The organism is Helicobacter cappadocius (genome assembly GCF_030688855.1).
GTDB lineage: Bacteria > Campylobacterota > Campylobacteria > Campylobacterales > Helicobacteraceae > Helicobacter_J > Helicobacter_J cappadocius.
In genome coordinates, this window is sequence record NZ_JAUYZK010000007.1 from 1 (window position 1) to 57,671 (window position 57,671).

General features: G+C 33.6%; 53 protein-coding genes (1 of these 53 running past the window's edge). 23 read left to right on the top strand and 30 right to left on the bottom strand.

Annotation, left to right across the window (positions count from 1 at the left end; translation table 11 throughout):
* Positions 1 to 338: 338 nt before the first annotated feature.
* Positions 339 to 3,464, top strand: coding sequence for a type I restriction endonuclease subunit R (locus Q5I06_RS05385; RefSeq protein WP_305517210.1), 3,126 nt, complete (start codon positions 339 to 341; stop codon positions 3,462 to 3,464).
* Between the two features lie 49 nt (positions 3,465 to 3,513).
* Here Q5I06_RS05385 and argS read toward each other — a convergent pair whose 3' ends face one another.
* The 4 genes from argS to Q5I06_RS05405 all read right to left on the bottom strand — a co-directional run bounded on the left by argS (position 3,514) and on the right by Q5I06_RS05405 (position 7,567).
* Positions 3,514 to 5,103, bottom strand: coding sequence for an arginine--tRNA ligase (gene argS, locus Q5I06_RS05390; protein WP_305517209.1), 1,590 nt, complete (start codon positions 5,101 to 5,103; stop codon positions 3,514 to 3,516).
* A 12-nt stretch (positions 5,104 to 5,115) separates the two neighbouring features.
* Positions 5,116 to 5,448 carry a Sec-independent protein translocase subunit TatA/TatB gene (locus tag Q5I06_RS08730; RefSeq protein WP_370690930.1) on the bottom strand — a complete coding sequence of 111 codons (333 nt, stop codon included), beginning with the start codon at positions 5,446 to 5,448 and terminating at the stop codon, positions 5,116 to 5,118.
* Between the two features lie 71 nt (positions 5,449 to 5,519).
* The gene (gene gmk / locus Q5I06_RS05400; protein ID WP_305517208.1) at positions 5,520 to 6,137 is read right to left on the bottom strand and encodes a guanylate kinase; all 618 of its coding nucleotides are present in this window, start codon (positions 6,135 to 6,137) and stop codon (positions 5,520 to 5,522) included.
* Complete coding sequence (locus Q5I06_RS05405; protein WP_305517207.1) at positions 6,137 to 7,567, bottom strand: midas domain-containing protein; 1,431 nt, start codon at positions 7,565 to 7,567, stop codon at positions 6,137 to 6,139. The genes gmk and Q5I06_RS05405 overlap by 1 nt, the downstream gene beginning before the upstream one ends.
* 77 nt (positions 7,568 to 7,644) lie before the next feature.
* On the opposite strand from Q5I06_RS05405, the gene Q5I06_RS05410 reads away from it, so the two are divergent.
* The gene (locus tag Q5I06_RS05410) at positions 7,645 to 8,178 is read left to right on the top strand and encodes a phospholipase D-like domain-containing protein (protein WP_305517206.1); all 534 of its coding nucleotides are present in this window, start codon (positions 7,645 to 7,647) and stop codon (positions 8,176 to 8,178) included.
* On the opposite strand, the gene Q5I06_RS05415 is transcribed toward Q5I06_RS05410, so the two are convergent.
* A complete protein-coding gene (locus tag Q5I06_RS05415) occupies positions 8,172 to 8,618 on the bottom strand; it encodes a GatB/YqeY domain-containing protein (RefSeq protein WP_305517205.1) in 447 nt (148 codons plus the stop codon). The two genes, Q5I06_RS05410 and Q5I06_RS05415, sit on opposite strands and share 7 nt — an antisense overlap.
* A 68-nt stretch (positions 8,619 to 8,686) precedes the next feature.
* Between Q5I06_RS05415 and flgH the strand changes: the two genes are divergently transcribed.
* Genes flgH through pseI form a run of 5 tightly spaced genes read left to right on the top strand, consistent with a single transcriptional unit; the run spans position 8,687 to position 12,526 of the window.
* Positions 8,687 to 9,403, top strand: coding sequence for a flagellar basal body L-ring protein FlgH (gene flgH, locus Q5I06_RS05420; RefSeq protein WP_305517204.1), 717 nt, complete (start codon positions 8,687 to 8,689; stop codon positions 9,401 to 9,403).
* A gap of 1 nt (position 9,404) precedes the next feature.
* A complete protein-coding gene (gene pseF, locus Q5I06_RS05425; RefSeq protein ID WP_305517213.1) occupies positions 9,405 to 10,097 on the top strand; it encodes a pseudaminic acid cytidylyltransferase in 693 nt (230 codons plus the stop codon).
* Complete coding sequence (locus Q5I06_RS05430; RefSeq protein WP_305517203.1) at positions 10,094 to 11,011, top strand: hypothetical protein; 918 nt, start codon at positions 10,094 to 10,096, stop codon at positions 11,009 to 11,011. Before pseF ends, Q5I06_RS05430 begins: the two co-directional genes overlap by 4 nt.
* Positions 11,008 to 11,520, top strand: coding sequence for a UDP-4-amino-4,6-dideoxy-N-acetyl-beta-L-altrosamine N-acetyltransferase (gene pseH / locus Q5I06_RS05435; RefSeq protein WP_305517202.1), 513 nt, complete (start codon positions 11,008 to 11,010; stop codon positions 11,518 to 11,520). The genes Q5I06_RS05430 and pseH overlap by 4 nt, the downstream gene beginning before the upstream one ends.
* Complete coding sequence (gene pseI / locus Q5I06_RS05440) at positions 11,510 to 12,526, top strand: pseudaminic acid synthase (protein ID WP_305517212.1); 1,017 nt, start codon at positions 11,510 to 11,512, stop codon at positions 12,524 to 12,526. Before pseH ends, pseI begins: the two co-directional genes overlap by 11 nt.
* On the opposite strand, the gene fur is transcribed toward pseI, so the two are convergent.
* The gene (gene fur / locus Q5I06_RS05445) at positions 12,523 to 12,978 is read right to left on the bottom strand and encodes a ferric iron uptake transcriptional regulator (RefSeq protein WP_305517211.1); all 456 of its coding nucleotides are present in this window, start codon (positions 12,976 to 12,978) and stop codon (positions 12,523 to 12,525) included. The two genes, pseI and fur, sit on opposite strands and share 4 nt — an antisense overlap.
* A gap of 184 nt (positions 12,979 to 13,162) precedes the next feature.
* On the opposite strand from fur, the gene Q5I06_RS05450 reads away from it, so the two are divergent.
* From Q5I06_RS05450 to Q5I06_RS05460, 3 genes are read left to right on the top strand one after another with little or no spacing between them, the layout of a single operon-like run.
* Positions 13,163 to 14,482 (top strand): methyl-accepting chemotaxis protein, encoded by a 1,320-nt coding sequence (locus Q5I06_RS05450; protein ID WP_305517201.1) that lies wholly within the window; start codon positions 13,163 to 13,165, stop codon positions 14,480 to 14,482.
* A 10-nt stretch (positions 14,483 to 14,492) separates the two neighbouring features.
* On the top strand, positions 14,493 to 15,596 hold the full coding sequence (locus tag Q5I06_RS05455) for an aminotransferase class I/II-fold pyridoxal phosphate-dependent enzyme (protein ID WP_305517200.1): 1,104 nt from the start codon (positions 14,493 to 14,495) through the stop codon (positions 15,594 to 15,596).
* Complete coding sequence (locus Q5I06_RS05460; protein WP_370690929.1) at positions 15,590 to 17,572, top strand: penicillin-binding protein 1A; 1,983 nt, start codon at positions 15,590 to 15,592, stop codon at positions 17,570 to 17,572. The genes Q5I06_RS05455 and Q5I06_RS05460 overlap by 7 nt, the downstream gene beginning before the upstream one ends.
* Here the strand turns inward: Q5I06_RS05460 and ctlX are convergent.
* From ctlX to Q5I06_RS05475, 3 genes are read right to left on the bottom strand one after another with little or no spacing between them, the layout of a single operon-like run.
* Positions 17,569 to 18,504 carry a citrulline utilization hydrolase CtlX gene (gene ctlX, locus Q5I06_RS05465; protein ID WP_305517199.1) on the bottom strand — a complete coding sequence of 312 codons (936 nt, stop codon included), beginning with the start codon at positions 18,502 to 18,504 and terminating at the stop codon, positions 17,569 to 17,571. The genes Q5I06_RS05460 and ctlX overlap by 4 nt on opposite strands.
* On the bottom strand, positions 18,501 to 19,949 hold the full coding sequence (locus Q5I06_RS05470; RefSeq protein WP_305517198.1) for an amino acid permease: 1,449 nt from the start codon (positions 19,947 to 19,949) through the stop codon (positions 18,501 to 18,503). The genes ctlX and Q5I06_RS05470 overlap by 4 nt, the downstream gene beginning before the upstream one ends.
* Positions 19,950 to 20,004: 55 nt before the next feature.
* Positions 20,005 to 20,772, bottom strand: coding sequence for a dimethylarginine dimethylaminohydrolase family protein (locus tag Q5I06_RS05475; RefSeq protein ID WP_305520917.1), 768 nt, complete (start codon positions 20,770 to 20,772; stop codon positions 20,005 to 20,007).
* A 271-nt stretch (positions 20,773 to 21,043) separates the two neighbouring features.
* On the opposite strand from Q5I06_RS05475, the gene Q5I06_RS05480 reads away from it, so the two are divergent.
* Together Q5I06_RS05480 and carA are read left to right on the top strand one after the other, a co-directional pair.
* Positions 21,044 to 21,595 carry a DUF507 family protein gene (locus tag Q5I06_RS05480; RefSeq protein ID WP_305517196.1) on the top strand — a complete coding sequence of 184 codons (552 nt, stop codon included), beginning with the start codon at positions 21,044 to 21,046 and terminating at the stop codon, positions 21,593 to 21,595.
* Complete coding sequence (gene carA / locus Q5I06_RS05485; protein ID WP_305517195.1) at positions 21,595 to 22,713, top strand: glutamine-hydrolyzing carbamoyl-phosphate synthase small subunit; 1,119 nt, start codon at positions 21,595 to 21,597, stop codon at positions 22,711 to 22,713. The genes Q5I06_RS05480 and carA overlap by 1 nt, the downstream gene beginning before the upstream one ends.
* A gap of 3 nt (positions 22,714 to 22,716) precedes the next feature.
* On the opposite strand, the gene Q5I06_RS05490 is transcribed toward carA, so the two are convergent.
* From Q5I06_RS05490 to Q5I06_RS05510, 5 genes are all read right to left on the bottom strand, one after another.
* On the bottom strand, positions 22,717 to 23,019 hold the full coding sequence (locus Q5I06_RS05490; RefSeq protein ID WP_305517194.1) for a hypothetical protein: 303 nt from the start codon (positions 23,017 to 23,019) through the stop codon (positions 22,717 to 22,719).
* A 14-nt stretch (positions 23,020 to 23,033) separates the two neighbouring features.
* Positions 23,034 to 24,359, bottom strand: coding sequence for an NFACT family protein (locus tag Q5I06_RS05495; RefSeq protein ID WP_305517193.1), 1,326 nt, complete (start codon positions 24,357 to 24,359; stop codon positions 23,034 to 23,036).
* Positions 24,360 to 24,367: 8 nt separating this feature from the next.
* The gene (locus Q5I06_RS05500) at positions 24,368 to 25,915 is read right to left on the bottom strand and encodes an AAA family ATPase (RefSeq protein WP_305517192.1); all 1,548 of its coding nucleotides are present in this window, start codon (positions 25,913 to 25,915) and stop codon (positions 24,368 to 24,370) included.
* Complete coding sequence (locus tag Q5I06_RS05505) at positions 25,912 to 26,763, bottom strand: NAD(+)/NADH kinase (RefSeq protein WP_305517191.1); 852 nt, start codon at positions 26,761 to 26,763, stop codon at positions 25,912 to 25,914. The genes Q5I06_RS05500 and Q5I06_RS05505 overlap by 4 nt, the downstream gene beginning before the upstream one ends.
* Before the next feature lie 150 nt (positions 26,764 to 26,913).
* Entirely contained in the window at positions 26,914 to 27,696 is a 783-nt protein-coding gene (locus Q5I06_RS05510) for a J domain-containing protein (RefSeq protein ID WP_305517190.1), read from the bottom strand.
* Between the two features lie 139 nt (positions 27,697 to 27,835).
* Between Q5I06_RS05510 and Q5I06_RS05515 the strand changes: the two genes are divergently transcribed.
* The gene (locus Q5I06_RS05515; RefSeq protein WP_305517189.1) at positions 27,836 to 28,639 is read left to right on the top strand and encodes a sulfite exporter TauE/SafE family protein; all 804 of its coding nucleotides are present in this window, start codon (positions 27,836 to 27,838) and stop codon (positions 28,637 to 28,639) included.
* Positions 28,640 to 28,666: 27 nt separating this feature from the next.
* Entirely contained in the window at positions 28,667 to 29,263 is a 597-nt protein-coding gene (locus Q5I06_RS05520; protein ID WP_305517188.1) for an FAD-dependent oxidoreductase, read from the top strand.
* 91 nt (positions 29,264 to 29,354) lie between these two features.
* Here Q5I06_RS05520 and Q5I06_RS05525 read toward each other — a convergent pair whose 3' ends face one another.
* Complete coding sequence (locus Q5I06_RS05525; RefSeq protein ID WP_305517187.1) at positions 29,355 to 30,038, bottom strand: C39 family peptidase; 684 nt, start codon at positions 30,036 to 30,038, stop codon at positions 29,355 to 29,357.
* Positions 30,035 to 30,928, bottom strand: a complete 894-nt coding sequence (locus Q5I06_RS05530; RefSeq protein WP_305517186.1) for a hypothetical protein — start codon at positions 30,926 to 30,928, stop codon at positions 30,035 to 30,037. Before Q5I06_RS05530 ends, Q5I06_RS05525 begins: the two co-directional genes overlap by 4 nt.
* A gap of 179 nt (positions 30,929 to 31,107) precedes the next feature.
* Between Q5I06_RS05530 and Q5I06_RS05535 the strand changes: the two genes are divergently transcribed.
* The 4 genes from Q5I06_RS05535 to Q5I06_RS05550 all read left to right on the top strand — a co-directional run bounded on the left by Q5I06_RS05535 (position 31,108) and on the right by Q5I06_RS05550 (position 33,512).
* Positions 31,108 to 31,404 carry a hypothetical protein gene (locus Q5I06_RS05535; protein ID WP_305517185.1) on the top strand — a complete coding sequence of 99 codons (297 nt, stop codon included), beginning with the start codon at positions 31,108 to 31,110 and terminating at the stop codon, positions 31,402 to 31,404.
* Between the two features lie 76 nt (positions 31,405 to 31,480).
* A complete protein-coding gene (locus Q5I06_RS05540) occupies positions 31,481 to 31,843 on the top strand; it encodes a hypothetical protein (RefSeq protein ID WP_305517184.1) in 363 nt (120 codons plus the stop codon).
* Positions 31,844 to 32,221: 378 nt separating this feature from the next.
* Positions 32,222 to 32,527, top strand: a complete 306-nt coding sequence (locus Q5I06_RS05545; protein ID WP_305517183.1) for a hypothetical protein — start codon at positions 32,222 to 32,224, stop codon at positions 32,525 to 32,527.
* Between the two features lie 25 nt (positions 32,528 to 32,552).
* The gene (locus Q5I06_RS05550; protein WP_305517182.1) at positions 32,553 to 33,512 is read left to right on the top strand and encodes a hypothetical protein; all 960 of its coding nucleotides are present in this window, start codon (positions 32,553 to 32,555) and stop codon (positions 33,510 to 33,512) included.
* A gap of 5 nt (positions 33,513 to 33,517) precedes the next feature.
* Here Q5I06_RS05550 and Q5I06_RS05555 read toward each other — a convergent pair whose 3' ends face one another.
* Positions 33,518 to 34,534, bottom strand: a complete 1,017-nt coding sequence (locus Q5I06_RS05555; protein WP_305517181.1) for an A/G-specific adenine glycosylase — start codon at positions 34,532 to 34,534, stop codon at positions 33,518 to 33,520.
* Positions 34,535 to 34,804: 270 nt separating this feature from the next.
* Between Q5I06_RS05555 and metE the strand changes: the two genes are divergently transcribed.
* Together metE and Q5I06_RS05565 are read left to right on the top strand one after the other, a co-directional pair.
* Positions 34,805 to 37,051, top strand: coding sequence for a 5-methyltetrahydropteroyltriglutamate--homocysteine S-methyltransferase (gene metE / locus Q5I06_RS05560; RefSeq protein ID WP_305517180.1), 2,247 nt, complete (start codon positions 34,805 to 34,807; stop codon positions 37,049 to 37,051).
* Positions 37,052 to 37,060: 9 nt separating this feature from the next.
* A complete protein-coding gene (locus tag Q5I06_RS05565) occupies positions 37,061 to 37,957 on the top strand; it encodes a methylenetetrahydrofolate reductase (RefSeq protein WP_305517179.1) in 897 nt (298 codons plus the stop codon).
* Between the two features lie 125 nt (positions 37,958 to 38,082).
* On the opposite strand, the gene Q5I06_RS05570 is transcribed toward Q5I06_RS05565, so the two are convergent.
* The 3 genes from Q5I06_RS05570 to Q5I06_RS05580 are packed head-to-tail and all read right to left on the bottom strand — an operon-like array spanning position 38,083 to position 39,341.
* Positions 38,083 to 38,292: a hypothetical protein gene (locus Q5I06_RS05570; protein ID WP_305517178.1), complete on the bottom strand. Its 210-nt coding sequence runs from the start codon at positions 38,290 to 38,292 to the stop codon at positions 38,083 to 38,085.
* Positions 38,267 to 38,671, bottom strand: a complete 405-nt coding sequence (locus tag Q5I06_RS05575) for an outer membrane beta-barrel protein (protein ID WP_305517177.1) — start codon at positions 38,669 to 38,671, stop codon at positions 38,267 to 38,269. Before Q5I06_RS05575 ends, Q5I06_RS05570 begins: the two co-directional genes overlap by 26 nt.
* 25 nt (positions 38,672 to 38,696) lie before the next feature.
* Complete coding sequence (locus Q5I06_RS05580; protein ID WP_305517176.1) at positions 38,697 to 39,341, bottom strand: outer membrane beta-barrel protein; 645 nt, start codon at positions 39,339 to 39,341, stop codon at positions 38,697 to 38,699.
* A 160-nt stretch (positions 39,342 to 39,501) separates the two neighbouring features.
* Between Q5I06_RS05580 and Q5I06_RS05585 the strand changes: the two genes are divergently transcribed.
* From Q5I06_RS05585 to Q5I06_RS05595, 3 genes are all read left to right on the top strand, one after another.
* A complete protein-coding gene (locus Q5I06_RS05585) occupies positions 39,502 to 45,222 on the top strand; it encodes a hemagglutinin repeat-containing protein (protein ID WP_305517175.1) in 5,721 nt (1,906 codons plus the stop codon).
* An 89-nt stretch (positions 45,223 to 45,311) separates the two neighbouring features.
* Entirely contained in the window at positions 45,312 to 45,959 is a 648-nt protein-coding gene (locus Q5I06_RS05590) for an outer membrane beta-barrel protein (RefSeq protein ID WP_305517174.1), read from the top strand.
* A gap of 50 nt (positions 45,960 to 46,009) precedes the next feature.
* On the top strand, positions 46,010 to 47,701 hold the full coding sequence (locus tag Q5I06_RS05595; RefSeq protein ID WP_305517173.1) for a ShlB/FhaC/HecB family hemolysin secretion/activation protein: 1,692 nt from the start codon (positions 46,010 to 46,012) through the stop codon (positions 47,699 to 47,701).
* A gap of 20 nt (positions 47,702 to 47,721) precedes the next feature.
* Here Q5I06_RS05595 and Q5I06_RS05600 read toward each other — a convergent pair whose 3' ends face one another.
* From Q5I06_RS05600 to accA, 10 genes are all read right to left on the bottom strand, one after another.
* On the bottom strand, positions 47,722 to 47,865 hold the full coding sequence (locus Q5I06_RS05600) for a hypothetical protein (RefSeq protein ID WP_305517172.1): 144 nt from the start codon (positions 47,863 to 47,865) through the stop codon (positions 47,722 to 47,724).
* Between the two features lie 74 nt (positions 47,866 to 47,939).
* Positions 47,940 to 48,962: a uroporphyrinogen decarboxylase gene (gene hemE / locus Q5I06_RS05605; protein WP_305517171.1), complete on the bottom strand. Its 1,023-nt coding sequence runs from the start codon at positions 48,960 to 48,962 to the stop codon at positions 47,940 to 47,942.
* Between the two features lie 124 nt (positions 48,963 to 49,086).
* Positions 49,087 to 50,415 carry a cation:dicarboxylate symporter family transporter gene (locus Q5I06_RS05610; RefSeq protein ID WP_305517170.1) on the bottom strand — a complete coding sequence of 443 codons (1,329 nt, stop codon included), beginning with the start codon at positions 50,413 to 50,415 and terminating at the stop codon, positions 49,087 to 49,089.
* A gap of 102 nt (positions 50,416 to 50,517) precedes the next feature.
* Positions 50,518 to 50,880: a hypothetical protein gene (locus Q5I06_RS05615; RefSeq protein WP_305517169.1), complete on the bottom strand. Its 363-nt coding sequence runs from the start codon at positions 50,878 to 50,880 to the stop codon at positions 50,518 to 50,520.
* A gap of 3 nt (positions 50,881 to 50,883) precedes the next feature.
* Positions 50,884 to 51,504, bottom strand: a complete 621-nt coding sequence (locus Q5I06_RS05620) for a hypothetical protein (RefSeq protein WP_305517168.1) — start codon at positions 51,502 to 51,504, stop codon at positions 50,884 to 50,886.
* 21 nt (positions 51,505 to 51,525) lie between these two features.
* Entirely contained in the window at positions 51,526 to 52,824 is a 1,299-nt protein-coding gene (locus Q5I06_RS05625; RefSeq protein WP_305517167.1) for a M20/M25/M40 family metallo-hydrolase, read from the bottom strand.
* The gene (locus Q5I06_RS05630; protein WP_305517166.1) at positions 52,825 to 53,478 is read right to left on the bottom strand and encodes a 3-methyladenine DNA glycosylase; all 654 of its coding nucleotides are present in this window, start codon (positions 53,476 to 53,478) and stop codon (positions 52,825 to 52,827) included. It abuts the gene before it with no gap.
* A complete protein-coding gene (locus Q5I06_RS05635; RefSeq protein WP_305517165.1) occupies positions 53,471 to 55,090 on the bottom strand; it encodes a tetratricopeptide repeat protein in 1,620 nt (539 codons plus the stop codon). The genes Q5I06_RS05630 and Q5I06_RS05635 overlap by 8 nt, the downstream gene beginning before the upstream one ends.
* A 38-nt stretch (positions 55,091 to 55,128) precedes the next feature.
* A complete protein-coding gene (locus Q5I06_RS05640) occupies positions 55,129 to 56,685 on the bottom strand; it encodes a flagellin A (RefSeq protein WP_305517164.1) in 1,557 nt (518 codons plus the stop codon).
* A gap of 233 nt (positions 56,686 to 56,918) precedes the next feature.
* Positions 56,919 to 57,671, bottom strand: partial view of an acetyl-CoA carboxylase carboxyl transferase subunit alpha gene (gene accA / locus Q5I06_RS05645; protein WP_305517163.1) — the 3' portion only. It continues 177 nt past the right edge of the window; the window shows 753 of its 930 coding nt (coding positions 178-930); the start codon falls outside the window, past its right edge — the gene reads right to left on this strand; its stop codon occupies positions 56,919 to 56,921.

The window sequence follows — 57,671 nt, forward strand, 5'->3', positions numbered from 1 at the left end:
CTTGTGAGTGATATTTCTTTGGGGATTCCTGCGGAGATACAGATGCGGAAGAAGCAGTATGAGTATTACAGAGACAGGCTGCTTAGGTTTGAGGAGGCTTAGGAGGTGAGAGAGGGTGTTAAGATTTGATTTCAATGGCTTTTTTTCCTGCCTTTTTGGGAAATAAAAATATGTATACCATAAATTCCACAAGGCAAATCCCCTTCCCTTGTTTGCCAAAAAAGAAAAGGCGAAGACTTTATCTTTTTTTGGGGCTAAGGGAGGGATAAACCCTTTTTTTGGCAGAAAAAGATTTGATTTTTCAAATCCCATAAACATAATAATAAGGAATTATAAAAATGCAAGAAACACAATACAAACCCATCTCGCAAAATACAAATTCAACGCTTGTATTAGAGTTTGTCCCCTCAGTAAAAAATTCAAACAAATACCAAAGCGAACAAGAATTAGAAGATGAGTTTATAAAGATTCTCCAAAATAATGGCTATGAATACCTACCTATCAAAAACAACGAAGATTTGATAAAAAACCTCCGCAAACAGCTAGAAAAACTCAATAAAATAAATTTTTCAGATGATGAATTTGATCGCTTGATGTCTCAATACATCGCAAAACAAGGTGAGGGATTGGTCGAGAAAACTGAAAAAATACAACAAGATTATCAATACCCCCTACTCTTAGATAATGGTGAAAAACCAAATATCATAATCATCGACAAAAAAAATATTCACAACAACTCTGTGCAGGTCATCAACCAGTATGAAACAGAAGGAAATTATAAAAATCGTTATGATGTGAGCATTTTGGTTAATGGTCTGCCTCTTGTGCATATAGAACTCAAACGTCGTGGAAACAAGATCAAAGAAGCATTCAATCAGATCAATCGCTACAAAAGAGACTCTTTTTGGGCTGATAATGGGCTTTTTGAATATATACAACTTTTCATCATCTCAAATGGCATACATACCAAATACTACTCCAATACCACACGAAAAAACGCCATCAATGAACAAAGCAATCTACAGAAGAAAAATAGCAAAAAAACGAGTAATTCTTTTGAATTCACTTCGTGGTGGACAGATTTTCAAAATAGAAAAATTCAAGATTTAGTCGATTTTGCAAAGACATTTTGTTCTAAACACACATTGCTTAATGTCCTCACTAAATATTGCGTGTTTGACTCTGATAAAAAACTCCTTGTGATGCGTCCCTATCAGATCGCAGCCACAGAGGCCATCATCAATAAAATCATCATATCAAGCAACCTCAAAAAAACAAGTTGCACAGATGCTGGGGGTTATATTTGGCACACCACAGGATCAGGAAAAACGCTCACATCATTTAAAAGTGCAATACTCGCTACAGAGTTAGATTTTATAGACAAAGTGCTTTTTGTAGTGGATAGAAAAGATCTAGATTATCAAACAATGAAAGAATATGACAAGTTCCAAGAAGGTGCAGCAAATGCAAACTCTAGCACAAAAGAGCTTGAAAAAAACCTTCATAATCCAAGTAGCAAAATCCTCATCACCACGATCCAAAAACTCGATAGATTTATCAGCAAAAATAAAACCAGTGAGATTTACAAAAAACATATCGTAATGATTTTTGACGAATGCCATCGCAGTCAATTTGGAGATATGCATAAAAAAATCATCAAAGCCTTCAAAAACTACCATATTTTCGGCTTCACAGGAACTCCTGTATTTCCAGAAAATGCTAGTAACAAGCTTGATACGACAGAAAGAACTTTTGGGAACAAACTCCACACCTACACCATAATAAATGCCATCGATGATGGAAATGTCCTTCCTTTTAGAACAGATACCATCTCCACGATGAAAATTAAAGAAAATATAGAAGATACACAAGTTCGTGCCATCGATACAAAAGAAGCTTATAACGCGCCTTATCGGATCAAAAAAGTAACTGAATATATTCTCACGCATTTTGATCAAAAAACTAGACGCAAAGATTCTTATAGTCATAATAAACTCACCAATATCGAACAAATCATAAAAAACGATAGCAGGTCTAAAGAAAAAAGAACCGATGAAATAAAAATAAATACCAATCTCAATGGCTTTAATTCAATATTTGCCGTCTCTTCAATCGATGCTGCCAAAATGTACTATGAAGAGTTTAAAACACAAATGGCAATCTTACCACCTGATAAAAAGCTCAAAATCGCAACCATATACTCCTATGGGGTGAATGAAGATGAAAGCGATGAATTTATCGAAGATGAAAATAGTGAAGATACCTCACAATTAAGTGCCTCTGGTAGGGAATTCTTAGAAGTAGCAATAAAAGATTATAATCTTATGTTTAAAACAAACTGGGACACTAGCCCTGAAAAGTTTCAGAACTACTACAAAGACATCTCTTGGAGAATGAAAAATCGCGAAATTGATTTGCTTATCGTGTGCAATATGTTCCTCACGGGATTTGATGCGACTACACTCAATACGCTTTGGGTAGATAAAAATCTCAAATATCACGGATTGCTTCAGGCATTCTCACGTACAAATAGAATTCTAAATTCCATAAAAACCTATGGAAATATCGTTTGTTTTAGGGATCTTGAAAAAGCTACTAATGATGCTCTAGCTCTTTTTGGAAACAAAGATGCCAAAAGCATCGTACTTTTGAAAACATTTGACGAATATTATAATGGCTATGAAAACGAAAATGGCGAACATGTAGATGGCTATAGCGATCTTATCAGGAGGCTAGAGAGTGAGTTCGTGCTAGGTGAGGAAATAATAGGCGAGGAAGCAAAAAAAGAGTTTATAAAACTCTGGGGGGCGATACTTAGAGTCAAAAATATATTGGTGAGTTTTGATGAATTTGAAGGCAATGAAATTTTAAATGGACAAAAGCTTCAAGACTACGAAGGCAAATATAACGATCTGTATGATGAATTCAAAAAACTAAGAAATACCGATAAGGAATCTATTCAAAATGATATTGAATTTGAACTTGAGCTTATCAAGCAATTTGACATCAATGTAGATTATATCTTGATACTTATCTCAGAATATGCTGCAAAAAAAGAAGGGCAAGAAAAACATATGATGCTTCAAAATCTCCTCAGCACAATCAGATCTAGCTATGAACTCAGAAGCAAAGAGGAACTTTTAGAAAAATTTATCACTTCTTTGAATTTCGCTTCTGATATTCCAAGAGATTGGTCTAGTTTCACAAAAAAAGAATACGAACAAGAACTTGAAGAGCTTATCAATAAAGAAGGATTGCGGCCAGAGGCAACTAAAAAATTCCTGATTGAATCATTATCTAATGGGGAAGTCAAAGAGACAGGCACAGAAATAACCGAGATACTTCCAAAAGTTTCTATTTTTAAAGGTAGAAATAAAATAAAAAAAGAGATTGCAGAAAAACTACGGAGACTGCTAGAAAAATATTCAGGGGCTATCAACGAAGCATTGATAACACAAGAATAAATTATTCAATTAGTGATTGGCGGGGATGATTGGCTCTTGATCCCTTTTCTCACATCTTTGTTTTTGCCTCTATTCCCAGTAATCTAAAACCAATAGTAATAGATAGGCTCACCACCTTGCAGACCTTCAATAACGATGCTTCTATAGGGTTTTGGATGATTTTTTGCGAATTATAAAAACTATGAAAATCCGCACTCAAAACTTTCAGGTATTCACATACCTTCTGCAATCCTCTATCATCAAAAGCCATCTCAATGGCTCTAGGAAAGCTCAATGCATTAAATAATAGATTCTGAGCCTCTTTTGGAATACAATCTAAGGAAGCTTGTAAAATCTCTGCTTCTTGCAAAGATGATTTTTCAAACAATGTATGGATACGAGCATTGGCATAATTGATATAAAAAATTGGATTAGAAGCATCTTGTTTTTTTAACTCATCTACATCAAATTCCAAATGTGTATCAGATTTTTTAGACAAAAATATAAACCGCAGTGCATCACTGCCAATATCATTCACAACATCTTTCATCAAGATAAAATTCCCCGCACGTTTGCTCATCTTGTAAGGTTGGCCGCCTTTGAGAAGACTCACCATTTGAGAGAGTAGCACTTCAAGCTTATTTTCATCATACCCTAAATAATGAATAGCTGCTTTTACTCTAGGAATATATCCATGATGATCAGCTCCCCAAATATTGATATATCTGTCATAACCTCTCATAAATTTATCATCATGATAGATAATATCTCCAGCTAGGTAGGTTGGCTCTGTATTTTCTCTGACAATCACGCGATCTTTTTCATCTCCTAAGGCTTCAGATCTAATCCAGATTTTATGATCTTTTTCATAAATTCCATCATTTTTTTCTAGTTTTGCCATCGTGGCATCCCAACGATCATAAAGAGACTTTTCGCTCACAAATTTATCAAAAACAATCCCCACATCTGAAAGATTTTCTTTTATCTCTTCTAGCATTACAGCCTTGCCAAATTCACTCAAAAGCAAAATAGAAGTCTCGTTTTTAAAAACATCTATGCCGTATTCCTCTTTTGCTAGAATTGCTACATCTAATATATATTCACCCTTGTAATATTCATCAGGATAATGAACACTCTCACCTAACAAATATTCTTTTCCAGCAAGGTAGATAGAAAATCCAAGCATTTGGATTTGAGATCCCGCATCATTAATATAATACTCGGTATCTATTTCATAACCCAAAAATCGCCCTATCTTAGACAAGCTATCCCCAAAAACAGCTCCTCTAGCATGTCCTATGTGAAGAGGTCCTGTAGGGTTTGCACTCACATATTCTAAAAGTATTTTTTCTTTATTTGGTTTTTGCGATCCAAAGCTATCGCCTTTTTTAAGAGCTTCTGTACAAAGATGTTCAAAAAAATCGGCCGAAAGAGTGATATTTAGATAACCATTAAGGGCATCTACTTTTTCAAACTCCCACACATCAGAAAGATTTTTTGCAATCTCTTGAGCAATAATGACAGGAGATTTTTTTTGTTGTTTGGCCAAAGAAAATGCAATAGGAGTTGCATAGTGACCATGATCTTTGTTTTTTGGTCGTTCAAGAACAATAGAATCTTTAAGTCTATCTTCTAAAAGTTTTTTGACATAATGATACATCAATCACTCACATCAAACCGCTGTTTGAGACTTGGGCTTTCTGCCTCTTTTTTTGGGTTCAGAAGAAGTCTCTTTAGCTTTTGTGGAGGGTTTGGAAACTTTTGTTGTTGTTTTTGTGGTGCTAGATTTTGCTCTTGGTTGCCTAACTGGTTTTTCTATCTTACTCACTTCAGGTTCTAATACATCTGCATCTTCAGTTTCATCGTCTTCTTTTACGGCTTTTTTGAAGTTTTTTATACCGCTACCCAAGCCTTTTGCAAGTTCTGGAATTTTTTTAGCTCCAAAAAGCAAAACAACCACTAATAAAACAATAACCCAATGCCATATACTGCCAAAACCACCCATTTAAATCCTTTATTATCAATATATTGAATTTTTATCATTATACCCTAAAGTCAATATTTTTTCTAAAATCTTTAGGATATTTTTCCCATCCATTCCGCACACAAATCTTCAGAATTCTTGGGGTTTGTGATAAAAGCAAGAGATTTTGCGATACACAAAATAGCCTCTTTTGCATGTTCTATGTCGTCATTTATAATCAAATAATCAAATTCATTGATATGCTTCATCTCATTGTAAGCGTGCATAAGACGAGATTTTATCGTTTCTTCTGAATCGCTCCCTCTAGTTTCAAGTCTTTGTTTGAGGGTTTTTTTATCTATTGTGGTGATAAAAATTGAACGCACGAGATTGCCATAATATTTTTTGATTTCCCTATGACCTTGGACATCTACATCAAAAATCACTAATTTTCCAGCCTCTAATGCTAGTTGTATCGGCAAAATAGATGTACCGTAGTAATTTCCATGCACTTCTGCCCATTCTAAAAATTTATTTTCTTGAATGTCTGTTAAAAATTCCTCTTTGGAGACGAAATAATAATGTTGTGCATTCTTTTCACCTTCTCTAGGAGCTCTTGTGGTTGTGCTGATGGAAAAATAAATTTCAGGAATGTTTTCTTGCAAAAATTTACACAGAGTGCTTTTTCCTGAACCACTAGGTCCTGAAAGCACCAAAAGAGTATTTTGCATTATTTTTTCTTATCAGGGAAGCTGATATTAATCGTGAGCTGCATTCCATCTAGCAAAGATTTCAATCCTTCTATAGAAGTATTGTTTAAAAGGTTTAAAATACTGTTATTTTGCGAGGTTTGTAGTTGATCTTGCACATCTAAATCTTCAGCTAAGATGTTTTTATCAAATTCATTATCTGATAATGTAAAATCATCCATATTTTCAAAAGGCATATCAAAATCTTCTTTTATTTTGTTTTCTGTATCTGTATGTGTTTCTTTCATATCTTCTCCCTTATTAGTATCGCCCAAAACATCGATAATGTCTTGCTCTTCAATTTCCTCAATTTCTTTTGCTTCCTGTGGTGTTGCCATTAAAGTTTCCTTATTTTGATTTTCTTCATCCTGAGTTTCTTCTAGGATTTTTTTAACCTCATCGATTTGTTTTTTATCAAGTATGCTAGAAGATTCTCCAAAAGCCTCCTCACTATAATTTTCTTCATTTTTTTGAAAGGATTCATCTACTGTAATCTCATCATCTTTTTTATTGATTTGATCTTCGTGGATATCTTCTTCAATGTTTTTGTGCTTTTGCAAATCAGAAATAGAGGATTCTTCTGAAGATAAAACATTGTCAAAATTAAGCTCATCTGCAAGTTCAGATAAAGCATCTTTGACCGTTGTATCAGCTTCTTTTTGTTCCTCTTTATCTTGATTTTGTTGTTCAGTCATACTAGATTTGACATTTTTTAGAATTTCATCAATATCTGGTTGTTCTTCTATTTCGTCGGTTTGTTCTTTTGGGCTATCAGGTTTGTCTTCTTTAACTTCAATAAAATCAAAACCTGAATCTTCTTCATCTGGACTATCTTTGGAAGAATCAGATTGCTTTCCACTATCTTTTTCTTTTTCCAAATCATCTAAAACACCTTGTATCTCTTCTAAATCAGATAAATCAAAATCATCAGAAATATGAGGAATGGGCTTTGATGGACCTTTTTGATTTTCAAAATCAGCGTCTTTAAAATCCAAATCATCAAGTTCATCTAAATCAAAATCATCAATAGCCAAAGAGTGTTCAGGGATTTCTGCTAGATCATCCTTTGTCAGATTACTTGTGGTGCTCTCATCAATACCAAAATCCGCTAATCTGCTCTTTAAAATATCCAAAACTTCTGTAGGTAAAAAAGGTTTTTTAATATAAAATTCAAATCCATCAGCAGGGCTAGAAGTACGCTTATGCAAATAAACTTTGATAAGTATTTTAGGAGATTGAAGAAGTTCAGAATACTCTCCAGCAACTCCATCATCTAAAAATAAGAAAAATTCATCTTCTGCATTGGGCAATTTTAGACTGTCTTGGGCGATCAAATCCAATCCTAACTTTTTGGCAACGGCTTCAAAAAGTTTTTTTACCATTGAATCGTTGTTTATCAAAAGTATTTTCAAAATAGCTACTCCGATTATTTTTTAAAAATTGCTAGGATTATATCAATTAATTACCTGATTTTTTATTAAGGAAACAAATGAAAAATTTATTTTTAAAACTCACCTTGATTGCGATTTTTTTAACCACTCTAAATGCAAATGATAAGCTGTATTTTATGCCATATGAACAAAAAACAGCTCTGGATGTTTTGATAAAATCCATATATTCCTCTGAAGAAAACATTGATATTTCAATCTTTAGTTTTACTAATAGACAAATAGCTAAGGCACTCAAGGATATGGCGAAAAAGGGGGTTAAAATCAGAATTATTTATGACTATGAATCCAATGTCAAAAATCCCTACTCCACGATCGGTTATTTGAGCAAATATAACAACATCAGCACTTGTCTTCTAAAAGGAAAGCGAGAGAGAAATAACAAATACGATGGTATCATGCATCAAAAAATGGCGATTATCGATACAGACATTATCATTATAGGATCAGCAAACTGGAGCAAAAATGCCTTTGAAAATAACTATGAACTGATGCTAGAAAGCAATGATAAGGAAATGATCAAAAAAGCCAAAAGTTATTTTTCAAAAATGTTTGCTCATTGTAAGCCTTATTGATTCAAAATACTTTTAACCATCTCAGAAATTCTACGACCATCGGCAACTTGACTTAAGTGTTTAAGTGCTGCCATAACCTTGCCCATATCCTTTGGAGTAACTTCACCCATAGTTTTAATGGTTTTAGATATTTCTACGTGAAGTTCTTCATCACTGAGCTGCTTAGGAAGATATTGTAAAATGATCTGCATTTCTTTATTTTCTTTATCTAATAAATCCTCTCTACCTGCCTCTTTGTAGGCTATAGACGCATCAACACGTTGCTTGTATGCACTTTTTAATATACTGATAACATCTCCATCACTTAAAGTGATTCTTTTATCGACTTCAACTTGCTTAATTGAGCTATTTAGGAGTCTGATTGTATCTCGTGTAAAGTTATCGCCATTTTTCATAGCAGTTTTGAGATCTTGTGCCATTTTTTCTTTGATTTGACTCATTTAATATCCTTTGGAATAAACTTTGCTTTTATTATAGCAGTTTAGTTTTACAAACAAAGGATTGCCAAATGAATATTTTTTCTTTTAAAGCTCTGTGTTTATTATGTATTTTTGGGCTTAGCTTGGGTTATGCTTATGAACCTGAAATCGATATGAACCCGCCTAGCTATGTTGAAGAAATGCCTTCAAAAGATTTTATCCCTGAATTCAGTAAAACTGGAAGTTTATTTGGACAAGGAGATAGACCATTATTTGCCGATAGAAGAGCAATGAAGCCTGATGATCTTATTACAGTGCTTATCAATGAAACTTCAAATGCGAATTATACAGCTTCAAAAACTTACAACACAGCTTCAGGAGGTAATTCAAATCCACCTAGATTAACATACAATGGCAGTGATGAGTCCAAGAAAAAATCTACAGAATTTTTAGACAATCAAACCAATTACAGCATGGTAGCCCCGACCAATAATTCGAATTTCAAAGGCGGGGGAAATCAAAGCAAAAGCGAAAATCTTACCCTTACTCTAACAGCTAGAGTTGTAAAAGTTTTGGAAAATGGAAATTATTTCATCTATGGCAACAAAGAAGTTTTGGTTGATGGAGAAAAACAAATCATTCAAATCAGTGGCGTTATAAGACCTTATGATATTAGCAGGAACAATACCATTGAATCAAAATACATCTCTGATGCAAAAATACGATATGCAAATATTGGATCTTTGAGCAATACAAACAAGAAAAAAATGGCGACAGATGTGCTTGAAAGTGAGTGGCCTTATTGATATGAAAAAAATCGCCGTTATACCTGCTAGAGGAGGAAGCAAAAGAATCCCGAAAAAAAACATTAGATTATTTTGCGATCAACCCATTATCAGTTATTCTATAAAAAATGCTTTTGAAAGTGGTGTGTTTGATGAAGTAATTGTAAGCACAGATGATGAAGAGATTGCAGAAATTTCCAAAACCTATGGTGCAAAAATCCCTTTTTTACGTCCAAAAGAACTCAGCCTTGATACCACTCCTACTTTACCAGTGATTGCACACGCAATCAAGGAACTTCATCTAAATTTTGATGATTTGGTTTGTTGCATCTATCCAACAGCACCACTTTTAAAATCTCAATATCTCACTTCGAGCTTGGATAAACTACTACAAAGCCCTGAAAAACTTTATATTTTTTCCTGTGTGGAATTTGATTTCACTCCTTGGAGAGCTTTTTTGATAAATAATGAAAATGAAGAAATTTCAATGCTTTTTGAAAAACATTCCTTGAGTAGATCTCAAGATCTCAAAAAAGTCTATCATGATGCAGGGGCTTTTTATTGGGGGAAAACAGGTGCATTTTGTGATGAAAAACCGATTTTTCACCCTCATTCTATCCCCTTTATCCTCCCTCGTATGTTTGTTCAAGATATTGACACTCTGGATGATTGGGAGATTGCACAGATCAAATACAAGCTCAAAAATTCCAAATGAAGATAAAAATATTCACCGAAGCTGGATATCCTTATGGATTGGGGCATTTAACGCGTTGCATTCGTCTAAAAAAAATTTTAGATCAATATGTGAAAAACACCACAATTTACCATTATGGAGTTAACTCCATAGAAGGTAGCAAATATTTAAACTGGCTAGATAGTGCTGCTTTTGATTCATTGATTTTAGATACAGATTTAGTTGTCATAGACAGCTATGAGGCAAATGAAGTGTTTTATCAAAAAGCTTCTAAGTTTTGTAAAAAACTTATCGTATTAGATGATACAAACCGCCTTTTATATCCTCTTAATTGTGTTATTATTAATGGAGCATTGGGGGCACAGAGCCTCTATCCAAAGAAAAAAAATTATCTTGCAGGAATTGAATACGCCATCATAGACAAAATTTTTTTTGACTCAAAAATATCTAAAAAAGACATTCAAAATATTTTGATAACTTTTGGGGGTTCTGATCCTGAAAATATGACCGAAAAAACTCTCAAAATATTAGATGATATGCCCTATCAAAAACATATTATTTTGCCTCAAAGGTTTTGTGGCAAACCTTCTTTTAAAGGAAACTACTATCAAAACATTTCCGCATCACAAATGGCCAATATTATGAAAAAATGTGATGTAGCCATATCAGCTGGAGGGGGAACACTCAATGAATTGGCAATGTCAAAAACACCTACACTAATCATCCCGATTGCACAAAATCAAATTTTCCAAAGTAAGCAATGGGAATCAACTGGGGGAATGAAAATCACCTCTCTTGAAAGTTTGGATAAAGATTTTGCTACAATCATTCCTATGAAAATCAGAGAAGAAATGTCTCAAGCATTTCAAACCATCAGATTTGGAAACCTCTTGTTAAAAAAAATTGAAGAAATAATCACAGAGGTAATGGAATGAATTTTTATATCCACGACATTTATGCTCTGCATTTTACCCAAATGGATGAAAAAGATTCTCAGAGTGTTTTAGAGTTTAGAAATCATCCTGAAATCTCAAAATGGATGTATTCAAGAAATATTTCCAAGAAAGCTCATTTAGATTTTATCTCTTCTTTGAAAAATAACCCTTTGAGCCATTATTGGCTAATAAAAAGAGGTTCTCTTCTCTTAGGAGTAGGATCTATCACTCGTGTCAATTTTACACACAAACACGCTTATTTGGGGATTTATAAAAATCCATGCCTTCAAAATGTGGGGACAGAGATTTTAAAATGCCTTGAGAGTATTGCTTTTGTAGAGTTTGAGTTACATACCCTTCATTTGGAGGTTTTAGAAAGCAACCGAAAAGCTATCGGATTTTATAAAAGACATGATTATATTTATGAAGGAAAACTGTTAGATTTTATTTTTAGAGATAATAAATACGAAAATGTACTTATCTACGGAAAAAGGAAAAATAATGACTAGGCCATTAATCGTCGCAGAACTCAGTGCCAATCACAATCAAAACCTAGAAATCGCAAAAAAATCCCTTATCGCCATCAAAGAATGTGGTGCTAATGCCATCAAGCTCCAAACCTACACTCCTGAATGCCTTACTCTAAATTGTACAGATGAGTGCTTTCAAATTAACTCTGGGACATTATGGGATGGTAAGACCCTTTATGAACTGTATCAAGAAGCTTATATGCCTTGGGAGTGGCACAATGAGCTTTTTGCATTGGCAAGAAGCTTGGATCTTATTATCTTTAGCTCTCCTTTTAGCCTAAAGGCTTTGGAACTCTTAGAACAGCTAGATTGCCCTATGTATAAAATCGCAAGTTTTGAAATCACTGATACAAATCTTATATATGAAGTCGCAAAAACACACAAACCCATCATTATTTCTACAGGTATCGCCACAGAAGAAGAGATAAAAGACGCCTTAGATATGTGCAAAAAAGCAGGAAATTCTGATATCACTCTTTTAAAATGCACAAGTTCTTATCCTGCTCCATTACAAGAAGCCAATCTACTCTCAATGCCACAACTTGGGGAAAAATACAATGTAAAATATGGACTATCAGATCACACACAAGGCTATTTATCAGCTATTATTGCAACCACACTAGGAGCAAATATGATAGAAAAACATTTCATCTTAGATAAAAAACTAGGTGGTGTTGATGCTGATTTTAGTTTGGATAAATTAGAATTTGAAGAAATGGTACAAGCTATCAACTCTACAATATTAGCACTAGGCAATAAAGAGCCTAAAATCGATCTGAAAAAACTAACCAATCAAAGGAAATTTGCACGAAGCCTTTTTGTATCCAAGAATATCAAAAAGGGCGAGGTGCTAAGTATGCAAAACATCCAATCAGTCAGACCCAATAATGGATTAGCACCTAAATATCTCAAAGATATTATTGGCAAAAAAGCCAACACCGATCTCAAATTTGGAAAACCCTTGCAGATAGATGATTTTTCTTAGGGTTTAATTTTCTGGCATTTTTGGCAAATCACAAAAAGTTTCATATTATGGCTAATGAGGTTTGCATTATGCTCGTGGGCGACTTTTATTTGAAGTCTTTCAATCTCTGGATCAACAAATTCTGTAATCTCTCCGCAATGCAAACAAATAATATGATCGTGATGATCCTTTGCTGCTATTTCATATCTTCGGCCACTTTTGTCTGCCTCTAAAGCAGTGATGAAGTTTTCTTTTTCCAAAAAACTAAGAATTCTATATACAGAAGAAATACTTGTTGTTTTATCTTTAGTTTTTATCTCAGAGGCAATCTCTTCAGGGCTTAGATGAGTGCCACTTTTATAAAGCACAGAAATAATTTCTTCTCGTTGCTTGGAATTCTTTAAGCCATTTTTGCGAATGGATGTCCTAAGCCTATCAAGTATTGAATCCAATGTTTCTAATCTATTTTGCATCATAAGTGTCCCTCTATCTTTAAACTTGGTTTATATTCACATATAATAACCTAAGTAATTATCAAAATTCTATACAAAACTAATTTTATACAAACTTAATAAATTATTGGGCAAAAATGATTTATAATCTTTGCGTATGATAACTAAGGGCAAAGAAACAACAAAACTAACGAGGTGAAATGAAATGTTTGGGAATAGCAAAAACGTGCAATTGCAGTTAGCTCAAAAGAGTGCGGAAATAGAACGGCTTCAAAAACAGGTAGAAAATTATAAGGCACTTGCGGAATTTTCATTTACAGAAATTATTTTTGGAATCAAAAATGAAAAAATTGTATTTGCAAATGAAAATGCCAGTAAGTTACAAGGTATAGAGGAAATCACACATCATTTAAGAGAAAACTCCACTAGCTTAAAGCTAAAAAATCAGAGCTATAGGGTTAAAAGTAAAATCATCGATGGTGTGATCTATTATTCTCTAGTTTCTTCAGATGGGATTTTTGAAAAAAATGATGGGTTAGATCTTTTTAAAACCTATCATCAGAGTCTTAAAAATGGATTACTTGAAGCTCAAAATTCATTTCAAAATATCTTAAGTGAAAGCAAAATAATTTTAGAAAAAGCTGCGGAATCAGAAAAAGACGGGGTAAATGGCCTTGATTTAAGCACAACTGCTTCTGAAAATATCAACAATCTATATGAAAAGATGCAAAATGCGATTATGCTAGTGGGATCTCTCACTCAAAGAAGCAATGAAATCACCAATGTTATTTCTCTTATTGATGATATTGCAGAACAAACTAACCTACTCGCGCTCAATGCAGCCATTGAAGCTGCTAGAGCAGGAGAACACGGTAGAGGGTTTGCAGTGGTTGCTGATGAAGTTCGAAAACTAGCTGAAAAAACCCAAAAAGCTACCAAGGAGATTGCTATCGTTGTAAAATCAATGCAGCAAGAAGCTAGTGATATTCAAAACAGCACAGATGAAACCAATAAAATCACTGAAGAAGTTAAAAATAGCGTAGATGAGATTTATCAAATGGTCGCTCATCTAAAAGACGGTGCGAGAATTGCAAAATATGCTATTTACAATTCTAATAATCAAATCTTTTGTGCATTGGCAAAACTTGATCACACAGTTTATAAAAATAATCTTTATGCACTTTTATTTAAACTATCTGATTCATTTAATCAAGTCCAACATCAAAATTGTCGATTGGGTAAATGGTATTTTGAAGGTGAAGGCAAAAAATACTTTTCATCTACACAAGGATATAAAAATCTTGATGCTTTCCATTCTTCTGTGCATACCGAAGCTAATAATCTTGCTCAAGCCATCAAAGAAAATGAACAAGAACCTTCAAAAAGCTTTATTGATCAAAGAGTATCCAATATGGAAAATGGAAGCAATGGCGTTATGAAAAGCATCGATGAAATGCTAGAAGAGAAAAGAAATGATATCAACAAAATTATAGAAGGTATCTTGAGCGAAAAATCAGAACATTAAATCAAAATCTATGTTTGAAAAAGAACTCAATGCGATCAAGCACAGTGGTCTATACCGAGAAAGAAAAATATTCCTAGATACATTGAAGGATTTTGCCTCCAATGATTATCTAGGATTGTCTAAAAACAAAAAACTCCTAAAAGCTGCTTATAAGTTGCTTTTGGAGCAAAAATCTCATTCCCCAAAAGCTTCAATGATTGTAAATGGTTATTCCTTATTACACAGAGAGCTAGAATTAGAGCTTTGTGCTTTGAATGGATTCAAAGATGGTATTATCTTAGGCAGTGGATTTCTAGCAAATATTGCACTCTTTGATGGACTTGTACGAAAAAATGACAAAATCTATATCGATGAAAAATATCATGCTAGTGGAGTATATGCTGCTAAAATACTCGGCGATAGAGCTGTATTTTTCAAGCACAATGACCCTAAGGATTTAAATAATCTACTTGAAACTTCGCCCACTAAGGGCAGGATTATTATCGCTATTGAAGGTGTATATTCAATGGATGGAGATCTTGCACACAAAGATTTTGCAAAAATTGCGATAGATAAGAATGCTCTCTTGATTGTAGATGAAGCTCATAGTAGCGGAAGTATTGGGACAAATTTGTTGGGCTATTTTGACTATCATCATATTCCCATCTGTCCAAATTTTATTAAAATGGGAACGTTATCAAAGGCTTATGGCAGCTATGGTGCTTATATACTTGCAGATACAGAAATAGTGAATTTTTTATGCAATCGAGGAAAATCTATCATATATACGACTGCATTGAGTATCTTTGACACTGCCTTAGCATTGGTAAATCTAAGATATATTCAAGAACATAAGAAGATTTTCAAGGACAAAATATCTCGCCTCCAAGATCTAGTTAAAAAGATACTTGAAATACCACTGCAATCGCAGATTTTGATTATAAAATACAAAAATACTGAAGATATGCAAAAAGCACATAAAGAACTTCAAGAAAATGGCTTTTTAGTGGGTGCTATCAGGAAACCCACAGTAAAAGAGCCTATATTAAGAATCACATTGGGTACAAAAAACTCTCTGAAAGAAACAAAAAAATTGTGTAAAATAATCAAAAAATCTCAAGGTCAAATATGCTAAAAAAAATTACTATTTCTATTTTGAGCTGTTTTGTTGTATTTATCGTTTTTTATGTGGCTTTTTTATGGATAGATTTACAAAAAGATGTGCAAAAAATCAAAAATTATCACCCACAACTGACAACTCAAATATTTGACAGAAAAAATCGCTTAATCGCAAATGTATTTGATACAGAATATCGGTTCTATGTAAAATTTGACGAAATACCACCAAAAATGATAGAAGCACTTCTGGCTGTTGAAGATACATTATTTTTTGAACATGGGGGGATTAACTACGATGCTATTATTCGTGCGATGGTCAAAAATATCAAAAGTGGAAAATACCTAGAAGGTGGAAGTACGCTCACACAACAACTTATCAAAAATATGGTTCTCACTCGAGATAAAACCATATCTAGAAAAATCAAAGAAGCCTTGCTATCTATCGAGGTCGAACATATGTTATCAAAAGAAGAAATTTTGGAGAGATATTTTAATCAGACTTTTTTTGGACATGGGTATTATGGAGTAAAAGCTGCCTCATTGGGATATTTTAAAAAACCTTTAAATGCTCTGAGTCTCAAAGAGATCGCTATGATTGTATCTCTGCCTAGAGCTCCTAGCTTTTATGATCCTACAAGAAATTTAGATTTTTCATTAAGCCGTGCGAACAATATTATCAAACGTATGTATGAAATCGGATGGATTAGCAAAGAAGAATATGAAAAAGGAATCAGTGAAATCCCTGAAGTCTATAACCAAACACTCACTCAAAATGCCGCTCCATATGTTGTAGATGAAGTTCTCAAACAGCTAAGCTATATCAAAGACATCAAAACAGGGGGCTATCAAATCAAACTCACTGTTGATTTAGACTATCAAAAAATAGCTCAAGAATCCTTACTCTATGGCTATAATAATATCAAAAAACGTATCGCAAAATACGATCCAAAACCTCCAACAACAGAGGAATCTAACGATTATGATACGCTAAATGGTGCGATGATTGTTACAGATACAAAGACAGGGAATATTCTAGCTTTAGTAGGAGGAATCGATCATAGCAAAAGTGCGTTTAATCGTGCCACTCAAATCAAACGTCAATTTGGTAGTGCGATAAAACCATTCATTTATCAAATAGCGTTTGATAGAGGATATTCAACCGCCACAACCGTGCCTGATGTGGCTAGAAGCTTCAATAAAACCTATAACACCGATGAAGAAAATGAAGATAAGGATGAATATTGGAGACCTAATAATTTTTCTAAAAGTTTCAAGGGTCTTGTAACTTTAAAGGAAGCCTTGAGTCATTCTCTTAATCTAGCTACGATAAATTTGGTAGAGATGGTAGGCTTTGATAAAATCTACTCAGGACTTATTGATTATGGGTTTAAAAACCCTCCTAAAGATATGTCTATCATATTAGGAAGCGTTGGAATTTCTCCTCTTGAAGCTGCAAAAGAATATTCTATTTTCTCAAACTATGGAACGATGGTGGAACCTTCATTATTTGAAAGCATTACAGATAGAGATGGAAACACAGAAACTTTTGAAGACAAACCATTCACAGAAATCACCACTCCTGAACAATCCTTCTTAACAACCTCTATCCTTAGAGAAACAGTGGCAGGAGGAACTGGAAGGAGAGCAAGGGTCAATGGGATTGAAATAGCTGGAAAAACAGGGACATCTAATAATAATATTGATGGATGGTTTTGCGGTTTTACTCCTTCTATACAGGCTATCATATGGTTTGGCAGAGATGATAACACCTCTATTGGCAAAAATGACTCAGGAGGAGTAATTTCAGCTCCTGTATTTTCACATTTTATCAGCAATGTTTTAAAAATTGATCCGGGATTGAAAAGAAAATTTGATACCCCAGAAGGCGTAAATAAGAAGACAATCAATGGAAGTGATTACTACTATACGCAAACTTCAAAACTTCCAGAAAATAAGCCTCAAGATACTATTGATGAGAAACTCTTATTTTAAAAAGACTGATTAAAAAGTTCAGCAATCATGCAGCGGATCGAACCTCCGCCATATTGCTCAATATTTGAGATATCCATAGAAATAATTTGTGCGTATTCTGAGATTTTTTCAATTTGAGAGTCCTCAAGGCAATGGTAAGCATTATTAGACATCACTACAAACTTCTCTCCAAATTTGTTTTCAAGCTCTATAATATTCCCTGCAAAATTATAAATCTGATTTTCACTCAAAGCAATCACTTCTTTATTGCAATTTTCCAAAGCTCGAATGACAAATTCTCGCTCTTTTACATTATCAATACTTTCAAAACAAACAACTGCAAAATCACTACATATTGCCATCATTACATTGGTGTGGTAAATAGGCAGTCTTTTTAAATTAAAATTTTGATAGGAAGTAAAAGCAACGGGTTTATAACCATAATGTTCGCAAAATATATACAAAAGTTCCTTATCGCAACGAGGGGAGAGAGAAGCAAAAGCGACTTTATGTATTCTGTCCAAAACCATTGCCCCTGTTCCTTCTAAAAATTTATTATCTTTTTCATATAAGGATAAATCCAATATATCTAGCTTTACCTGATGATTGTATTCAAATAATTTACTCAAAAATTTTTTTCTCTCATTGCGTCTATTTTCTGCAAACATTGAACACAAACAAAGATTATTTTTATCAATAGAAACAAACCAATTGTTAGGGAAAATGCTATCTGGAGTATGAGGAATTTGCGTATCTTCAAAATAACAAATCTCTATTCCTGCTTTTTCTAAAACAGATGTAGCACTATCAAACTCCATCAACGCCTTTGCTTGAATTTCATCATTTTGTTCATGAGTATTTTGTTTTTGAAAATAATTATTTACAGCGGTTTGGGGATTGAAGTGGAAGGCATTGGGTCTTGTCATTATAATTTTATTTGTAACTTGTTTCATTTGATTTCCTTCATTGTATTTTTTAAAAACTCTTCATCACTGATACCATTATTAATATTTTTATTAAACCTTTTAGTAAAATAATATCCTATGTAACAAACCACCACTAATGCAAGTGTATACCAAACCGATACTCGATAGCTACCTTCAATACTGCTCACAACAATAGGAATTGCACATCCAAAAACACCTATAATTTGCGTATATGGAGTATAAGGGGTTCTATATGGAAGATCTTCAAGTTTTTTGCCTAAAATATTCTTATACCATTTTCTAAAATTATATTGAGAAACGCCTACACTCATCCATACCAGCATCATTGACAATCCTGCTATGATAATAAGAGCATTGATAACCTCTTGAGGATTAATCCATATACACAAAAGAGAGACAAGAGAGACAGCAGTAGAAACAATCAGTGAATATATAGGTATTTGATTTTTATTCACTCTTGAAAAAACTTTAGGTAAAAAACCTTTCTGAGACAAACTATAAAACATCCTTGCAGATCCATAAATGCCAGTATTTGAAGAAGATAAAATAGCAACTATAATCACAACATTCATAATGCTTCCTGCATAAGGCACATTCCAAATATCAAGCACAGCAACAAAAGGACTTTCTGTAATTCTAGCATCACTATGGGGCAAAAAAGTCGAAACAATAAAAACAGAGCCGATAAAAAATACGAGCAATCTCCACATCGTTGCTTTTACTGCATAAGGCATTGCTTTATGAGGATCTGCAGTTTCTCCAATAGCTACACCTATAACCTCTGTTCCTGCAAAAGCATAGCTAATAAATACTATTGCTGAAAAAACTGCCAAAATACCATTAGGAAAAAATGTATGTGCAGAGCTATCATAAAAATTTTGAAAAACTCTGCTGAAGGCATCTAAACCAAATCCTAATGTATAAAGATTGTAAATTATGACACTAAGTCCGCATAGGAGAAATATCAAAATAGCCCCAACTTTAATCGCTGAGAGATAAAATTCTACCTCTGCAAAAAATCTAACCTTGTAAGCATTGGCAACAAAAACTAAAGCACAAGATAAAAGAATCCAAATCCATAATGGCGAATCAGGTAACCATTTTTGCATCAAAAACCCGATACCAATAAATTGAATTGCATTTCCTAAGACACAATTAAGCCAATAAGCCCAATAGACATAGTATCCCGTAAACGGGTTGATAAACTTTTGAGCATAGTCGCCAAAACTGCCCGTATTTGGCAAATAAGCACCCATCTCCCCCAAAGATAAAAGCACAGAATAAACAATAACAGAGCCTACAAAATAAGCGATCAATGCACCCAATGCACCAGCTTGAGAAATCGTTTCACCCGTACCTACAAAAAATCCTACGCCAATAGCCCCTCCAAACCCTATCATCACAAGATGTCTTGTCTTCATATCTTTTGCTAAAGAATTCTTCTGCACCATTAAAAACCCTTTTTGGCTATTGAAAAGTTTAATTTTTATAGTCCCTATGATTTATTTAAAATCTAAGCGACAAACAGCTCAAGCCCCCATCAATTTTTCTAAACTCAGAGGTATCCACTTCTAAAATCTTGTAACCCAATGCAGAAACTTTCTCATACACAGCTTTATAGCCCTTTGGGACGATAACAAAGTCATTTACCCAGATACAATTAGCACTATAGCTTTCGTTATCTGGAATTTCTATGCGATGGAATTTTGCAAATTCAGACTTAGTCTTAAATTCCCCAGCAACCAAGAGATTATTATTTTCAATATAAGAAAGCCCTGTTTTAAGATGAAGTACTTCACTCAAATGCACGATTGAACCGCTTAAACCATACTTTTGTAATATTTTGATAGTTTGTTGTGCGCCTTCTTGATTAGTACGTGCTGAAAGTCCGATATAAAAGTGATCTCCTACCATCATAATATCCCCTGCTTCAACCGTTCCAGGATCTTGAATATATTCGATGTTTTTATAAAATTTTTTCAAAGCTTCTTGCATATCACCCAAACTAGCTTCGCCTCTTCGTGTATTCGCACCAGGTCTAGTGATAATAACGCACTCTCTAGTGCATAATGCAACATCCTCCACAAAGCAAGAATCAGGATAATCATCTTGTGGTTCTAATACTGTTACATTTACTCCTGTTTTTGCTAGAGCTGCAACATACTCAGAATGTTGCTTAAGGGCGTTCTTATAGATAGGTTTTCCAAGATTTGCACTTGTGATACCTTCAGATATACGAGCAGATGGAATCCTTACGATTACATTTCTAAACATCTTAAATCCTTTTTATTTGAATTTGAAATTTATATAAATCTATTCTATACATAGAATCATAAAATATGTCTAATAAATACTCATATAAATTTATAATATGTTACTTATATACACAAATATTTTTAATATTTTTATTTGATATTGTATTTTTGAATCTTAATAATTTGAAGTTTTTACTTATTTTAGGTGTTTTCCCAAAGATATAACATCTTTAAATAGAAATTTACCTAAAACTCGCTAAAATCAGAGAATTCATTTTAGAGGTGAGCCAATGAAATTAAAACTAACACATATATCCCACGTAGCAAATAAAATAGCATTGGACATTGCAAATTCCAATCTCTTGGAGCTTAAAGCACCTATTGAAAATATCGCCAATACTGCTAGAGTAATTTTGGAAGAAGATATCAAAAAAGAAGCTGAAATTGACGAAAAAGCCAAAAGTCTATTAGAGGAAAATCTTGATGAGATTGAATTCATGCGTGCAGATGAAAGACAGCTTTTTTGGATGATAAAACGTCAAATAGCTGAACAAGAAAATTTTCTACTTTCTTGGGAGGATAGATACAGTGATATTTCCCATAGGATACTTGATGAGATAAGTCTTGAAGGTTTTATTAAATTCAGCATATCTGAAAATCTTATCAAAAATATTATTTTTAAATCCATTGATTCTTATTCTAAAATATATGAAGAAATTGAAGATGAAGTGATTGAAAAAATCAAACACTACAAAAGAAAAATTCTTGTGGGCACAGATGAGTATGAATTGGTTTTTGAAAAATTGTACGAAGAAGAACTTAAAAGAAAAGGGTTTTTATAATGCAAGATGCTTATCTTTATTTTGAAAATGGACTTTTTTTACAAGCAAAAGCCTTTGGATCAGGTCAAACAGCTGTGGGAGAGGTTGTTTTCAACACTTCGATGACAGGTTATGAAGAAATTATCACAGATCCTAGCTATGCAGGTCAATTTATCCTTTTTACTATGCCAGAAATTGGTATTGTTGGAGCAAATCCCGAAGATATGGAATCAAGAGGAATTTTTTGCAAAGGAATTATTGTAAGAAACTACAATGAATTTTACTCAAATTTTAGAGCAAAAGAAAACTTGGATAACTTTTTAAAATCCCAAGACATAATGGGAATTACTGGCGTAGATACAAGGCTATTAACCAAAACCATTCGCAACAATGGGTCAATGATGATGATAGCATCAACTCAAATATCTTCTCCTGAGGAACTCAAAAATATTCTTAAAAAATCCAAAAAAATCCAAGATATTAACCTCATTCCCGAAGTCTCAACCCCAAAAACCTACACACATACAACTTCTACCTTTGATTTTAACACCTTTCAATACGGTTTACCTAACACTTCAAAAAAAATCATCGCTATTGATTTTGGAATCAAAAGAAATATACTTAATGAACTTACAGCCGTAGGACTTGAGGTCGAAGTAATGCCTCATCATTTTGAAGCAAATTCCATCATTGCTAGATTTGAAAATGGAGAAATCAAAGGGGTATTTTTATCTAATGGTCCTGGAGATCCACTAATGCTAAAAAATGAAATATCTCAAATCAAACTCCTCATTGAAGCAAAAATCCCAATTTTTGGAATCTGTTTAGGGCATCAGCTTCTATCCATAGCAAATGGCTATGAAACCTATAAGTTAAAATTCGGTCATCACGGGGGAAATCACCCAGTAAAAAACCTCATTACTCAAAGCGTAGAAATCACTTCTCAAAATCATAACTATTCAGTGCCTCAAGAGATTGAAGAAATTGCTGAAATCACCCACAAAAACCTATTTGATGGGACAATAGAAGGACTCAAATATAAAAATGCTCCTATTTTTTCAGTGCAACACCATCCTGAAGCTAGTCCTGGTCCAAAAGAATCAAGCAATCTTTTCAAACAATTTGCAGATATGATCTAGGTCTTAAACTTTAATATCCAAAATATGCTCACTATGGACAACTATTTGCTCATCTTGAGTAGCTTGGGTTTGTTTTTGTTCTTTTTTGTTTTCTTCCTCAAATGCTCCATTTCCTTTTGAATCTGGATTTACAGATTGAGAATCCTCTGTAGGACGAACTTCTTGAACATCTTTAAGTTTATCTTCAAACTCTCTTGCGATGACATCTGTCATATCTCCTCTTGCAATGGCGTTGGCTTGTTGTGTAGAGTTGAGCTGTGAATTCTGATTAATATAAGTTATATTACCAATAGGTGAGATCGCCATTTTTCATCCTTGAATTATTTTTTATAATGAAAGGTTTGATGTTTGGCATAAACCACATTTGATCCTTCAATGATTTTCACAAACCTTCTTCTAGTATAATCGACACTAAAATTTCCTGTTTGAATTGAATTTATCCCTACTAATATTTCCCCTGCTTTGTGGATAACTTCATCATAAATTTTTCCCTTACCACAATGGATAATCATATGAGATGAGGGAATATCTCGAATATGCAACCAAATATCATCAGCTTTTGCTTCTTCAAGCAAGGATTGATTTTCTGATTTATTTCTGCCTATAGAAACTTTTATTCCTTCAATAAAAATCACTTCATATTTAGGTGGTGATTTCTTATTTTGCTTCTTAGGTTCTAAAATGACTAAATCCTGAATATTTTGAATGTTTTGAATATAAATATTTTCTTGCTTTAAAAAATCAATTTTATCACTTAAATTTTGAACTTGTATATGGGTATTTTTGGCTTTTTGAGTGAGTTTTTTTGCTTCTTTGAACATCATATTAACACCTTCTTGAGGTGTTCTAATCCCTTCAGGAAGAGTAATGCACACATAAGAACCAGAAAAATCCTTTAGCCTTACTTCAGAAGCAAAATTTTGTATTTGATGCAAATTGGCAAGTAAAATAGTTCCACTCTGTGATAATTTCTGTGCCTTTTGATGCAAATCATCTTCTTTGGGAAGATCATCTAAAAGCATCTGCAATTTCTTTATTTTTTTGGAAATTCTACTGGTAATGATTTCTTTTTTTATTTTTAATTTTTTATCCAAATTTTCAAAATAAGCATTTTCAAGCTGAACAAATAACTCTTCATTGCTCAAAATCTTCATCTCCTCAGAAAAATCCATATTTCTTTGTTCTAATGGCTTTAGTACTTCTGCTATGCGAACCTCCCTAGAACTCCTATCAATATTAATATGCCTAAGTGCTTCTAAGACAATGTTTTTATCATCTAGCAAAATAACATTAGTGTGTTTGCCTGTAAATTCAAATTGAATATAAAATCTGGTATTTTTATAAGTGCCAAACTGATCGCACTCTATCTTCAAAATTCGATTATTTCCATCTACGTTTGCATTTATAATTTTAGCTCTAGAGCAAAGTTTAGACAAAAAAACATCAAAGGGTGCATTGTATATTTTTGCCCCTAAAAGAGGTTTTGGCATGAGGAAAACACCGCTATTTCCTTTGGTCATATCAAAATAAAATATCTTTTCCTTAAGCTCAAATTTCAGCAAATTATCATCAATACGTTTGATGTTATGAATCATTTCTTGGTCACTCAAAAATCTCGCAATATTCTTAAGTAGCCATAATTTCATTATTTTCCTTATTGACTTTCTTCTAATCTTTTTTTTGCAAACTCAAGTGCCTCTTTAGTTATATTTGCTCCACTTATCATTCTAGCCATTTCTTTGATTCTGCCTTCTTTGTCAAGCAGTATTACCTCACTTTTAGTATCTTTTTTACGAACCAAATAATGAGAATCTGCCAAAACTGGCATATGTGGCTGATGAGAAATCGCAAAAATTTGATAAGTTTTTGACAATATTTTAAGCATTTTTGCTACCCCTTCACTTTCTTCTCCACTTAAATTTGCATCAATTTCATCTAAAACTAAGATTCCTTTAGAACCATTAATAAGTGCATCTATGCACATTATTACCAATCTCAAGCGATTGTATTCACCTGAACTAAGCACATCAATACTTGAACTTTCTAAAGTAAGTTCAATTTTTTCTAATCCCAAATTATATAATTCACAAGACTTCAAGCTTATCGTTGGTTTCTTCAATAACAATTGATTACAAAACCTTAAAATCTCTTTTTCAAACTGCACTACACATTCATTTCGACAGAGACTGATTTGTTTAGCTATTTCAAGACATGTATTTTGCAATGATTGTATTTGTTTATAAAGAGTCTCTTTGTTGAAGCTGATATTTTGATAATCTTGAAGTTTTTGTTTTTGCGTTTCCAAATGTGCTAGAGCTTCAGAAACTCCGCCATATCTTCTATTAATATCTGAAAGGGTGCTTATACGATTGAGCATTTCTTCTCCATCAAGACTTCCAAGTTCTTCAAGCCTTTCTCTTTCTTCATCGATAATAGAACGTGCTTCTAAAATCCCTTCTTGAAATATCAGGCTATCTTTACCTATCAAAGCAAGTGTATGTGAAATCTTAGAAATTCCATCTAATGCCTCCAATGCCCCAGAAATGCTCTCTTGAATTTTTTCTTTTTTTGATAAGGTTTTTTTGAGTTCTAATAATCTCTCATACTCCCCTTCTACTAAATTTAAACTAGAAATTTTTTCTATTTCAAATTCGGCAAACTCTTTGAGATTTTGGATATTTTTCTCTTCTTCTTTTAATGCAGCATATTCCTCTTGTATGCTCAAAAGATCTCTATAATGAATCGTAAAATCACTCAAAAGTTTCTTGTGATTAGGGTTATTTTGAGCGATAAAATCATCAAAAACTCTCAAAATATTTTCCATCTTAAGCTCATCTGCACCTTTTGAAGAAATATGTTTAGCAAACCTAGAAACAAGCTCACTTAAACGTTTTTTGGAAGTATTATAACGATTAAGAAAATATCTTGTTTTATCTTTTTTAAGAATGCTTAGCACAAGAATATCTTCTTCACTAAGCCCAAACTCATTCAAATCCACTCCAAACTCACCTAAAGCAATATCCAAATTCGCTTCAATCATATCTGCATTACTATCTTTAATTCCAAAAGCCCCAAGCAAGGACTCTATCAAAACAGATTTTCCACTTCCACTAGCTCCGCTAAAAACATTAAATCCATTTTTGAATTCCAAATCTACATTTTCAAATGCTACAGAATTTTTGACGATGAGTCTATTTATCATTCTTCACCCCATTTGAATTTTTGTTTCAATATCCTAAAGTAACTCCGATCTGTTTTTTGGATGAGATGTGCATTCAATTGTGCTGCTTTTATTTTCAGAGTATCTTGTGATTTCATTTCCATTACTTCTTGACCATCAATAACGAGCACACAATCGTTTTCTACTCCAAATTCTAATACAAACTCATCATTTAAAACCATCGGTCTTTGAGTGAGAGAATGTGGGGAAATAGGCGTTAGCAATATATTTCTACAAAATGGATAAATCACAGAACCCCCTGCACTGATATTATAAGCCGTAGAGCCAGTAGGTGTTCCTATAATCAGGCTATCTGCATAATACACATTAAAAGACTCTCCATTGACCTTAGCATAGATTTTCAGTAATCCTGAAATATTCTTTTTTGAAATCAAAACCTCATTAAGTGCGTGAAGATTTTTTTCGCCTTCAGAGGTACTTAAACACCCTTCAAGCATCATGTGTTCATCAATTTTATAATCCCCTTTTGAAAGAAGGGCAGCAAATCTATCGACCTCTATAGGACTTATAGCAGTAAGAAATCCTAGATGTCCTATATTGATACCAAAAGCAGGTATTTTACTCCCATAGCTACGTCGAAGTGCTGAGAGCAATGTCCCATCCCCACCTAGCGAAAGAAGTGCGTCAATCTCTTCACACATATCTTCAAAAGCTATTCCACTAAGCCCTATCATCAATGCACTTGAATCTTCTAAAATTATCTGTATGCCATTTTTGTTAAATGCTTTTTGTATCTCAAAAAAAGTATCTTTTAATGTAGGGGTGGCAGGTCTTAGAAGAACCCCTATTTTAGATATAGGTGGATTCATATTTGGATTCTTTAATTTTAATTTTTAATGTATTGTATCAAACTAGAGATAAGAATAAAATTTCATATATCCATACACAGCATCAAACCCTATAAAATAGGATATAACCCCTATCAAAAAGATGAGGACATAGGACAAAATCTCGCTCATTCAAACCTCAAGAAATATTTTTTGAGATTTTTTTATAGCCTCATAAGCCTCATTAATCCTAGTAAAACGATCGTGATAATCTTGAACAATTGCTTCATCTCTCCCATAGACATTATCTGGATGATAAGTACGAGCCAAGCTCAAATAACGTTTTTTAACACTCTGAAAATCATCATCAAATCTGGACTCTAACTCAAGATAATATCCTCTAAGATTGCATTCATCTTCGGTAAGAAAAGAAGAGTCAAATTTTTTTCCAAAAAATCCTTTATAATCAAAATCAATCGCCACATTATGGATAATTTTAGAACTAATAAGGTTCATAATATGTTCCCAAAATTCATCTCCTCTTGCCTTGAGATGAATTTCATTTTCACACTCAAAATCACAATAAACGCCAAATAAATTTTTTAAATAACGTCTAGCTAGTGCGTTCTTCTTTTCAAGAGTTAAGATCACTTTATCAAGTCCGACCACTCGCAATGAAACTTTTACCTTCTGCAAAACATCATTTTTTTTGAGTATTTTGATACGAATAGGTAAGTGAGTATGCAATAATACAGCATCAAGATGACTCTTCTCCTCTTCCAAACTAGCGTGATAAGCCCAATTTATCAGATAATCCTTCTTAAATCTCTCCCCATCATCAAGAATCAAAATAGACGAAGATAGCCTGTAGTGTTCTGAAAAATATTTGCTAGAATATCTCATTATTTTTTCAAATAGCTCACTTTCTTGAAATAACTCTATCTGAATATATCGATTACAATAACTAACATTCATTAGATTCCCTCATATATCCTTATGTACAACTACTCCAAATAAAGCAAAAATCAATCCATAAAATAAAATATATAAAATTTTAAAGTATTTATAACTTTAAAATCGCATAATAACACATAAAAAAATAGGAAAATTTCAAATGGAACTAGATACTTTAATTCAGAGTGGAACACATTTAGATATTTTGATTTACATATGCGTGGGGCTGATCTCAGGAATAGCAGCGGGGTTTTTTGGAATAGGAGGAGGCACTATTATTGTACCTTTGATGCTTGTATTAAAATACCCTATGCAACATGCTATCGGTATTTCTGTGATGCAAATGATTTTTTCCTCTGTTTTTGGTTCTTTTATCAACTACAAAAAAGGTCTTTTGATTGTAAAAGACGGAATTTATGCAGGTATAGGAGGGCTTATTGGTGCAAGTTTTAGTGGAATAGTGCTTGGAAATGTAAGTTCTGAAACACTCAAGATTTTATTTTTATGTATCACCTTTTATTCCTTTATTAAATACGCCTTTAAAGTTAAAAGTTCTGTAAATAACAACCCTCCAGCAACATCCCCACTACAAAGAAATCTCATTTTGATCTTAGCAGGGGCACTCACAGGAGTTTTTGCTATTTCTTTAGGAATTGGAGGGGGATTGCTGATGGTGCCAATTTTAGGATATTATTTAGGCTATCAATCCAAACAAGCCGTTCCAGCAAGTTTGTTTTTTGTGATCTTTGCTTCCATTTCAGGGACTATTTCACTGCACAACCAAAATGTGATTGACACAGCAGTATTGTATGCAGGATTTTACATAGGTATCGCATCGATGATGGGAGTATGGATAGGCATAAAGCTTATCGAAATATCCAGTGGAAAAATCCACAGAATAGCTTTACTTAGCATTTATATGCTCTCTATGCTCGTTACAGCCTACAAGCTGATTACGGGCTAACCAAATTTTATATCAAAGGACTTTAAAATGAAAAAGAAAATTATCATCATCGGTGGAAGTATCGCAGGGCTAAACACAGCACTCATTTTGGCATCAGCTATTAATAAAGACTTGGATTTTGAAATCACAATTATCGATGAAGGAAAAGCAGATATTTTAAAAGCTGAAGTGTATAATGTGCCATTCTTTCCAAAAGCAATAAAAGGTGAAGAAATTATTTCGCATATAAAAAATCAGATAACAAGTTTTACAAAAATTAGCTACATCAACGCAAAAGCTACTGAAATTTCAGGAAATAATGGGGCTTTAGTTATCAAAAGTACTCAAGGAGAATTTAACGCAGAATATGCAGTTATCGCAACTGGTGCTAGTGAATGCGACATAAAAGGTTTAGAAGAATTTATAGAGCCTCATGACCTGATGCCAAAACCCGGAAAAATAAAGCTCAAGCATACCGGTAGAAATCTTATCAAAGATGGGGTATATGTTGCAGGAATCGCCTCTGGAGTAACCTCTATGGTCTCTTGTGCGTTAGGAAGTGCTGCAGAAACTGCTTGTGCGATACTTAGCGATATAAAAGGCAGTGTTAGTGTGATTCATGATTTCAAAGACTCTAGAAAATAATCAATCTTTAACATGAAATTCTAGGGGATTCCCCTAGAATAATCTTTAGACTTTCTTACGATAATATAAATACAATTTATATAAATTTTAATTATCTAAAACGATGGTGTATCAAATCCTGATTGATAAGCCTATAGGTAAAGCCTGAATCTTTTTTTATTTTCATAAAGTCTTTATTGATTGGGGTATCTTGTTTTTGAGGCAAAATAGCTAGGATTTTTCCGGGATATTTAGAGTCTTTTCGCTGAAAAAACATTTCTTTAAATTGATCGATTTTTATCTTGATATTTCCAAAGCTAGGATCAGCTAGATAGACATATTCCTCATCCATGCCCTTATATACAGTGAAATGATCGATACTGCGGATACTCACAAATACAATCACTGGAATCTTTAACTTTGATAAAGTATCAAAATCCACAGCAAGTCCGATAGCCTTAAATCCCTTGCCAATAGCATATTTTGAAAGATCCAAAAATGAGATGATATTATCTCCTTCTTTAAGGACCTCATTTTGATTTACATCATAGCCTTTGGATTTCAATATTTCATCAATAATTATACGTTCTGTAATAGAACTATCCTCATAATAGTATTTTAAAATACTAGCCAAAGAAGCACTCCCACAGCTATAATCATATTTCTGTCTTACCAGATTAGCATTTCTAAACTCTATCCACGATTTTACAGATCGCTCTATCAATATGCCATTTTGATTGATATATACCTGTGCGTTAAGCACACCTAAGAATACTAAAAAAATAAATTTCTTCATCTTATTTTGTATGAGAGTAATACATTCACACTATTACTTGTATAGAGGTTGGTGCTGAGATTATTTATATCCACACTCACGATCAAACTAGGATTCACTTCATAACTTGCACCAAAAAGATAAGAAATCGACGATCCCTGATGAGCTATCACTATTCCATCTAATCTATCTTTAAACTTATACTGATAATTAATCCCAAAATTTATAGAAGTATAAGGATTAAGTGCTAGATACACCATAGGACTTAGATTTAGCAAATTACCTATATCTAAAGTATGATCATCAATCTTTCTATGTAAATTCAGCCTAAAACCTCCCTGCAATACAAAAACCACAGGATCTACAGTGTAATAACTCGTAGCAAAAAACGCATAATTTTTAAAATAATCTAGCTTGTATTTTGGATTCTCTGGTGCTGCAAGAATGGATTTAGAAATAACAATAGGGGTTGTTCCTATAAGTAATGATGGATATTTACCTTCACTTTTTACTTGATAAAGAAGCCCCATATTGAAGTTATTAAAATCATAATCATCCTCTCCAGAAAAAGCACTATCACTTAGATTGCTATGTTGATAAAAAAAACTAGGCGAAGCAAAAATTTCAATATCTTTTGTAATACCGTATCTAAGATTGAGAGAAAAGTTTAAAAAATCTTGATTGGATTGTTGCACCCCAAGTATGGCAGGAATGCTATAAACACTAGAAGAATCTGTGGGCGAAGCAGTGGCGATTACTGGAGCGATTACATTTGTTTGTTTTTGGATATTAGCATAAAATATCGAGGTATCAAGCCTGAGGCTATGTTTTTGAGTGAGCATCTCATTTATCATCACTGCATCAGCAGACAGGCTAGAAATCATTGAGAAAAATAATATTATCTTGTTCATTTATATCTCATTTTTAATAAATTTAATTTTCATATAGTAACATATTTTATTTATAAAACCTATAATAATAAAATTAATTTTGCTTAATAATCTATTGACATAGACTTCAAAATTTGTTAGAATAAAATTATCAATAATGAATATTATTATTATTGATAAAATTTAATAAAGGAAATAAAATGAAAAAGTTGGTTTTAACTTTGGCTTCTGTATTTGTTTTAAGTTTTGGATTTGCAAATGCAAGTTCTATAGACTCTATAAACAATAATCCACAAAATATCTCTATAAACACTAGTTCAACACTAAGTAGTGCTGATGAAGCGATGCTCTTTGGTGGTAAAGCTAATGCGATGGTATTAGATAATGAAGAGATGAAGAATACTCAAGGCTTTGGCTTTTGGAGTAGTTTTGGTGACGCACTTGGAGCTTCTTTTGGCGGAACACTAGCAGTTGCGGGTCTCCTTCTACTCCTTTAAGATAATCCAAAATACCACACTAAAATCAAATGATGATTTTAGTGTGGATTAACTTTTACATTAAAAAGGAGATAAGATGAAATTTTCGTATTTATCAGTTTGTATTCTAATATTTAGTGGGTGTAGCACAACATTTCCTCCTAACTCAACAAATTATTCACTTCTATCTACAAATAAAGTAGAGATTCCTAATATCAAAACTTCCCCGATACCTGTAGAAGGTGAAAGTTGTTTTGCTACGCTTTTATCACACTCTAAGGAAAAAGTGAATTCCACAATGAATCAAGCTATCGCAAACGCCATAGAAAATGGTAAAAAAAGAGGCTTTGAAGGAGATTTTCTAATAGATACAGAAATCACCCAAACTGACAAAAGTGGATTTATTGACAGTACTTGTTTCAAGGTCAGGGGCAAACTTGCCACTATCCAAAAGAAATGATCATCTAATATAAGGAGGGAATTAATCCTCCTTTTTTATCTTTCCTGATATACAAATACTAGCATTACTTCATAGGAATTTTAATTGATCCTATCAAATCTCCAAAAACTACCTATCAATAGCTGTTCTATCTGTATTTATATCTAAAATAATATTCTAAATATTGATTTTTAATCAATTAGATAAATTATTTTATCTAAATTACACATCTTATATATCCCTATTTTTGGTATTTTATTTAAATAAAATGGATTTTAATATAAAAATATTTTATTTTTTATTGACATAGATTCTGATTTTTGTTAGGATTATCAAATCAAGAATGAATCTTAATAATCTCAATCTTGGTATAAAAATTCTTAATCACAAGGAGAGTAGATGAAAAAAATCATCGTAACTTTGGTATCAGTTTTTGTCTTAGGATTTTCTCTTGCAAATGCGAATCCTATGAATGCTATCAATACATCAAATGTATCTGCAAGTAGTACTACTGCTCTAAGCAGTTCTGATGAAGCGATGCTTTTTGGTGGTAAAGCTAATGCGATGGTATTAGATAATGAAGAGATGAAGAATACGCAAGGCTTTGGTTTTTGGAGTTGGTTTGTGCCAGTAGCCACAGTTGGAGGCGTTGTAGGATGTGCAGCTTTATTGGGACCAGTTTGCACTCTAGGTCTTGCATTTTAATTAAACTATAATTTGGGAGATAAACATGAAAAAATTAGCAATATTTTCACTCCTAGCCCTTACCCTCAGTGTCTCTTTTGCGAGACCTCCAGTAGAGGGTGATGTGCTAGATAGTAATAACTTTGTAGTTGGCGTAGATGCTTCATTGAACGGGGTATATAGAAAAAATAACCCTTCTACCCCTTATTTGTATGGAAAAATAGATGGTCAATACATCACATACCCCACATTTGCGTCAAACTCAAAACAAAATTCAGGGCAAATTGATGTAGATATCAATCTCAATGCTAGATATGGGATATTAGATTATTTTGAAATCTACGCTAATGCAAATGGATACTACCAAAATTCAAATGTAGATAATGATTTTTATAGCTCCAAAGACATCAGCTCCAAAAGCAATATCATAAATTTTGGTAATGCCAATATCGGTTTGATGGCTACCTTATACAAGGGTGAGACTTTTCGTGTTATCATAGGAGATAATTCTGATATTATCAGCAATATGGCTTTTTATGATTTTAACTCCCAGATGAATTACTTCGGAGGGCATACATTCTTCCTCAATCTTATCACACAGAAAGTTGATGCAGATAAATTTGCTTCTTTTACTAGTCAGTTCTACTACAGGCTAAATTTGACTCAAAAATACAAATCTAGCCTAGCTGATGCACCTGATTTCAAATTCAAAAACGGTGATGAAGCTGGGGTTAGATTTTTATGGCAGTTTGGAAAAGAAAACTCCTTAGGATTCATAGGTGGAAATGTGGCTTTCAGAGCTGCAGATAGGCTTGATGGAAATAAACCTGAAATGGTGCTCTATAATGGTCAGGACTATTCTAGTATTGGAGTAGGGTTTTCGCTAGGGGGCAAAAAGGACATCAATGATCACCTAGGCTATAAAATTTCTGTTGATTTTATGAGCTATGCACTTGATTACAATACTTCTACAGTGGGTATAAACTTCGGACTTTATTTCAAATAGTTTTTTTAGATCTGCAACTGCAGGTCTAAAAACTTCTTTTCCCTTATCATATCAAAAACTTTCAAAGTCATAGAACTCATAGGGAGCTTATCAAGCTCTCTAAAATCAAAAAATTCTACCCTCTCTTGTAGATATTGCATATCTGAAATCAAATAAACTTTTACTTTCAATCTATAACGCGTATAAGAATGTCTAAATTCGCCCACAAAAGGAAAACTCAAAATTCCCTCATCTGTAATAGTTTCTACTACTCTAGGAAAATTATAAAGCCCCTTATATAGAGAAATTTCACTTTTTGCTAATGCAATCTTCCCATCAAGCACACACAAACCTAGATTCAAATCCAAAACCTCATAAGTGATTTTCTTTTTTTGCGTATAAACCAATGGTTCTTGCCATCCCTTGCACCATAGTTGCAAAGGGCAAATGACACATTTTGGGGACAATGGCAAACATACCAATGCTCCAATATCTAAAAGTGCCTGATTATGATCAAAGCTATTTTGTTGATTGAGTATCTTTTGAGCAGCTTCTTGCAACTCATTATTTTTTGGGGATTTAAGTGCAAAAAATCGGCTCAATACCCGTTTGATATTCCCATCTACAAAACTCACCGACTTGCCAAATCCAAAACAAGCTATCGCACCAGCAGTATATTCTCCGATACCGGGTAATTTTATAAGTTCTTTTGGATTAGAAGGAAGATATTTTCCACAGATTCTTGCAGTTTTGAGCATATTTCTAGCTCGTAAATAATACCCTAACCCCCTCCATAAATATAAAACCCTCTCTTCATTTGCCTCTTTCAATGCTTCTAAGCTCGGAAACTCGTTTAAAAAAGGCTCATAATATTTTCCTAGCACGGTAGCAACCTGCGTTTGCTGAAGCATAATCTCACTCACATATACCCCATAAGGAGCATTTTCTCCTTTTAAATTTCTCCATGGCAAATCCTTGCGACCATTTGTTTTATACCACTTCAATATCTCATCATGCACAGATTGTAATGTTTTTGCTTCCATATTCTCTATCTTATGTTTTGACATATCAAAATTATATCTATTTTGTCTATTTGAATCATTCAAATTAGAATTAAAAATTTAACTTTTTATTAATGTTACTTTTAGTAAAAGTATATCTCTTATCCACTATTTGCGAAGCATTGCAACAAAAAATGATTAGATTTTATTACAAACACATATTGAATTTTCATAAAATATCGAAAATTTATTAAAACACAATATGTGTATGATAGTATTTAAAACATAAAATTTAAATGCTAAGGATAAAAAATGGGTATCATTGTTGGATTTCCAAGAATCGGCGAACACCGAGAACTTAAAAAGTCTTTGGAAAGTTTTTGGTCAAATAAAATTTCTGAAAAAGATCTTGAGCAGAGTGCCAAAGAATTGCGTTCTAAGCACTGGTCGTATCAAAAAAACTTCGAGTATGTGAGCGTGAATGACTTCAGCTTGTATGATAATATGCTAGATTTAGCCTATATGCTTGGAGCGATTCCACAGAGGTTTAGAAAATTTGAGGGATTAGAACTTTATTTTGGAATGGCTAGAGGCATAAAAGATAGCGTAGCTTGTGAGATGACAAAATGGTTTAATACTAATTATCACTATGTCGTCCCAGAACTGAGTGCGAAAGATAACTACAATATCAACATCACAAAAATACAAAACGAATACAAAGAAGCTAAATCCTTAGGCTATCGACCAAAAATAAACCTCATAGGTCTTTTTACTTTCGTAAGCCTTTCTAAGATTGTCGATGATTCTAGCTTTGAAAATGTATTTGAAAATGTCAAAAATGCTTATTTCAAATTGCTTGATAATCTCAAAAGTTTGGATTCCTCAATACTTATACAGTTTGAAGAGCCTATTTTTGCCAGAGGTGAAGACAAAAGATTTTACAGCAAAATCAAAGATGTTTATAACCAAATCGCAAAAAAAGGATTCAAAACAATCGTAACCACTTATTTTGAACACAGCACAGAGGCCACAGAAATACTCTCTCAGAGCGATATAGATGGAATTGGGCTGGATTTTTTATACGGGGATAAGAATCTAACCTCCCTAGAAACCATCGCCAAATCTGGTAAAACACTCTATGCAGGGGTGATTGATGGTAGGAATATTTGGATAGCAGATATTGATGCTAAACTCGAACTGCTACAAAAAATCTCAAGCAAAATTCCTAAAGATAAAATTATCTTAAGTTCGAGTTGTTCGCTTTTGCACACTCCTTTTAGCAAAGATTCTGAAACAAAAATGAATGCACAAGCACTATCTTGGCTAAGTTTTGCAAAAGAAAAAATTCAAGAGCTTGAACTCTTAGAATCACTCTTTAAAAATGGTATCAATCCATCTAATGAAGAAAAATACAAACAAAATAAAGCCATCAATGATGACAGAAAAAAATCTTCTAAAATAGGCGATGTCAATGTTCAAGAAAAACTCAAAAAACCTCTCAAAACAAACCGAGAAGTAGCCTTTAAAGAGAGAATCAAGCTTCAACACAAGGAGCTAAACTACCCTCTATTGCCCACCACCACAATAGGTTCATTTCCACAAACTCCAGAACTTAGGGCATTAAGACAAAATTTTAAAAAAGAACAAATCAGCATCGAAGAATATGAAAAAGGAATAAAACACTATATCAACGAATGTGTTGCATTCCAAGAAGAAATCGGTCTTGATGTACTCGTACATGGAGAGCCTGAACGAAATGATATGGTTGAATATTTTGGCGAACAACTCAAAGGGTTTGTATTCAGTGAAAATGGATGGGTGCAAAGCTATGGTAGTCGGTGTGTCAAACCCCCTATCATCTATGCTGATGTCAGCAGACCTTCACCAATGACCATAAAATGGGCAACTTATGCACAAAGTCTAACAAAAAAGATAGTCAAAGGAATGCTTACAGGTCCTGTTACAATCCTGAATTGGTCGTTTGTTCGCGATGACATTCCTAGGAGCGAAGTATGTAAGCAAATAGCACTAGGAATCGCTGATGAAATCGACGATCTGCAAAATGCCAACATCAAGATCATTCAAGTAGATGAAGCAGCTTTTAAAGAAGGTTATCCTCTGCGAAAAGAAAATATCAAAACCTATGAAAAATGGGCATTGGAGTGTTTCAAAATCTCAACAAGTATTGCAAAACCGCAAACACAAATCCATACCCATATGTGTTATAGCGAATTCAACGACATCATTAAAACTATCGAGGATCTTGATGCAGATGTCATCAGTATCGAAACTGCTAGAAGTGGAAATGAACTGTTGAAAATTTTCGCTCAAGTAGGGTATTCTCATGAAGTAGGTCCGGGTGTATATGATATCCACAGCCCAAGAATCCCTACTCAAGAGGAAATTATTCATCAGATAAAACTCCTACTTGAAGTATTGCCAAAAGAACAGCTATGGATAAATCCTGATTGTGGGCTAAAAACTAGAAAATGGGAAGAAGTCAAACCATCTCTAAAAAACCTCGTGTTAGCCACAAAACACATCAGAGAAAATGCTTAAGGAAAAAAGATGATAGAGGAATGTGTTCATAAGCTCTTAAATACAAAGTTTCTTAGCTATGAAATCAATCCTCCAAAAGCATCACAGATAGGAGAGGAACTGCTAGAGAAGCTAGGAAATTGGGATGGATTTGATGCAATTATATGCACGGACGCCCCACTAGCGAGATTTAGACACTCTCCCATACTTAGTGCTATCAAACTCCAAAATACTCTAAAAAAACCTGTCATTGCTACCTTAAATATGAGAGATAGGAATTCTATAGCACTGCAAGGGGATATTTTAGGTGCGAATGAATTTGATGTAAGAATGTTCCTCACCCTCACAGGCGACCCTATCAAGCTTGGAGATCAGCCTGAATCAAAAGGCGTTTTTGAGGGCAACAGTTCATTATTGGTAGAAATCATCAAAAACTTCAACCAAAACAAAGACTTGAACCAAAATCCTATCAAAGGAAATATAAAACCAATCTACCCTTTTGGTGTTATCAACTCGCACTCAAACAACCTCCTAAGCCTAAAAAATAAAATGCGCCGCAAGATAAAATCAGGTATCCTGGCTCTATTTACCCAGCCAGTATATGACATAGAAAATGCAAAATATCTCTTAGAATTCTGTGAAGAAATAAACAGAGAGCTTCAAACAAACGCAAAGCTTGTCTTTGGATACTTCCCTATCCTCAAATATAAGACTGCACAGTTTCTCTACTCAAAATTACCCGGTGTTTTTGTGCCTCAAATATGGCTAGAAAAGCTAGAAAAGGCTCATCAAAAAGGAGAAGAAGAGGAAGAAAAAGTAGGCTTTGAACTGAGCAAAGAACTCTTCAAAAAACTCTATGACACTCACCATAAAATCCATTTTATGAATTCTAACAAAATCGACCTAGCAAAAAAAATACTGTCTTAAAAAATCAAAATTTGATTAATGCCATAGTGCTATTCCCAAATTCTAAAATATGAACTTATAACCGAACATAAATGGGAGAGGGTGATAGATATGAGGTAAATCACTACTGCCATTAGCACCTAGATTTACAATAAAAATGGTATTTTAGATATAACTTCCATTCTATGATGTTGAGATAAAAACAAAGAAATCCCGATTTGAGCTGAAGCGGCTGACAAAATAGCAAATGTTGATCCATTTTTATTTAAAAGCTCATCATCTGAATAAATGATATTCACCCCTCCTTCAACTCCACCAAAGAACCCTAAACTATTGTTTCCGAACTTTGATGGCATCTAGCAATAAATCCAATCCTAGATTAGCTCCTATGATACTAGAAGGGTATTTTATGAGATTATTACTTTGATTGACAAGTGTAGTTCTTCCATATCCTCCTGCTAGAAACCATCTGAAACCTACATAGTTATTCTTATCAAAATGATGTTCTGTCCCTAGATTGATATCAAAGAGATAGCCATTACCTAAGTAGGCATTTTTTGTAAAAGATCCAGGTGTTACTATTGTGTTTGTTCCTGTATATGTAGTTTTATCTTCTGTCTTCACATCTACTTTATCCATAGAATATCCCCCATCAATTCCTAAGAAGAACCTAGCATTAGCTAAGCTAGTGAGTGAAGATAAAACAAGCAAGATTGCTAATAGATTCTTTTTCATTTGAAATACTTCCTAATTATCAAACTTAGAACACATACTTATAGCCAAGCATAAATTGGAGGGGCTTGTAGATATTTTCATCTCCATTCAGAGTATATACAGGTATTTTTGTAATAAACTCTATTCTATGATGATCTGCTAGGAATAATGAGAGACCTATACGAGCTCTAGCTTGAATTTCGGGCGTATCAAAAATAACAGTATCTTTTTGCATACTAAAAACATTCAACCCTGTAGCCTCAATCCCACCAAATAACCCCACACTATTATTACCAAACTTGATCACATCTAATAACAAATCCAATCCTAGATTAGCTTCTATGATAGAAGAAGGGTATTTTATAAGATTGTTGCTTTGATTGATAAGAGTGGTTCTTCCATATCCTCCTGCTAGAAACCATCTGAAACCTACATAGTTATTCTTATCAAAATGATGCTCAGTTCCTAGATTGATATCAAAGAGATAGCCATTACCTAAGTAGGCATTTTTTGTAAAAGATCCAGGTGTTACTATTGTGTTTGTTCCTGTATATGTAGTTTTATCTTCTGTCTTCACATCTACTTTATCCATAGAATATCCCCCATCAATTCCTAAGAAGAACCTAGCATTAGCTAAGCTAGTGAGCATTGATAGAGTAAGCAAGAGTGTTAATAATAGATTCTTTTTCATTTGATAACTCCTAATTGGGATTTTAAATTTTAAATCACTTGGAATTATATCGGAATTGAGAGAAAAATATTTAGTCATTATTTTTAATAATAATTTAATAATTATTTATCTATAATTGACAAAGTTGATTTTGAATATAAACTATTTTGGAGGCTTAGTTATGTTTTTCTCACATTTCATTAAACAATCCATATCTATTTTAATAACATTCTCACTTTTGTCTTCTCAAACACTTTTAGCCATTGAAAACATCCCTACTCCAAACATAACTAATAATCCATCTAATATTCAAACTCCTCCTAACACTCCTAATGCTAATACAGCAAAGAATATCACTCCTCCTATCATCATAGACACCTCCATTACCCCTAACAATCCTAGCTTAGATAAAGCTAGAAATAACATTGATATTGTCAATATCTCTACTCCTAATGATGCTGGAATCTCTAATAATTATTTCAAAGAATTCAATGTTTCTAAAAGTGGATTAATATTTAATAATTCAAAAGATTTGATAACTTCTACAGAATTAGCAGGACTTATCAATGGTAATAGCCATCTTAAAGACAAAGAAGCTTCTTTGATACTCAATCAAATCACAGGCAATCATATTTCAGAACTACTAGGCTATATGGAAATAGCAGGTAAGAGTGCAGATCTCATTATTGCTAATCCTAATGGAATTTCTTGTAATGGATGTGGATTTATCAATAGCTCTTCTGCTACACTCACTACAGGAAGTATTTCTTTAGAAGAACTCAATCGTTTAAATGATCTAAGGGATTTAAGCAAACATCTCAATATGATGGTGCAAAGAGGACATATCAACATAGAAGCATTAAATGCTTCTAATATTCCTACTTTAAATATCATAGCTCAATCACTCTCTGTTAATAAAAACTTACTAACAAACAAACTCAATATCATCTTAGGAAATAACAAAGTAGGGATAGATATATCTAAGAATGCTTCCATTCTTCTATATGAACCTGTAGAGATTCCTATAGATTCATATAATATTAATGATAATGATTCAAACAATCAATCAAATATAAATGATTCTAATGATTCAGATAATCATTTAAATTCAATTAATGATCCAAACCATACAAAAGAAGATAAAGCAACATCTAAAACCAAAACAGCTTTGGCTTTAGATGTTGCTTATCTAGGTTCTATCCTCTCTCGCTCTATTTATCTAGTAGCGACTACTGAAGGAATAGGAGTGAAGAATAGTGGAAGAATCGCTACTATTGCATCAGAGCAAGAAGGAGATGGGGGATTTGTTATCAATGTCAATGGTAAAGTAGAGATAGCTAAAGCTAAAGAAGCTTATGAAGCTTACAAACAAGAACAAGAGAGAATCAAAGAATTACAAGCTAGTAATGATATAAGTAATAAGAATTCAAATGTTAGTAACAATAATTCAATCAGTTCTAATAATGATGATTTGAATATGAGAAATTCAAATAGCCTCAATGATAACAATCACTCTAATATAAATGATACTAATACCAATACAGCAAACATATTCAATATCAACTCAAACCACACCATCTTAGATACTCCAACAGATACTTTTATTCCTCCTTCAATACTAGCATCTAAAGACCTCTCTATCACTGCAAAAGAACTAGAGAATCACTCTATTATCTCTAGCAATGGAGATTTAGATATCAAAGCAGAGAGTGTGAATAATCTAGGGAGTTTAAAGTTAGAGAAGGTGATCATCAAAAGAGAACATCATAATAGTTGGTGTGCAGATGAAAGCAAAGGAACTAGAGATTGTGGATCTGATACCAATCACACCACTTATGATTATGATAAAACCATCACAGAAGATAGGCTCAAAGCAAACACTTATGATCCTGCTATCATCACTGCTAAAAACATTCATATCAAAGCAGAGAATCTCACTAATGATACAGCTATCCTTTCTGCAGAAGATAAGCTTAGCTTAGAAGTAACTAATATTGTCAATACACAACCTATTCCTAAGAGAGTGATAAAGAAGGTAGGGGTAGAGAGACATTATGATAGACACGGAGGATATTGTGGAGGCAGAATGTTTGGGTTTGGAAAACACGATTGGAATTGTCATAGTCATACCGACACTTATGATTACACACCCTCTGCTAGTATCTCCTCTATCTCCTTAGATCTCCCTAGCATTGATACCCACTCTATCCTCTCTAACTCTGAAACCATAAACAAGCAAACCCTCTCATTAAATCCTATCTCTTATGTAATAGAAACAAATCCTCTCTACATTACTAAAGATACTTTCATCTCTACTAGAACCTTTCAATCCTATCTCTATGATAGTTTTATTCCTTCTCATCCTCTAGCAGATATAAGAGGAATGATAGATTCTATCAACAAGAATACACAAGATTCTATCAAATATCAATTCTCATTGAATAGAAATGATTTAGCTAATCTAAATAGTTTTAATAATCCAAACAATCTAACTAATTCAAACATTTTTAGCAATTCAAGCAATCTAAATAACTTCAATAAGCTAAGCAATTTAAATAATTCAAACAATGCTTTAGCATTGAATAACAAAGATGATTTCAATCATACTTCTTATAACAACAAAAACAATGAAAACCTATACACAGATGATTCTATCATTTCAGATCAAAATAATTCTAACACTCTAGCTTACTTAGATTCTAACTCCAATGATTCTAAAGACTCTAGTTTAAATAAGACTTCCAACTCCAAATCATCTAAAACTAACTCTAGCTCATCTGATTTATCTAACACTTCCAAATCCAAAGATGATTCCAACTCTTCCAATTCCAAATCCAACTCTAAAACTTCTTTAGCTGGTGCTATCACATCAGGAATCTATGGCAAAGACATTTCTTTGATTTCTACTCACACCAAAAACTCTTCTAACATCAAAGGAAATAAAGTCTCTATCAACTCTAAATTCCTCCTCAATCAAAACGGAACTATTGTCGCTAATAACCCTAGCAAAAGTGAAACTAACACTCCAGACAACTCTCTAGCTAATGTAGATAGCACAGCAGGGAATTTTCTCATCTCTGGAGAATCTTTTAAAAGCATCAGTTCCACCATCAAAGCTAAAAATGCTTATTTGAATTCTGATTCTACAGAAATCACCTCAGGAACTAATAGTATAGAATTTTCTTATCACAAACCTATTTCTAAAGTTTTTGCTCTATCTGGATTTAAAAACTCTAAGCCCATCTACTCTTCTTCTAACACCTCTTTGGACGCTCTTTCTTCTATCCAATCAGACAATCTCTATATCAAAGGAGAAAAAATAGCAATCAAAGGCAGTGATATTGCGACAAAAAATAACCTCTTTATCGATGCGAAAAATTTAGATATTTCCGCAGTCAAACTCTCTTCTAGCTACAGCGATAAGACCCAATCTCATAGCAATACAACCTCTCTAACCTCTTCTTTACAAGCAAAAAATATTTCTATCAACACCACAGGAGATGCAAACCTCACTTCTGCAAACTTACAAGCTAAAAATGATATTACTCTAAATGCAAAAGGCAATATCTCTTTTAATACAGCCTTGAATCACTCTATGGACAAAACCATCATCAAAGATTATTCACAAGGTGATATGAGCAAAGGAGATTTCACTTCCATCACCACAGCCACCACTACCACTCACACTTCTGATACCCATCTAAACAATCAACTGATGGCTAAAAATATTCATATCAACTCTAACTCTTCTATAGATGCTTACAACCTTTCTATCAAAGCAGATGATAAAGTCTCTATGAATGCCAAAGACAACATCACTTTAAGCAATCTAGCTGACAACTCTTCTACTGACATACAAACCCATCAAGAAACCTCAGGATTTAAAATCTCTTCTGAAGGAGATAGCTATTCTGCTTCCTTTGGCAAACAAACCACTCATACCCATCAAAATTCTCAAGCTAGTATCCATAAAAAAGAAAATATACAAGCTTCTTCTATCTCTATTTCTTCAGGCAAAGACATCTCTATAGAATCTAGCAATCTTATTGCTAGAGATGGAGATATTTCACTTGATAGCCTTCATAATATCTCTATCTCTTCTTTAGAAGATAAGCACTCCTTTAGCAAAGAAACAAAAACCACTTCTAATAGCTTTGGTATCTCTATCCCCAAATCTTATGTAAATGAAGTAGCCAATGCTTCTGCTAAATCAACTATGAACTCACTAGGAAAAGGATTGCAAACACTAGCAGATAAGCTAGATCCTAGCAATTCTGAGAATAAAAATTCAATCAATCATCCAGGTCTGCTTAGAAATCCAGGAAAATGGCTAGAAAAACGATCTGATAAAATTAAATCCCCCTACCTCTCAGAGATTGATCATCTTGAAATTGGAGTAGGCTTTGGCCATAAAAGCAACTCAAGCAATACTTCTTCTTCAAATACCCAAGCTTCAAGCTCAAATCTATCAGGAAATAACATACTTATCAATGCTAAAAACAAGGCTGATATCATCGGTTCAAACCTCAATACCAAAGATGACATCAATCTTACTGGAAAAGATGTAAATATTATTGCTGCTAATAATCAAAGCTCTAAATCTATCAGCACAAGTTCTGATGATTTTAATACAAGCCTCTCTATAGATGTAGGCAAAAACACAAAGGCAAAAGCAGATATTTCCTATAATCACACACAAAGCAAAGATTCTTCTTGTAAAATCACCCACACAGCTTCTAATCTCTCTTCTAAAAACCTATCTATCAACTCATCAAAAAACACTCTCATAAAAGGTTCTAATATCAATGCAACACAAGCTTCTATCCAAAGTGAATCTTTAAATGTTTTAGCTTCAAAAGATTCTTTTACTTCTACTTCCAAAGATAATAGCTTTTCTGCTTCAATGGGAGGAGGATTCAATCTCGCTTCTTTGGATTTGGGGATAAATATTTCTAGTGCCTCTGGTTCTAAAGAAACCACCACTTATAATAATGCTGCACTTAATATAAACAATCTCAAGCTCACTACTGAAAAAAACCTCAATATTAAAGGAGGCAACATCAATACAGTTAATTTACAAGCAAATATCAAAGGAGATATGAATATACAAAGCCTCCAAGATACCCACACAGCCTCACAAAACAACACACATTTAGGAGCTTCTATCAATACAAGCTCTCTTAAAAACACTAAGCCTTCTTTTGGAAATTCTCCTATGAACTCTGATACAAAAAATGTCAAAAATCAAAGTGGCATCAATGCGAAGAATTCACTACAAATCAATATAGCAAATAACACAGATTTAAAAGGAGCTTATATCAATACAGAAAATAATCAAAAAGATAAGACTCTTTCTTTTACTCTTAGCACCCGCACACTCTCTTTTTCTAATATAACCAACTCTTCAAATATAAAATCCTTTAAAGGAGTGAAGGGTTATCAAAAACAAAACCATACTTCTAAAACCCTAGCAAGTATCTCTAATAACATTGATTTAGAAGAAAAAGCAAAACATAAAAAAGATGAAACATCCAATATTCATAGAATATCCCCCGATAATCAAACCCTAAAAGAAGTCTCTCTCCTTCAAAATGAAGACAAAAAAGAACCATCAGTGTTTGATGCTTTTGTTAATATATCTATCAAAACTCAAGACATAGCCAATAAAACATTCAACCAAAGCTTCAAACAAAATATGAAAGATGTCTATACATTCACCAAGCCATTAAATGATTCACTCATCAATATTGGAGTGAGTAATATTGCAACTGCAGGAAAACATCTTATTGAAAATAAAGAACATCAAGCTCCTAAAAATATATTCAAAAATGCTTGGGAAAATACTAAAAAAGAAAGCAAAGATGCATTAGGTGGATTTGTAGATAAAGTATTGTGGGAGTAGGGAATGAAGTTTATATGGAAGTTAAAAGATTATAAATTCAGTCGATTTCAATCAAAGGAGTATTTATAAAAAAGAATCTATTAGCAATCTTGCTTGTTTTATCTTCACTCACTAGCTTAGCTGATGCTAGGTTTTTCTTAGGAATAGATGGTGGTTATAGTATGGATAAGATAGATGTGAAGACAGAGGATATCAAAGGTTATGGTGGAAGTATTATAACACCTGGATCTTTCACAAAAAATGCTTATCTAGGTAATGGCTATCTCTTTAATATCAATCTAGGCACAGAACATCATTTTGATAAGAATAACTATGTAGGTTTCAGATGGTTTCTAGCAGGAGGATATGGAAGAACTACACTTATCAATCAAAGTAATAATCTCATTCAATATCCTTCGAATGTCATAGAGGCTAATCTGGGATTGGATCTTTTGCTAGATGTGATTAAGTTTGGAAATAATAGTATAGGATTGTTTGGTGGAGTTGAGGGAGGGGTAAATGGAACAATATCTGATGCTTATTACTATGATAGGCAATGTGACAAATACCCTACTTTTCCATCAATTTCCCCTTCAGTTTTTGGTCGTGTAGGGGTATCGTTATTATTGGCAAATCATCATAGAGTAGAGTTTGTTACAAAAATACCTATTTATGAGCTTGATAACTCTAGTACAGATTATGCGGACAAACGCTACAAATCGATAAAATTTATGTTTGGCTATAAATTTGTATTCTAGAATTTGGTAATACTGAAGTTTTATTTATCTGATTTATGAGAGTTATATATATGAAAAAACTATTGTTGATAATCCTGGTATTCTTATCATCTCTTTGTGGTCAGGACTTCATCCATAGGGCTGAGAATTTTTCATCTCTATATTCTATATTTTCAGATACATTCTTCCGCCATCATAAGAAAAATCTCATATTATTATCAAAGGGCATTCCTTTTGATTTGGATTTTTCTTCCATAATTTCAGATACCTCTAATACAAAAAAACCTCCGTGTTTTCTTATCAAAAATATTGATTTTATTCCCTTAGATATGGAAGATAAAGAACCTCAGAAAATCCTCAAAAAATTCTCCTTCACTCGCAAAATAACCAAACCATACCTCAACACCTGTATAGGGGCAGAAGAAATCAATACATTTCTAAATAAGCTGAATGTTAAAGCAATACAAAAAGGCTATATCACCACAAAATTTGGTCTTTTACCTCAAGATTTGAACTCTGGTACATTAAAAATAGGAATTGAAGTTGGTTTTGTCGGTGATATACAATACATCAACGAAGGGCAGATGTTTTTCTTCAGCAAAGACTTTGGGGTCAAAAAAGGCGATGTATTGGATTTGCAAGTTATAGAGCTAGGTATCACTAATCTGAAACGATTACGATACTTGTCCCCTACGAGCAAAATCATCCCTATGAGCAAAAACTCTGAAAGCAAAATCTTTATCGCAACAAATGTAAAATCTCTGCCTATTTTCATTCAAGCTTCTTTTGATAACGGAGGAAGTCTGAAAGAAGGCTATGAAGGGACATTTCTTCTAGGAATAGAAAATCCTCTTCATTTAGCCGATAGTTTACAAGTTTATTTGCTAGGTTCCATGCCTATTTCAAAAATCGATCACAGCTATTATGCTTCTTTGAGCTATTCTATCCCCATCAGGAGATTTCTATTTCAATTTGACTCTTCTTATGCACACAATGCAAATCAACTCATATTCTATGGAATTTCCCCTGTATATAGTGGTAAATCCATAAACGGAGATTTTAAGGCAACCTATCTAGCCCATGTGAATGCAAAAAATCAGCTTTCATTTGGAATTGGAGTTTCTAGCAGATTTTCAGACAACTATTTAGAAAATATCAAACTAGATGTGCAAACAAAAAAATTAGCAGAAATTTCAGCTTTTGTCAGCTATAAAAGATATGTAGGAAATTCTCAATTTAATCTTATTTTGAGTTTGATACAAGGAGTACCGATATTTACTTCTAATCAAAACTATAATAAAAGTTCTTATGTATATACAATTCCTAGCGTAAATCTATATATCTATCACCCTTTTAGTTTATGGAAAAGCCTATTTGTTTATAATTCCACTATCAAAACTCAAATTTCAAGAGATCAGCTCTATGCAAGTGAAAAAATGACTATCGGTGGACGCTATAGCGTCAGAGGGTTCAATCACTTCAGCCTAAGCGGTCAAATGGGGGTGCTTTATCGTAATGATCTAATGATGTATCTACCTAATTTTTGGAGAATCACCCTAGCTCCAAGTTTGGGTATAGATATGGGGTATGTTAGAGATATTGTAGGAGATAATCAAAGTAGCGGATTCTTATCAGGAGGAGGAGTTGGTATTCAACTTCTCTCCAAATATTTCAATGCACAACTCTGGGGTTATCTACCATTTTACAATCCTTATAAAGCCCCCACACAGAGTCTATTTTTTTTTGCGGGAGTGAATTGGTAAAAAATTTATACCCAATAAATCTATTGTCTAGGTAGCCAAAGAGTAGATCCTGATAAATGCTGGGGCTGTTTGGCTACACCAAAAGCCTCGTAATTTGAATTTATTCCAGCACATCCACTCATTAAAGCGATTCCTATAGTTGAAGCCAAAATCAATGTTTTCATCTTTAATCCTTTGATATACATTTTATATCTAGGATTATAAATATAAATTACTAATATTTATTAAATAATAATTATTATCTTTTAGTTTTTTCTCTCACCATTTGAACCAAAGCTATCGCATTTTCTCTAGGAAGATCTGGCAACATGCCATGCCCTAAATTGAAAATGTGTCCCTCTTTTTTCCCCATTACTGCAATAATCTCATCTACTCCTTTTTCCATACTCTCTCTATCATACAAACGGGAAGGTTCAAGATTCCCTTGCAATACATATCTCTCGCCTAAATAATGTTTTGCCATCTGCATAGGACTGCCCCAATCCACACCAAATACATCAAAATCTCCATCAATACAATCTAAATATCCAACTATCCCCTTGGGAAATAAAATCACAGGTACTTCTGGAAATTTTTTCTTCAAATGTGAAGCGATCTCTTTCATATATTTCCAGCTAAACTCAAAATAAGCCTCTTTTTCTAACGCCCCTGCCCAAGAGTCAAAAACCATTACTGCATCTGCTCCTGCCTTGATTTGCATTTCTAAATAGCCCTTTAGCTCATCGGTGATTTTTTGTAAAAGCATATGTAAAAGCTTTGGTTCTTTATAGAGCATTTTTTTGCTACGAGTATAAGTTTTACTCCCCTCTCCTTCTATCATATAAGTAGCCAAAGTCCAAGCAGAACCGCAAAAACCTATCAATGCCTTTTGACTTGAAAGCTCATGTCTTACCTTAGAGAGCGTATCATAAACATAGGTGAGATTCTTATAGATGCCTATTTGCAGATTTTTTATATCTACCTCATTGGAAATACGGGAAGAAAATTTTGGTCCCTCTCCAGCTAAAAACTCTAGTGGCATTCCCATTTCAAGAGGAACGACCAAAATATCACTAAAAATGATCGCTGCATCAACATCTAAAATATCTATAGGTTGAAGAGTTACTTTTGCTGCCAAAGTAGAATTGTGGCAAAGCTCTAGGAAGCTCCCAGCTTCTTTGCGCACTTCCTTGTATTCTTCCAAATATCGTCCAGCTTGTCTCATCATCCATATGGGAGTGTAGGGGGTTTGTTTTCTTTTACAAGCATCAATAAAAATCATTTGTATCCTTTATGAGTTGGCAAGATTTTTTGAAGATTGCACAAGCATATGCAATGTCTATTTTGAATTATACATTCACATTCAAAATTTCAGGCACAAAACTCAACAAATTATTCTGTATTAATCAAATAACCTTAAATTCATCAGGATGATCAAGTGCGTAGCGAAATTTTTGCATATCAACCTTTTTGTCCCAAATCGATACCACCATACAAGCCACAGAGTTTCCACACAAATTTCCCACAGCACGCATATCGCTCATAAACTTATCCACACCAAGTAGTGCTGCAACAGTTACTGCAGGAATCGTTCCTGGTCCTGTTCCCATTGCTTGAAGTGTCCCGGCCAAAACAATAAATCCAGAACCTGAAACTCCTACTGCACCTTTAGAAGTTACCATTAAAATAATGAGCATACTAATAGTTTGTTCCAAACTCAAGGGTATACCAAAAGCTTGGGAGAGAAAAATAACGCTGAGTGCGAGGTATATGTTGGTGCAATCAAGATTAAAAGAATACCCCGCTGGAACTACAAGCCCCACAGCTCCTTTGTTAATTCCAGCTTTTTCGAGTTTTCTCATCAAGGGAGCAAGAGCTGTTTCCGAAGAACTTGTAGCAAACACAACCAACACTTCTCGTGCGATAAAACGCATATATTTGAAAATATTAACCTTAGCCATCGCACAGATAATACCCAAAACAACAAATATAAAGACCAAGCAACAAAACAGCATGACAAACAACAAATACACCATATTATAAAGCGTTTCTGCTCCAAATTTACCTATTAAAAATGCCATCGCTCCAAATGTCGCTACAGGGCTATAGTAAATCAAAATAGTCAAAAGCTTGAAAAAGAAATTCTGTGCTTTTTCTAATGGCTTGATGATTTTTTCTTTTGTCTTTTGACTCAAAAATAAAATCACAATAGAAATAACAATCGCCATAAACAAAACTTGAAGAGTGTTTCCAGTTAAAAATGGAGTGATGGGATCAGAAGGAATCGCACCCATTAAAATTGACTTCAAAGAACCAATATGCTCAGTTTTTCCACCAGAGGTGTATTGTGCCACAGAAGTAGCATCTAGTGCGTTTACATCTAGTCCCATTCCGTGACCAGGCCTAAAAAGCTCACCAAAACCTACCCCAACTACCAAAGCTAGAGTACTCACTACTTCAAAATAAATAACCGCCTTAATACCCAAGCTTCCTAGCGATTTTAGACTCTCTAGCCCCACAATTCCGCAAATAAGAGTAAGAAAAATAATAGGTCCTATGAGCCATTTAAGTGCTTTTAGAAATGGATCAATCGTCCAGCTTTTAGTGGAAATCCCCCACTGTGGATCCATCACCCCCACAACAATCCCCGCAATAATACCCACTAATACCCAAAATACAAGACTTGTTCCAAGCCTAATAATCAAGGGTTTTTTTACGCCTTCTTCCTTTAGCATATCATCTCCTCTTTTTTGTACAGCTAGATTAATCCTATAGTATATTGTATGAATTTAACATATAAAAATAATAGATTTTTCGCAGAAGATTACAATCAGTAACTATTTTGTCTGAAAGAAATTATTATCAAGTCCTTTTAAAAAAATACTCTTATCAAGAATTTTAGAATTTTTCTCAATATCCTGATGGCAAGAAATACACTCTCTTATCATTCCGTGCGAAGATTGCAAAGCTGGGTTATTTAGCTTATCTGCACTATGACAAGCAAAGCAATCCTGACCGCATGTATCACCCATATTTAGCTGCGCCATCTTTTCATCAGTATGGCAAGTTTTACAACCAAGCATTGGAGAGTGTCTGCTATCATGTTTGTAATCAAGTTTATAATGACAACTTGCACAATCACCACTACAAGCAAAACTCAACTGAATAAAAGCAAATAAATAAAATAAGATTCTTCCCAAACGCTACTCAAAATCAAAAAATGAAAAACTAACCATCACTTGATACATATCAAATTTTGGATTTCCATAAACAGAAGCCTGATCGCCTCGCATTATAGTAAAAGGAATTCCTGCCCTTGCTTCTAGGTTGATGCCAAATCCCTGTATTACATTTACAAACACACCAATAGTGCCTACCCCTGATTGAATATTATACTGATCTGAATCCTTAGGCAACCCTAAATGCTCCATCTGATAGCCTAATGAAATTTTTGGTATAACCCATCCATCAAGCAAACGCAACCCAAAGCTTCCTCCTGCTGACAAATAGTATGTATCACCTGCTCCAGCATCTAAATACCCTCCGATGAGCAGCATTTTTTTAGGTCCTCCAACCCAACCTCTCTCTAGCCCAAAATAAGCATTATTTGAAGAAAAATTATAAGAGTTTTCTCCGTTTTTTAGAGGGATATTTGCAGAACTCAAATTTTGATAAACATAACCTATCTTAAAAGCCCCATAGATATGATTAGGCTCATTTGGTTTTAATTGCAACTTTGGAGTTTCTTCTTTTATTGCATTTGTGCTTTCAGCAAAAGCGGTTATATTTCCCAAAATAAACATCACTAAAATCAATCTTTTCATTATTAATCCCTTCAATAAAAACTATATTTTATAATTTTCTACTAAATTCTCCAAGACTTTAGAAAAACTTTTAAAAGAATTTATATCTAATCGCTCATTTACTGAATGCGGGGAAAGTATCGTAGGTCCTATAGAGAGCATTTTGACATCTTTTTTTCCCATCGCCTCAAATCTTTCCTGTAATATACCACATTCTAATCCAGCGTGAATTTGACATACTTTGACAAAATGATCTCCAAAAGCATTTTTGACACTTCTTAAAAATTCATCATCATCTGATATATTTCTCTGCCAAGGAAAATAAAAATCATCAATTGTTATCTGTGCATTTGGATCGATTCTTTTTGCCAATTTTTGGGCTTCAAGCAGACTATTATCTAATAATGATTTTGTATTTGACCTCCCCATTAGAGAAATTTTTATCTTAGATTTTTCTTGAGAAAGCAATGAAATATTCACAGAATCAATCACATCATCACCATCTTTGAGTCTAACTCCATTTTGGATACCTAAGATAAAATCTATGATTGCTTTTTTATCATAACAAACAGAAGTTGATTTTATCTCTTGAACCAAAAAATCTTCTGAAGAATTGATGATTTGATTTGTTTTTATTATTGCTTGTGAATTCACGGGTATAGAGTTGATTTTTTCTCCTGCAACAATACTGCAAATCCCCCCATCAACCTTGTCAATAAAATAACATATTTCAACGATGGCATTTTTAATATCTTTGTGTATATCGACCCCGCTATGTCCGCCTTGAAACCCTCTGGCTGTAATTTGATAAGTGTTTTTATAAAAAGATTTATCACTTTTCAAATCAAACACCACATTCATATCATAACCTCCTGCACAGCCCAATATGATCTCACCAAAACTTTCAGAATCTATATTGATAAGTCTATGAGATATTATCTTCATCTCAAGAGATTTCGCTCCTAAAAGTCCGACTTCTTCATTGTTAGTGAACAAAAATTCCAAATCTTTATATTTTTGCATTAGATACAGCTGCATGGCAACTCCTATGCCGTTATCTGCACCTAAAGATGAATTTTTTGCTTTCAAAAAATTATCTTCTATATAAAGCTCAAGAGGTTTTTGTTTGTTTGCCTCTCCAACTCCAACCATATCATAATGAGACTGCAAACAAAATCGAGGATTTTTACCAAAAGCATAGATATTCCCCGTCTTATCAGTTTGCACACCATAACCACAACTGTTAGCAAATCTCACTATCCATTCAAATAACTCCTGAGTGTGAAAGCTAATATGTGGAATACAAGCAATCTCTTCAAAGATTTCTAAAGGGTTTTTCATCTATAGCTCCAATTTCATTTTCTTTTTTGAAAATTCTACTATTTTGCCGTGAAATCTAGCATAAATCTGTGCTAGGGGAATTTTATTGTCATAAAGTTCAAGGGTTCTTTTTATGTTTGCATTGATTCCATTTTGAAAATAGCTCTGCAATTCATCATAATCTGGTATATCCACCCCCAAGGAACACAAAAATTTATAAGTATATTTATCCACCACCATCACTTCTTTTGCACAAGCATAATTCAAAATGCTATCGGCACTTTCTTTGCCGATACCTTTTTGAGATAAGAGCCATTGCCTATCAACATTGCTGAGAAACACATCAAAACTCCCAAAATCATCTAAAATATTCTGACACAATAAAATAAGCCTGACAGATTTTTGATTTAAAAAACCACTAGAAGCGATATGAGATGCCAAAACATCTGGATTCATTTGTGCTATATTTTTCAAACTGCTTTCATTATCGCTCAAGATCAAATGATTTTTTAAAGATTGTAAAGATTTTTCTACATTTTCCCACTTTGTATTTTGAGTCAAGATAGCTCCAACCACCACTTCAAAACTAAGAGCATTAGGCCACCACCAAGAATCTCTATGTGTAAGCAAATCAAGTTTTTTTAAGGCAACTAAAATATCATAGCTATCAAACATTATATGCTCCATTTAAAAAATTTTTCAAAATCTCCAATACCTTATTCCAATCCCCATTTTCTTCTTGTGCAATACCTATAACACAATGATACCAATTTGATCTTACTCCGACAAATAAACCATCCTTAAAATTACTCTGTCCTAGTTTTCCCCACCTCCAATCATATCTTTTGGGTAACAATACAATCGTAGGAATACCATAACTCCCAGCTAAATGAGCTATTGCAGAATCTATAGTAATGAGTAAATCTAATTTTTTGAGATATTTCAGAGTGGATTTGAAATCTGTTATTTTGCTAGATAAATCTATAGCATCAAACTTTTTGCATACATTTATTGCTGTGCCTTCAGGCTGAAGCGAATATATTTCAAACCTCTTCAGGCATTCTAAAAGCTTCTCTGGAGGGATAGATCTTTGCATAGAATCCTTAGAGTTTGAAACAGAAGTAAAAAATACACCTATTTTATTGATTTCTTTTAGACAAAGTGGAGACACCTTATTGCAAAGATTTAACTCAAAAAGCCCCTCTCCCAAAACATAAGGGAGCGAAGGAATAGAAAAAGCTATATCATAAGATGTAATTTCGCGGTGATGTTTTTTCACCCTCTCCCCCCATCTGTCACAAAAAAGACTTACAAGTTCTGGTTGAGGAAGAATCTGTACGTTTTTGCCCAATGAAATAAGCTTATCAATAAAACGCGAGAACATCAAGGTATCTCCAAATCCTTGCTCATGATAGATGAGGATATTTTTTTGTCCAATCTCTCTATCAAATGGGAGTAAAACGCGTTTTTTATCTACGCCCATGGGTAATATATTTTCAAACAGTAATCGCCCTTGATAAGACATAAAACCTTCTTGATATTCACCCAAACTCAATATCAAATAAGCATAATTAACCAAAAAAGCAGGGTCAATAGTCATAGAAATAGCTTTTTTATACATTTTTTTTGATTCTCTGAAGTTGAGGGCATATTTGAGGGCATTTGCATAATTAAAATAAAAATGAGCATTTTCAGATGTTGATTTTTTCAAACTTCTATAAATTTCTAAGGCTTTTTGTTCTTCAAACATATCACAATAAATAGAAGCTAGGTTAATTTTAGAATCTTTATGCCCTAAATCTGAGGCTTTTTCAAAAATTTCTTTTGCATTTTTTATATCTTTGATTCTCAAAAACTGATTCCCTAAATTATACATTGCTTCCACATCATTAGGAGAAATAATTAAAACTTCCTTATAATACTTTATAGCCTGAGAAAAATTTTCAATATCTGTGTATGCCCTAGCTAGGTTAAAATACAAATCCGCACAAGCAGAAGGAATAAAACGAGATAATATCTCTATGGATTTTTGAGGTTGATGTGTCTTGCGATACATTTCTGCTAAACTCACCCAAGCTAAAATATCATCCTCAAAAATACACAAAGAATGCTCTAAATATTCAATCGCCTTAAGATTTTCTCCTATTTCCCATAAACAAAAAGCACAGAGTTTCCATGCCTTAAAATCTCTTTCATCTTGAGATAATATCTCAATACAATGAGAAATACAGGTTTTATAATCTTGATTTTTATAAGCTTTTTTTGCAGAGTCAAAATAAGTATTCATAAAATAATGCCCTCCCCTAAGAGAGGGGGGCAAAGAAATTAGCTAAGAAGTCTTAAAATATTTTGTTGCACAGCGTTTGCTTGACTCATGGCATAACTTCCTGATTGAGCAAGGATGTTATATTTGTTGAAGTCAGCAGACTCTTGAGCAAAATCCACTTCACGGATTTGAGATTCAGCAGCTTTAACATTCACTTGTGTGATAGTGATGTTATTAACAGTGCTAACCATTTGATTTTGAACAGAACCAAGATCTGCACGAACTTTATCGAGCATTTTTTGAGCTGATTCAGCAATATCCATTACCACCATCGCACCTTTGAGCGTTGTAACACCAGAACCCAAACTTGTGTTTCCACTAGCTATAACGGCATTGTAATTTGCACCTGAAGCTGATTTTACAGAAGCGTTGAAAGTCCCTGTTACATCTCTTAGATTCACAGTTGTTTGAGCTACTTGAGTTGCACCAAAACCAACGGCAGAGAAGCCTCCAGTTTTTGAATCTGCTGCAGATAGAACGATGATAGCTCTCGCATCCAATCGGCTCAAAGACAAACGACCATAGTTTTCAGAACCATTACCTGCGGTAGTATCTTGACCACCATTAACTGTTTTGAGTGCTGCAGCAGGAGTTTTACCAGTAGCATCAGCAGCAGGAGCTGTAGTTTTTAGAGATATCCCTCTTCCATCTACACTTCTTAGGTTTAATCGACCATTTTGATCTGTATATGCTTCTACACCAGTTTCTGCTGTCACAGCATTAAAGGCAGCAACCAATCTTCCATCGCTATCGTTAGCTTTGATACCTACGATATCGCCCAGGTTGATTCCGTTAATAACAACACCAGCTAATGTTCCTGAGAGAATAGAAGCATCAGAAGTGGTGATAACATTTGCTTGAGCTCTGATACCTGATTTGTCACTATTTTTGTTGATAACTTCTGCTAAAACTCCGATACCTGTACCTGCTGAGGTAGAAATTTTTACAGATTCTAGTTTAACATCATTTACACCATCAACTTGTTTGAAAATAAGACTAGTATCTCCAGAAGCAGTAATTAAAGCACCTGTCTGAATTCTAACTTGTCCAATCTTATCAGATGTTGTAGAACCAATAGAGGCTTTGATACTTTGGTTTGAATAAGCACCAACTTGGAATTCTTTATTAGTGAATTGACCAGAGAGAAGAGCTTGACCATTATAAGAAGTAGTATTTCCTATATTATCAAGTCCTTGAATCAAACGAATAATGTCTGACTGTATCGCTTTTCTTGATGCGGTAGTTTGACCATCTTGTGCAGCTTGAGTAGCTTTTACCTTGATAGTATCAAGAATTTTAAGTTGCTCATCCATCGCTTTATCTGCAATTTGGATAATCCCCATACCATCATTAGTATTTTGAATTGCCTGACCCAAAGCACTTGCTTGAGATCTCAAACTATCTGCAATAATCATACCTGAAGCATCGTCAGCTGCCTTATTAATTCTAAGACCTGAACTCAATTTTTCAAGAGAATTCTTGAGGTTTGTCTGTGTAAGCACAGACTGAGCGTGTGCATTCATCGCGTTGATATTTGTATTGACCTGAAATGCCATTTGTAACTCCTTGTTAAATAATCCAAAGCATCCTTGCTTGGTTAAAAGATATATCGACCATTTTAAAATCGCTTTAATACATTTTCATAAAAATTCTAAAATTTTTTTCTAGCTATTGAGCATATTCGTCATTTTTAAAAGTATAAATCAAAAAATCGTATTCACAAAAAATATGCTAGATAGGAAAATAAACAATGGAAGTATAATAATGAAAAATAATTCTAGTGATGATGCTATTCTGAAAATGCCCCATAATTCATCAGTTTGTCATAACGTTTTTGGATAAACTTAGTATCTTTTCTAATTTCATTTAAATTCTTTAAAAAATATTCTTTGATGGCATTAGCAGCCAATACCTTATCCCTATGAGCACCTTTAGAAGGCTCTAAAATAACATCGTCAATAAGATTTGCCTTTTTGAGATCATTAGGTGTGATTTTCATTGCTTTAGTAGCTGATTCTATCTTTGTAGGATCATTCCACAAAATCGCAGCACAGCCCTCTGGAGAAATAACGCTGAATATTGAATACTGCATCATCGCAAGTCTATCAGCAACTGCGATTGCCAAAGCACCTCCACTACCGCCTTCGCCAATCACAACAGAAATAGTAGGAACTTTCAAATCTGCAAATTCCTGAAGGTTTTTTGCGATAGCTTCACTCTGCCCTCTTTCTTCTGCGCCTAGTCCAGGATATGCTCCTGCAGTATCTACAAGCATCAAAATAGGGATGTCAAATTTTTCTGCGAGTTTGGCTGCTTTGAGTGCTTTTCGGTATCCTTCTGGGTTTGGCATACCAAAATTCCTCATCAGTTTATTTTTCGTTCCTCGCCCTTTTTCTTCTCCAATAATAAGAGTGGTTTGTCCTTCTATATTTCCCAAAAAACATACGATGGCTTTATCATCTCTAAAATGCCTATCTCCACATATTTCATAACCATCTTTCAAAATAATATCAATATAATCAAGTGCATATGGTCTATCAGG

Coding starts and splice junctions, on each gene's coding strand:
- Q5I06_RS05385 (WP_305517210.1), top strand. CDS start 339: ATGCAAGAAACACAATACAAACCCATCTCGCAAAATACAAATTCAACG.
- argS (WP_305517209.1), bottom strand. CDS start 5,103: ATGTATCATTATGTCAAAAAACTTTTAGAAGATAGACTTAAAGATTCT.
- Q5I06_RS08730 (WP_370690930.1), bottom strand. CDS start 5,448: ATGGGTGGTTTTGGCAGTATATGGCATTGGGTTATTGTTTTATTAGTG.
- gmk (WP_305517208.1), bottom strand. CDS start 6,137: ATGCAAAATACTCTTTTGGTGCTTTCAGGACCTAGTGGTTCAGGAAAA.
- Q5I06_RS05410 (WP_305517206.1), top strand. CDS start 7,645: ATGAAAAATTTATTTTTAAAACTCACCTTGATTGCGATTTTTTTAACC.
- Q5I06_RS05415 (WP_305517205.1), bottom strand. CDS start 8,618: ATGAGTCAAATCAAAGAAAAAATGGCACAAGATCTCAAAACTGCTATG.
- flgH (WP_305517204.1), top strand. CDS start 8,687: ATGAATATTTTTTCTTTTAAAGCTCTGTGTTTATTATGTATTTTTGGG.
- pseF (WP_305517213.1), top strand. CDS start 9,405: ATGAAAAAAATCGCCGTTATACCTGCTAGAGGAGGAAGCAAAAGAATC.
- Q5I06_RS05430 (WP_305517203.1), top strand. CDS start 10,094: ATGAAGATAAAAATATTCACCGAAGCTGGATATCCTTATGGATTGGGG.
- pseH (WP_305517202.1), top strand. CDS start 11,008: ATGAATTTTTATATCCACGACATTTATGCTCTGCATTTTACCCAAATG.
- fur (WP_305517211.1), bottom strand. CDS start 12,978: ATGCAAAATAGATTAGAAACATTGGATTCAATACTTGATAGGCTTAGG.
- Q5I06_RS05450 (WP_305517201.1), top strand. CDS start 13,163: ATGTTTGGGAATAGCAAAAACGTGCAATTGCAGTTAGCTCAAAAGAGT.
- Q5I06_RS05455 (WP_305517200.1), top strand. CDS start 14,493: ATGTTTGAAAAAGAACTCAATGCGATCAAGCACAGTGGTCTATACCGA.
- Q5I06_RS05460 (WP_370690929.1), top strand. CDS start 15,590: ATGCTAAAAAAAATTACTATTTCTATTTTGAGCTGTTTTGTTGTATTT.
- ctlX (WP_305517199.1), bottom strand. CDS start 18,504: ATGAAACAAGTTACAAATAAAATTATAATGACAAGACCCAATGCCTTC.
- Q5I06_RS05470 (WP_305517198.1), bottom strand. CDS start 19,949: ATGGTGCAGAAGAATTCTTTAGCAAAAGATATGAAGACAAGACATCTT.
- Q5I06_RS05475 (WP_305520917.1), bottom strand. CDS start 20,772: ATGTTTAGAAATGTAATCGTAAGGATTCCATCTGCTCGTATATCTGAA.
- Q5I06_RS05480 (WP_305517196.1), top strand. CDS start 21,044: ATGAAATTAAAACTAACACATATATCCCACGTAGCAAATAAAATAGCA.
- carA (WP_305517195.1), top strand. CDS start 21,595: ATGCAAGATGCTTATCTTTATTTTGAAAATGGACTTTTTTTACAAGCA.
- Q5I06_RS05490 (WP_305517194.1), bottom strand. CDS start 23,019: ATGGCGATCTCACCTATTGGTAATATAACTTATATTAATCAGAATTCA.
- Q5I06_RS05495 (WP_305517193.1), bottom strand. CDS start 24,359: ATGAAATTATGGCTACTTAAGAATATTGCGAGATTTTTGAGTGACCAA.
- Q5I06_RS05500 (WP_305517192.1), bottom strand. CDS start 25,915: ATGATAAATAGACTCATCGTCAAAAATTCTGTAGCATTTGAAAATGTA.
- Q5I06_RS05505 (WP_305517191.1), bottom strand. CDS start 26,763: ATGAATCCACCTATATCTAAAATAGGGGTTCTTCTAAGACCTGCCACC.
- Q5I06_RS05510 (WP_305517190.1), bottom strand. CDS start 27,696: ATGAATGTTAGTTATTGTAATCGATATATTCAGATAGAGTTATTTCAA.
- Q5I06_RS05515 (WP_305517189.1), top strand. CDS start 27,836: ATGGAACTAGATACTTTAATTCAGAGTGGAACACATTTAGATATTTTG.
- Q5I06_RS05520 (WP_305517188.1), top strand. CDS start 28,667: ATGAAAAAGAAAATTATCATCATCGGTGGAAGTATCGCAGGGCTAAAC.
- Q5I06_RS05525 (WP_305517187.1), bottom strand. CDS start 30,038: ATGAAGAAATTTATTTTTTTAGTATTCTTAGGTGTGCTTAACGCACAG.
- Q5I06_RS05530 (WP_305517186.1), bottom strand. CDS start 30,928: ATGAACAAGATAATATTATTTTTCTCAATGATTTCTAGCCTGTCTGCT.
- Q5I06_RS05535 (WP_305517185.1), top strand. CDS start 31,108: ATGAAAAAGTTGGTTTTAACTTTGGCTTCTGTATTTGTTTTAAGTTTT.
- Q5I06_RS05540 (WP_305517184.1), top strand. CDS start 31,481: ATGAAATTTTCGTATTTATCAGTTTGTATTCTAATATTTAGTGGGTGT.
- Q5I06_RS05545 (WP_305517183.1), top strand. CDS start 32,222: ATGAAAAAAATCATCGTAACTTTGGTATCAGTTTTTGTCTTAGGATTT.
- Q5I06_RS05550 (WP_305517182.1), top strand. CDS start 32,553: ATGAAAAAATTAGCAATATTTTCACTCCTAGCCCTTACCCTCAGTGTC.
- Q5I06_RS05555 (WP_305517181.1), bottom strand. CDS start 34,534: ATGGAAGCAAAAACATTACAATCTGTGCATGATGAGATATTGAAGTGG.
- metE (WP_305517180.1), top strand. CDS start 34,805: ATGGGTATCATTGTTGGATTTCCAAGAATCGGCGAACACCGAGAACTT.
- Q5I06_RS05565 (WP_305517179.1), top strand. CDS start 37,061: ATGATAGAGGAATGTGTTCATAAGCTCTTAAATACAAAGTTTCTTAGC.
- Q5I06_RS05570 (WP_305517178.1), bottom strand. CDS start 38,292: ATGCCATCAAAGTTCGGAAACAATAGTTTAGGGTTCTTTGGTGGAGTT.
- Q5I06_RS05575 (WP_305517177.1), bottom strand. CDS start 38,671: ATGAAAAAGAATCTATTAGCAATCTTGCTTGTTTTATCTTCACTCACT.
- Q5I06_RS05580 (WP_305517176.1), bottom strand. CDS start 39,341: ATGAAAAAGAATCTATTATTAACACTCTTGCTTACTCTATCAATGCTC.
- Q5I06_RS05585 (WP_305517175.1), top strand. CDS start 39,502: ATGTTTTTCTCACATTTCATTAAACAATCCATATCTATTTTAATAACA.
- Q5I06_RS05595 (WP_305517173.1), top strand. CDS start 46,010: ATGAAAAAACTATTGTTGATAATCCTGGTATTCTTATCATCTCTTTGT.
- Q5I06_RS05600 (WP_305517172.1), bottom strand. CDS start 47,865: ATGAAAACATTGATTTTGGCTTCAACTATAGGAATCGCTTTAATGAGT.
- hemE (WP_305517171.1), bottom strand. CDS start 48,962: ATGATTTTTATTGATGCTTGTAAAAGAAAACAAACCCCCTACACTCCC.
- Q5I06_RS05610 (WP_305517170.1), bottom strand. CDS start 50,415: ATGCTAAAGGAAGAAGGCGTAAAAAAACCCTTGATTATTAGGCTTGGA.
- Q5I06_RS05620 (WP_305517168.1), bottom strand. CDS start 51,504: ATGAAAAGATTGATTTTAGTGATGTTTATTTTGGGAAATATAACCGCT.
- Q5I06_RS05625 (WP_305517167.1), bottom strand. CDS start 52,824: ATGAAAAACCCTTTAGAAATCTTTGAAGAGATTGCTTGTATTCCACAT.
- Q5I06_RS05630 (WP_305517166.1), bottom strand. CDS start 53,478: ATGTTTGATAGCTATGATATTTTAGTTGCCTTAAAAAAACTTGATTTG.
- Q5I06_RS05635 (WP_305517165.1), bottom strand. CDS start 55,090: ATGAATACTTATTTTGACTCTGCAAAAAAAGCTTATAAAAATCAAGAT.
- Q5I06_RS05640 (WP_305517164.1), bottom strand. CDS start 56,685: ATGGCATTTCAGGTCAATACAAATATCAACGCGATGAATGCACACGCT.